Genomic DNA, 55,858 nt, shown 5'->3' with positions numbered 1-55,858 from the left:
GCCTTCGCGGCCGACACCGCTACCGCACCAGCGTCTGCTACCCAGACCTCCGTCGCCAAAACCACCCAACACAAAAAACACCATAAGGCTGCCGAGCAAAAAGCCCAGGCCGCAAAGAAACACCACAAGAAAGCCGATGCGAAAACCGCTGAACAGAAACCGGTAGAACAGAAAGCGCAGGCGGCGAAGAAGCATCACAAGAAAACGGCGGAACAGAAGCCGGTAGCCCAGAAAGCCCAGGCGGCGAAAAAGCATCACAAAAAACCAGCGCACACCGCAGCCGCACCGGCAGCACAGCCGGCCGCGTAATGCCTGAATGATCTGATTTCGTATCTGGTGCCGGATTGTCGGCGGCTTCCCCCGGGCCGCCCCACCGCGCCAGATACGCTTTTTACCGGAGGCTGCGCATGTTTCGTCGCTATCAGTTCGAACTCCTGCTTCTTTTGCTTATCTGCTGCGGCGCGATAGCGGCCAGTTTCTATCTTTAAGCGCCGTAGCGCGCTGATTTCATCCCCTTTTTTCCGCGTCCCGTCTATAGTTAAGCCACAGGGTTTACTTTAATAATCATAATTGCCCCAACAGAGAGTGATATGCGTAAAACCGTTGTGTTTTTTCTGGGAACGCTTTGCCTGACCGCTTTATGTGCTCACGCTGACGACGGCGGTGAGAGTGAAATGAGTAGCAGCGACGTGACGACGCTGTTTTTTGGCAAGGACGACCGCACAGCCGTGATGGACCCCACCGCTGCCCCCTGGGACGCCATCGGCCAGCTGGAAACCGCCAGCGGCAACCTTTGCACCGCCACCCTGATCTCCCCGCATCTGGCGCTGACCGCCGGACACTGCCTGCTCAGCCCGCCGACGGGGAAACCCGACAAAGCCGTAGTGCTGCGCTTCGTGGCGCAAAAAGGGGGATGGCGCTATGAGATCCACGATATTGAAGGGCGCGTCGAGGCCTCGCTGGGCCGCCGCCTGAAACCGGACGGTGACGGCTGGATCGTGCCGTCATCGGCCGCGCCCTATGATTTTGGGCTGGTGCTGCTGCGCAATCCGCCGTCGGGCATCACGCCGCTGCCGCTGTTTAGCGGCAACCGCGACGATCTCACCGCAGCGCTGAAAACCCAGGCGCGGCGCGTCACCCAGGCGGGCTATCCGCAGGATCACCTTGACGGGCTTTACAGCCACCGCGACTGTCTGGTCACCGGCTGGGCGCAGCGCAGCGTGCTGTCGCACCAGTGCGATACCCTGCCCGGCGACAGCGGTTCGCCGCTGATGCTGAACAGCGACAACGGCTGGCAGCTTATCGGCGTACAAAGCTCCGCGCCGGCGGCCAAAGATCGCTACCGGGCGGACAACCGCGCGATTTCGGTGACCGGGTTTCGCGACGAGCTGGAGACCTTAGCGCAGCAGATGCCTTAGCCGTGCTGCTGGCGCAGGCTGCGCAGATCTTCTATCGGCATCGGTTCGCTGAACCAGTAACCCTGCAGCTGATCGCAGCCCGCCAGACGCAGCAGCTTCATCTGTTTTTCATTCTCGATACCCTCGGCGGTCACCGCCATGCCCAGCGCGCTGGCGATGCGGATGGTGCCGCCCACCAGCGCCGCCGCCTGTTCGTCGGTATCAATCAGCCCGGCGAGGGATTTGTCGATCTTGATGGTGTCGAAGTTAAAGCGCCGCAGATAGCCAATGCTGGAGTAGCCGGTGCCGAAATCATCCAGCGCCACCGCCGTTCCCAGCCCTTTCAGGTTCACGATCGCCGCCCGCGCCCGGTCCGGGTTCTCCAGCACGTAGGTTTCGGTCACTTCCAGCTGCAGGCGGTGCGCCGGGAAGCCGCTGCCGGTGATCACCCCCGCCACCTTGTTCTCAAACTCCGGGTCGCGGAACTGCGCCGGGGAGATATTCACCGACAGCTTCAGATCGCTGAGCGAGAGCAGATCCTGACAGGCGCGGCGCAGCACAAACTGGCCGAGCGCATAAATCAGCCCGCTGGTTTCGGCGATACCGATAAACTGGTCCGGCGGCAGCGGTCCGGCCGGGCGGCGCGGCCAGCGCACCAGGGCTTCCACCCCAACGGTGGCGAGGGTACGGGCATCGACGATCGGCTGATACCAGACGTCGAACTCATTGCGCAGCAGCCCGTCGCGAATGTCGTTTTCAATATTCAACTGATGCTCGCGGGCATTATTCAGCTCGGCGTCGTAATGGGTGATGCGCCCTTTTCCGGTCACCTTCGAGTGGTACATGGCGATATCGGCGCGGCGGAACAGCTCCGAGCTGTTGCACTCCACCAGCGAGCAGGCGGCAATCCCGATGCTGGCGCTTATATGAATGGTGCGCTCCCCGACGCGCAGCGGCTGGTTAAGATACTCCAGTACCGCGCTGGCAAACGAGGCGGCCTGCTCCCCGGCATGTTCGCCGCCCAGCGTCAGCGCAAACTCATCGCCCCCCAGACGGGCCAGCATTCCCCCTTCCGGTACCAGGTTGCGCAGCGCGCTGCCAATGCTGACGATCAGCTTGTCGCCAACGTTATGCCCGTAGATGTCATTCACATCCTTAAAGCCATCGAGATCGATAAACACCACGCAGGTGATCTCCGGCGAGCCGCTTTCGCTTACCGCCTCCAGCCGTTCGAGCAGCGCCCGGCGGTTCGGCAGGTGGCTGAGCCAGTCGGTCATCGCCAGCTCCCGCGCCAGCTTTTCGCCGCGCGCCAGCTTGTACAGCCCGACGCTGCTCAGGGTGATAAACAGCACAATCAGCGCGGCGGCCAACGCCACGATACGCGTGATGTCATCTGAGGCGGCTTCGGCGGCCTGCATGCCGGGCTGGCGCGGGGTCCAGTCGAGCCAGCCGAGGGTTTCCCCTGCAGCGCTCGTCAGCGCAATGCTCGACGCGTCCGGCCGCTGGTTGCGCCAGCTCAAATTGTTAATCTGAAAGGTATTGCCGAGGTCGCGCAGGATCTCGCTGTTGAGGTGGCGGGTGATCACCAGGTAGCGGCGGGTGGCATCGTTCACCTGCAACCGGCCCGACATCGGGCGGATCAGGCCGATGCCGACGATAGCGATCCCGGCCTCGGTGCGGGTGATGCCAGCAAAAATCTGTTTATCGTCGCGCAGCGCGTTGCGGTGTTGCGTCAGCAGCGCCTGGAATCCCGCACCGAGAAAACGCACATCTGGCTGCGCAACAGGCTGGCTGCGGAACGCGCCCCACAGCGGGTGAAAGTTTTCATCCAGCACGAAGGTGCCGTCGTAGAGGTTATTGATTTTGTAGCCCGCGCCCCAGGCACTGAACAGCCAGCCGGTATCCAGCGTCGGGCGATACACCTGCGCGACCGCATCGTCCCAGACCGCGTTGTCGGTGACCAGCCCCCACATACGGTTTATTGACGTCTGCACCGCGCCCTGTACCGACAGCGCCGAGCGCTGTTCGTCAATCTCATTGGTTTTGGCGCTGATCAGGTGCAGCGACAAGTACAGCAGCGCCACCACGGACACGGTGAGGCCAATACCGGCCATAAAAATCATGATAAAAAGCGTCCGTGCCGTAGAAAGAGTGCGCCAGGAAAACGGTTTATGCATTCGCCGCTCGCTTCGTCAGTCGGTGAGGTTAGCTATTACTTTAGTATGAAACAAGTTGTTAACATGTGTGTAGTAATAGTACGATATCGCGGGAATTTTGCCGCCCGCATCACGGGCGGCGATGGGATCAGGCGAGCTTAATCAGGACCATACCCACTAAGAGCAGCCCCATACCAATCCAGCCCTTACGGTTCAGGCGCTGGCCGAACAGTACCCAGCCGGCAGCGATGGTCGCCGCGACGCCGAAGCCGCCCCACAGCGCATAGGCAACGGAGAGATCGATGCCCTTCACCGCCTGGGAAAGCGCGCTGAAGGCGGCGAGTACCGCGAGCAGAGACAGCACGCCGTAGCCGACGCGGCGAAAACCGTCGGAGAACTTAAGCAGAATGTTGGCGGCGATCTCGAGCACGATGGCTGCCACCAGCCAGAGGATATGTACCCATTCAAACGCGTGCATGGCGGCCCCCTTTGATAGCGCGGGGCGCGCTGCTGCCGGATTTAATCAGCAGAATACCGACAATCAGGGTCACCAGCCCCGCCACTTTCATCAGCGACAGGCTCTCATCGAACAGCAGCACGCTGAACAGGGTAATCAATACAATTCCTACCCCTTCCCACAGGGCGTAGGCGACGCCGAGCGCAATACGCTTGACGGAAAACGACAGAAAAATATAAGAGATGGCGATCATCACCAGCATTAAAATATAACCTGCGTTACCACCGCTCACGCTGGCCCATTTCATCGACAGCGTGCCGGTAATTTCAGCAATAATAGCCAGACCTAATAATATCCAGTAAAACACGATTTCTTCTCCTGAATGAGAATAAACAAACCCGGTTTTTCCACGCTATTTACGCGTGCGAAAATCGAGCCAGTAAAGACCATAAAAACGTGATATCAGGAGAGGACACTAAAGCCCGGAATGCCAGTGCTGCTCGCTACGAGGCGAGGAAAGAGATGAGATATGAAGAGGTTGAGTTGAAACGCTAATCCTGAATTGCTTATCCATATAATTACAAGTTATCCGCGGTGTTGCTTCTCGTCATTGCGGATGAATAATGTCCCCGGTAGTTAAACACGCCATGATTTTTGCACAGGCCAGGAATTTACTCAACGTCTTTATATTAATTTACGCAACGTTATGCGTTTGTAATCGCGGTAGTTTTTTTAATTAACATTTCTTTTTATTAGCCATTGCATGACCATGCAGCAAACACGAAATAAGTAGCATTATTATGCTGGCTGCCGCTATTATCGTTTCGACAATAATAATCAGCTTCTGGAGCTTTTTCGATGGACACACTGACCCTGCTTAAACAGAAATACCCCGCAGCCCATGTCTGGGCCTTCGGCGACTCACCCGAACTGGCGAATGAACTGCTCAACTACGTGGTTCACGGCGACAAGCGCGCCACCTGCAGCGCAGCCAGCGCCTTTCATGAGGAAGGATTAAAGGTGGTGCCGGGGGACTATCATATCGTTCTGAACGGGGCCGGCGACCCGGCGTGCGTGATCCGCACCCATACCCTGCGGCTGGTGCGCTTCTGCGACGTCACCCCCGAGCTGGCAGCGCTGGAAGGTGAAGGCGACAAGAGCCTCGCCTACTGGCGCGACGGCCATGAGAACTTTTTCACCCGCGCCGGGTGCTACGCCCCCGATATGGAGCTGATCTTCGAGGAGTTCTCGCTGATCGAGACGCTGCCATGAGCGTGGACATCAACAGCGAGCTGACCTTTCGCAAGCTCGCCATTTTTACGGCCTTTATGGAGCGCGGCAACATTGCCCGCACCGCCGAAGCGCTGGATATCAGCGCCGTCAGCGTCCACCGGGCGCTGCACACCCTTGAAGAGGGGCTGCGCTGTCCGCTGTTTACCCATAAAGGCCGCAATCTGGTTCCCCTGCCCGCCGCCCGGACGCTGCTCGAATACTGCCAGGAGGTGACGCAGCTGATGGCCCGTGGCCTGGAAGAGACGCGGCGCATCGCCGGGGTCGGCCAGGGACGCCTGCGGGTCGGCACCCTCTACTCCCTGACGCTGGAAACCGTGCCGCGCCTGATCATGGGCATGAAGCTCCGGCGACCTGAGCTGGAGATGGAGCTGACGATGGGGTCCAACCAGGTGCTGCTCAGCAAGCTGGAAGACGGCCTGCTGGATGCGATCCTGATCTCGGTTACGGAAGCGCAGATCGATCCGAAAACCCTGGAAGTGATGCCGCTGTTCCAGGATGATATCTGGCTGGCAGCCCCTGCCGAACAGGTGGCGGATGGCCGCACCGAAGCCGACCTGCGCGACTACAGCGACCGCAAATTTGTCTCGCTGGCCGAAGGGTTTGCCACCTATGCGGGCTTTCAGGAAGCCTGCCACGTTGCCGGGTTTGAGCCGGACATCGTCGCCAGGGTCAATGATATTTTCTCGATGCTGAGCCTGGTGCAGGCCGGCGTGGGGTTTTCGCTGGTGCCGGGAAGAATGAAGACGCTGTATGAGAATAACCTGCAGCTGCTGAAGCTGGCGGAGCCGTACCAGATGCGACAGCAGATCGCGATTGTCTTCGCCCATAACCGCGAGCGCGACCCCAATCTGCTGGCGCTGGCTGCCGAAGGGCGCATGTACGCCCTCAGCCGTCAGGATGTGAAAGCCTAGCTCAGGCGCGCTGGCGCAGCTTTGTCGCCAGGTGAACCGCCACATCAACGCCGCTGCGCTCCAGGGAGATGCTCTCCCCCTCCCAGCCTGCCTGGCGGGTCAGACAGGTCAGCACGCCCCCCGGCGGCATCTCAATCGCCAGCCGCCCGTCGCGTTCGTTGGCCGCCACCATCGCCTCCTGCCAGCGCACGGTGCGCGCCATGTTAAAGGCTAAATCATCCGCGATCCGCTCCGGCTGCCACAGCACCCTCGCGCTGCTGCCGCTCAGGTAGGCGCATTCCGGGCGCCGCAGCGTCACCGTCTCAAAGGCCGCGGCCAGCTTGCGGGCGGGTTCGTTCAGCAGTTCGCAGTGCGACGGCACGCTCACCGCCAGGCGATTCACCTTGCTGGCCCCCATCGCCAGCGCCGCGTTGCCGACCGCAGCCATCTGCTCGTCACGCCCGGCAATCACTATCTGGGTTTCGGCATTCAGGTTGGCGATGTACGCCCCGCTGCCCGCCAGCAATTTTTCCACCTGCGGCTGGCGCAGGCCGATGATGGCCGTCAGCCCGTAGCCCTGCGGATAAGCCTGCTCCATCAGATCGCCGCGCAGGGCCACCAGCCGCAGCGCATCGCGAAAATCGATCGCCCCGGCGATAACCGCCGCCGGGTAAGCGCCGATCGACAATCCGCTGACGATATCCGGCGTGACGCCGCGCCCGGCCAGCGCACGCGCGCCGGCGACACCGGCAATCAGCAGCGCCAGCTGCACCGCCCGGGTATGGCGCAGCGCGTCAGGGCTATCGAGGGTATCCAGTTCGTCACCTAACACCTCACGCGCTTCGCGCCAGATGGCGCTGGCTTTCAGGTGCGCCAGCATACCGGCACGCTGAGTGCCCTGACCGGGAAAGGTCATGACGATTTTCATTTATGCCTCCCTGTGCCAGGGGTCGCGCACCAGACGCGGCCCCTGATTAGTTTTCAGCAGAACCCGCCCGTCACGCAGCCACTCGTTGAGCGAGAACGCGCCCGCCGGGGTTTCCACCTGGGTATCGGCCCGGCACGGCAGCTGTGCAATCAGCGCCTGCCAGGCGGTAAACTGCGCGGGCTGCAGCGGCTCGGGTGCGCGCAGGGTGAGATCGAGATCGCTGGCGGCGTGCAGCACCGGGATTTCCGTGGCCAGCGCGTACCCGGTGCTGCCGGTTACACCCCACGCCCAGGGCCAGCGCCGCTGCGCCAGCTGAATAGCAGCCTGCACCGGCTGCTGCGAGACAAACGGCGAACGCAGCAGCCGGTTCAGATCGGTCAGATCCTCCGGCGTTACGCGCTTCACCACCGCCTCTGCCGCCACCCATCCGGCGGCGCGCTGCTCGCGGCGCATGCCGCGCACCCCGACCGGGATGCGCTCGTCGTCAACATCACGCCGCACCACCACCGGCAGACCGCTGTGCCACAGCGTCTCCACCCAGGCATCAGTGATGCCGTGAAGTGAAGCGCGGTCGCGCAGCCAGAGCAGATCGTGAGGGCGTGGCGTCATGGTTTAGATCCCTGAAGTGAGTGAGATGAACAGCGGCAGTGACAGGATGCTCAGCACCGAGCTAAGCAGCAGTACCGCCTCGGCATCCGGGGACTGTACGCCAAACCGGTTACCGAATACCACGCCGAAGAAACCGGCTGCCAGCGCAATCATCAGGATAGCGGTAATCGCCACCGAGCCGGACAGGCCAAGCGCCAGCACAATCCCCCAGGCGATAGCCGGCTGGATCAGCAGTTTGGCGAGGGTCGAGGTCACCACCACGGTGTTGATTTGCAGTTTACGCGCCGAGAGGATCACCCCGGTGAGGAACAGCGCCGCCGCGGTAGCGGACAGGCCGAGCGGTTTAATCGCTGACAGCAGCAGATCCGGCATTTTGATGCCAATGGCGGAGAGCACCACACCCAGCAGCGGACCCCAGACAATCGGTTTTTTCACCGAGCGCCACATCAGCACCGGCAGCATCGCCAGCGTCGAGCCGCTGTTCTCACCGGCCGCGCGGGCTTTTTCACGTTCGAGGATCAGCAGGCAGAACGGCGTCATCAGCACCGAACCACAGGCGATAGATACCGCCACCGACAGCGAGGTGGACGGCCCTTCCCCCAGCACGCTACCGAGGATCGGCAGGCCCAGCGCGGCGTAGTTCGGCAGCGCTACGGTCAGGGTCAGCACCGCGGCATCCTGCGGCGACTTTTTAAACACCTTCGTCGCCATGAAGTAGATGGCGGCATAGGTGATCCACATCGCCAGCACCAGCACCACAATCAGCGGTGACTGCGCGACGATGCCGCTCCACGGGGTCTGTACGGTGGCGCTGAACAGCGCAGCCGGGAGCGCGAAATCCATTACGAAGATATTGAGCAGGGAAACATTCTGGTTATCGACCATTTTTGCCTTACCGGCCCAGAAGCCGAGCAGCATGATGACAAAAATGGGTGCAAGAGCATGAACAATCACGTAAGTCATAAATCACCTGTATGAAAGAGAAAGTAGCACTGGCGCGATGTGTTGCCCCTTATCCTGCGAGGCGTAACGCCCCGCATGGTGATGAACATTTATTTTTTTCAGTAGCGGCATCGGCACAGCCGACACCGCTATCCGGCAGGTCTCTTACTTTTCTTACCAGCTGGCGCGCAGGCGTTCGCGTACCAGTGCGGAGCTACGACGGTTTTCAGCCCCGAGGCGATTTTTCAGGCTCGGGTCCTGACGCGCATCGCGAACGGCATCGGCCAGCGTGCGGTTAACGAGGGAGAGATCGTCGGTGGACGGCGTATCCGGGTTGCTGATATCCAGCAGATCGGAGAGCAGCCCGAGGGTGGCATAGTTCGCCACGTCATAGGCCATTGGCGGAATGGTCGCCGCCAGTTTTTCCAGCGCTTCGACGGTACGCAGCGTAATACGCGCCGCGGATTCTTTACCCATCGCATGCACCAGCACGCCGCTGTCGTTGAACGCGATCAGGCGGTTGGCCTGGTAGCCGTGGGCGAGAAACGCCCCGGACATCGCTTTGCCGACGATAAGGCCAATCACCGGATGTCCGGCGAGACGCGCTTTCGCATATGCGCCTGCTGCCCCGGCCAGCGCCTGGTGAATGCCGAACGCCTCTTCGCGACGGCCATAGGCCTGACTCGGGACATCGATCACCGCGATAATCGGGCGTTTTACCGCGCTGTTGGCATCGGTATCGATGGTCTCATTCACCACTTTTGCCAGCGTCCAGCCTTCCAGCAGACCCACTTCGCCGTTTGCGGCGCGTGGATAGTGGTTTCCGGCATCCGGGACCACGGCGATAAAGCGTGCCGTTTCCCCGTTCAGTTCGCCATCAGCCACCTGAACCGACGGGCAGAGACCCGCCATACGTGTTGCGTTGGGTGCCAGTTTTTCCAGCCATAACGCACCCCGGCTTACTGATTCGCTCATCCTTTCACCTCCGATGCAAATACCTGTTTGATCTGTTCGGCATCCGCCTGCTGGCGGGTATCGAACTGACTCAGACGTTCAAGATACCAGGCGTAGTTGTCGCTGCGGTGCTGCGCAGGCACGCCTTTGGCAATCGCCTCATTCATCGCGGCTTTGACGGCGTTGACCCCGTCACCCACCAGCGCATCCACCAGGCCGCTCTGATAGCGGGTTTCACCCCCGGTCATGCTCCAGATAAACGGCCGGTCGCGAGAGTCATACTCTTCAATTCCCGCTTCCTGCTCGATGACCTGCGGGCCGTTGAGGCCGAGACGTGCTTCGCGAGTGACGATCAGGTAGCTGCACAGCGCGGCGGCGATGGACATCCCGCCGAAGCAGCCGACGGTCCCGGTGATGATGCCGATAACCGGGGTGTAGCGACGCAGATCGACAATCGCGGCGTGGATGTCGGCTATCGCCGCCAGGCCGAGGTTGGCTTCCTGCAGGCGCACGCCACCGGTTTCGAGGCACAGTACCGCCTGAGTCGGGATGCCGTTGCGGTTATCTTCCGCGGCCAGTTCAAGGGCAGCGGCCATTTTCGCGCCGGACACTTCGCCCATGCTGCCGCCCTGGAAGGTGCCTTCGATGGCGATCACCACCGCCGGCTGGCCGTTGATGGTGCCTTTTGCCACCACCATGCCGTCGTCGGCCTGCGGGACAATGCCCTGCGCGCCGAGCCACGGCGACATCACACCCTCAAAGGGATCGAGCAGTTCGCGGTAGCTGCCGTCATCCAGCAGCGCGTGCGCACGGGCCCGGGCACGCAGCTCGATAAAACTGGGATCGTTACGCATGCTCCACCTCCTCGAAGACCTGCTCAATGCGAATGCGCGCCACGCCCGGCGTCGCGCCGAAGTCGTGAATAATCAGCTGGCCGGATGGCAAACCGTTCTGCATGTTCAGTCGGTCAAACAGCGCGGTCCAGCGTGCGGTGCTGTTATCGACGGAGGTAGTGATATCCACCGTCAGGGTTTTTGCGGCGTCGGCGGTGTACAGCACTTCCATATCACCGGAACCGACAACCCCCGCCAGTGCTTTACCGTTCAGGGAACGGCTTGCGGGGAATGACAACGTAATGTGTTCCATAACGCCCTCTTAATGTGTTAGTTGAGCTGCCTGCGGCAGGCTCGTGCGATCCAGAAACAGCGTGGCGGCGAGCAGGTCGGCTGCGCCGCCCGGCGAGGCATTGCGCGCCAGCATATCGGCATCGAGGCGGGCCAGCGCGTCGCGTCCGGCGGCCTGTGCGGTGCCGCCGGCGGCCAGTACGGCGCGGGCGCCCTGCTGCATGGCTTCCAGCCCCTCCAGCCCGGCGCGGTTCAGCACGCAGGTGTCGGTCAGGGAGGTCATGATGGCCATCAGCGCATCGAGGCGGGCCTGGGTTTCACTGGCCCCCTGCGCCCGGCTGGCCCACAGCTGCGGTAGTGCCAGGCGGGTGACGTGCGGGAACCCCTGCTGAGCCTCTTCCCGCGCGCCCGGCACCTGATAGCGGTGGGTAGCGCGTAGCCCTTTGCTGAAGCCCTTCGGCGCGGCGCTGTCCGGCAGCTGCGCCAGACGGGCGGCGGCTTTCGTGACAACGTCACTCGGCGCCGCCTCGCCCAACATGGCGACGGCGCTGACCAGTAACCCGAGCGCCCAGATGGCACCGCGATGGGTGTTAACCCCGCCGGTGGCCGCCATCATTGCCTGTTCGCCTTCGCGTCCCAGCCGCCCTACGGTCTCACGCAGCGCGATATCCGCCGGGCGCAGCCAGCTGTGCTCCGCCATATGTTGAAACGCCGGGGTCAGGCTGTGCGCCGAGCGCTCCATCAGGGCCAGAGTCAGGTCGTGATGGGCGCCGCTTCCCCGGGCATCCACCAGACCCGGCTTCGGGGTTAAACGCGCTTCATCAATCAGGCAGACGGTGGCGACGCGCGCCAGCCAGCCAGCCATCCCGTCGGCGTGAGTCTGTGGAAGGTGTTTCATTACCAGCTCCGGAATTTCGCAGGTGGGTTATAAAGACCGCCTGACCATTCAACGAGGTCAGAGACGCTGCTGGCAGCCAGCAGTGAGCGGGTGGCGTCGGAGCGGCGGATACCCATATCTTCCGGGTACACCACTTTGCCGCTGCGGCGCAGCTCGGCAACGCGTGCGGCGTCAACGCCCAGACCGATGTCGGTAATACCGGCTACGGCGGCGACCATGGCGCGGCGCTCCTCAAGGCTTTCGGCACGATAGAGGTAGGCAATCCCCTCTTCGGTCAGCACGTGGGTCACGTCATCGCCGTAGATCATCACCGGCGCCAGCGGCATGCCGGAGGCTTTCGCCACCTCCACCGCATCGAGTTTTTCCACGAAGGTCGGTTTCACGCCCGCCTGGAAGGTTTCCACCATCTGCACCACCAGTTTTTTACCGCGCTGCATCGGGTCCGGTTCGGTGATCATGTTCAGCCAGGCCGGGGTGGCGTGGCGACGACCGTGCGGGTCATGCCCCATGTTTGGCGCGCCGCCGAAGCCGGAGAGGCGTCCGCGAGTTACGGTGGAGGAGTTGGCGAAGCCGTCAACCTGCAGGGTGGAACCGATAAACATATCCACCGCGTACTGGCCTGCCAGCTGGCAGAAGGCGCGGTTAGAACGCATCGAACCATCCGCCCCGGTAAAGAACACGTCCGGACGGGCGCGGATGTACTCTTCCATCCCCAGCTCGCCGCCGAAGCAGTGCACGCTCTCTACCCAGCCGCTTTCGATCGCCGGGATCAGCGTCGGATGCGGGTTCAGGGTCCAGTGCTTACAGATTTTGCCCTTCAGACCGAGCTGTTCGCCGTAGGTTGGCAGCAGCAGTTCGATGGCGGCGGTGTTAAAGCCGATACCGTGGTTGAGAGACTGCACCTGATGCTCGGCGTAGATGCCTTTGATGGCCATCATCGCCATCAGGATATGTTCCTGTTTGATCAGGCGCGGATCGCGGGTAAACAGCGGTTCGATAAAGAACGGTTTGTCCGCCACCACCACGAAATCCACCCACGAGCCAGGAATATCGACGCGCGGCAGATCGCTTTCGTCGTCCACCAGCTCGTTGACCTGCGCGATGACGATACCGTCATGGAACGCGGCGGCTTCCACCAGTGCCGGGGTATCTTCGGTACTGGCCCCGGTGTAGAGGTTACCCTTGCGGTCGGCTTTGAAGCCGGCAATCAGCGCCACGTTCGGAGCCAGATCGACATAGAGACGGGAGTAAAGCTCGATGTAGGTGTGGATGGCGCCGATTTCCAGCAGGCCATCTTCCAGCAGCTGCGAAATGCGCAGGCTCTGGGTACCGGAGAAGGAGAAGTCGAGCTTGCGGGCGATGCCCTTTTCAAAAATATCCAGATGTTCGCTGCGTCCGACGCTCGGCATAATCATATGCAGATCGTGGACTTTCGACGGGTTTACTTCAGCCAGCATGCGGGAGAGAAAATCCGCCTGCTTCTGGTTGTTCCCTTCCAGTACCACGCGGTCGCCGGGGGCGATCAGTTTTTCAAGCATCCCGGTAAGCTGGTCGGTGGGAAGCACTTTGCCCTGCACGGGAACCGAGGCGATGCGCCGCTGTTTCTCCGTGCGGCGCGTGTTCCACACACGAGCCGTTTGGTTGCCACTCATTATTAACCTCCTGATTTAGCGAATCTTTGTGATTTGCTTAACGCTGGAGGTAGTGTGGACCCGCCGGCCGTTCCCATCAATTAAGTTCGCGGGCGAATCATTAGCCTGAGAGTAATAATCGGTGTTGATAAATGTGAGGTGGGTCGCAAACGGTTTGAGATCGTCGTTTTGCGAGCCGCCCTGTAAAACCAGCCTCCGGGCGTGGAAAGCACGCTGCCTGTGGTATACTTGTCGAATAAATGCACAGGAGGATGTATGAAAAACACCCCGGTCAATGCCGCTAACCTTTCCGGTTTGTTGGCTAAAGCGCGTAGCGCAGGTAGCGTTCGCTTAACGGGCAATACTCAGGAAGAGCGCCGTCAGCAGTTTATACAAGAGGTGCTGGAGATGGATGACTCGCAGTCGGTTAAAGGAATTAACCATGGGCAGAAGAGAAAAAATTTCGTCCGTTGAAACCAGCGCGTTGTTTCATGTTATTTCCGCAGAGTATGGTTTCACCACGGATGTGGTTTTATCGTATTTCCAGGATATCGACGATCTGATTCAAATGTGGGAACGCGACAAGTGCGTCTGGGTCTATTCTCAGGGCGAAAAACATCAACATGGCTGGATCAAGCAATCCCATATCAAAGGCAATGGCGCGCTGGTTCCTTTTTATATTGGCTTACACCATACCCGGGTACTGGACGATGAAAGGGAAACCGATCCTTTACTGGTTCTCTCTTTTGAACAACGAGAAGGCGTAGCCGAACCGGCGCTTGTCATTCTTACCATGCTCGATCATGCGGATATGTTTGGCGAAACAGGATCTGCAAAGCATAACGAGCAGCAGATGCGCCTTATTCATCAACGTCTGGATGCGTTATTACGCCACCCTTCCCGCTCTCAGTAGCATTTATATCAGTTCGCTTTATAACGTCGTTATTCGCGGGGCGTTACGCCGCATACGATGAGGGGCCAGCAACACGCTTTCCCCTCTTTGCTTATGCGCTTACAGCTTCCCTTCGCTGCCGCAGATGCGGATTTTCTCCTGCACCACCTGCTTCATCGCCAGCTTGCCCGGCTCCATGTATTCGCGCGGATCGTTCGCCTGCGGGCAGGCGTGAAAATAGGCTTTTACCGCATCGGCAAAGGCCATCTTCAGCTCGGTGGCTACGTTAACCTTGCAGATGCCGCGGGCGATGGCGTCCTGCACCATACGCGCCGGAAGCCCCGATGCGCCGTGCAGTACCAGCGGAATGCTGACCTGCTCGCGAATACGCTCCAGCCGGGCAAAATCGAGCTTCGGTTCCCCCTGATAGAGGCCGTGCGCCGACCCAATCGCCACCGCCAGCGAATCGATGCCGGTGCGCCGCACGTATTCCCGCGCCATCAGCGGATCGGTAAACAGGCTCTCCGTTTCATCCACTATCAGGTCGTCTTCCTGCCCACCCAGTCTGCCCAGCTCGGCTTCGACGGTCACGTCATAGCGACGGCAGATCGCCACCACCTCCGCCACGGCGGCAATATTCTGCTCAAACGGAAAATGAGAAGCGTCAATCATCACCGAGCGCACCCCGGCTTTGACTTTGGTATGAATATCCTCCGCCGCCTCGTGGTGATCGAGATGCAGCGCCAGCGGCAGATCGTAGCGCCGTGCCGCCTGCTGGCAGATAGCCACCAGATACCCCAGCCCGGCGTAACGATACGTGCCGGGCGTGCCGGCCAGGATCACCGGGGAACGCATCTGCGCCGCGGTTTCGGCGACCACCTGAACGGTTTCGAGGTTATGAACGTTAAACGCGGGTACCGCGTACCCTTCGCGCTGCGCCTTCTGCAGCATGGCATGGCTGGCAATCAGGTACATCAGCTCTTCTCCATTTCTGGCGCACTGAAATCAAGTACGATCTTACCGTTCATCGGTTGGCCATTGAGGGCGCGCACCGCGTCGGCGTAGCCCTGCGGCCCCGCCTGCACCGCGATCAGCGCATCGAGATTGATGCTTCCCGCTTCAAACAGCTGCATCGCCTGCTGCCACTCCACCCCCGGCCAGGGGCCGGAATAGTTCATCCAGCTGCCGAGCAACCGCAGCTCGCGCCGCAGGATCAGGCCAAAACAGGCGCTGCTCAGGGTGATGTCGCGATGGAGAGTGCCGATCAGCCCGACCTGGGCCTGCGGCCCGGCGATCTCAATGGCCAGCGTCACGGTCTGCGGGCTACCGGCGGTTTCAAGGATGAGCTGGTCGAAGCGCTGTGGGGTCAGCGCCGCATGTATCGCCTGCGCTGTCATCTCCTGGCTGTTAAATACCTGGTCCGCCCCCAGCATGCGAGCCAGCGCCAGCCTCTCCGGGTTGATATCAATGGCGGTGACCGACCGCGCGCCGAGCGCCTTTGCGGCCTGCAGCGCCAGCAGACCAATGGTTCCCGCACCGATAATCACCACCTGCTTGTTGGCGCAGCCGCCTGCCAGCTGCATGGCGTGCAGCCCGACCGTCAGCGGCTCAAAAAAGGCACCCGCCACCGGCGATACCTCCGGGGGTAAGCGAAACAGGTTGCGTCGCGGCAGCACCACATACTGCCGGTTGCCGCCGTCGCTGCGCGAGCCGATAAACTGATAATGTCGGCACTGCGACCACAGCTGGCGCTGGCACTCGTCGCAGGTAAAGCAGGGTTGTAAAGGCACGCAGCAGACCCGCTCCCCCGGTTCGAGGTCGTCAACCGCGCTGCCGCATGCCCTCACCTGCCCGCTAAATTCATGTCCGAGAGTAATGGGGTAAAAGTGCGCCCCCGCGTGGAAAATGCGCGGGAGATCGGACCCGCACAGCCCGGAGCAGAGCACCTCTACCAGCACCTCCTGCTCATTCTGTAGCTGAGGCATCGGCTGTTCTTCAACCGTAACGCTGCCTCCGGCGTGTATCACGACAGATTTCATGGCACAGACTCCTGAAACACGAGGGCTGACGCCCCCGTCATATTATTCGTGTTCGGCAGTGGTTACCTGACGAGCCCGACGCCAGGTGAGCAGGACACCGAGGCCATAGATGACGCCGATGACCACCAGCGCGGTAACGTTCTGCCAGGTCAATAGCTGGATAAGCAGGTACGTCACCGGCGACCCGCCCTGATCCATAGAGGCGACCTGACCACCGGCCTTCAGCGCGCCGGCGTTGGCGGCCAGCTGGGTGTGCAGCCCGATGGTCTGGGTGGCGATCCACAGCGTCATACTCATGATGATGACGCCGGAGATCAGGGTGCGGAACAGGTTCCCACGGTGTACCGCGACCGCCATCGCCACAAAGAAGCCGATGGTGGCGAGGTCGCCGAACGGCAGCACCTTATTTCCAGGCAGCAGCACGGCAATCAGAATGGTCAGCGGGATAAAGATCAGGCTGGCGGATACCACGGCGGTATGGCCGAGCAGCAGCGCCGGATCGAGGCCAATCAGGAAATCCTCACCGCCAAATTTTGCCTGTAGCCGCGAACGCGCCTGACGGGCAATAGGCGTCAGCCCGTCCATGATCGGCTTGATCACGCGCGGCATCAGCAGCATCACCGCGGCGGTTTTCACCGCCAGCTGCAGTACGCTTTTGGCATCCCAGGAGGCCAGCACGCCGATAATCGCGCCCATCATAAAGCCGACGGTGACCGGCTCGCCGAACGCGCCGAAGCGTTTCTGTACGTCATCCGCGCTGAAGTGGATACGGCGCAGACCCGGCACTTTTTCGATAACCGTGTCAACCAGCACCGCGATCGGCCCGAACCAGGCTGAGGTGCCGTGCGGCACGGCAATGCCGTCCAGCCCGAAGTAGTCGCGGGTATCCCGGGAGAACCAGTCGCCCAGCTTGTAGGCAAAGGCCGCATGGACCACGACGCCCAGCATGCCCAGCCAGTACGAGCCGGTAGCGAGGTGCACCAGCGCGCCGGTGAAGGTCATATGCCAGATATTCCAGATATCGACGTTCACCACGCGGGTCAGGCGCGTCAGCAGCATCAGGATGTTGACGCCAATGGCTACCGGAATGGCAATGAGTGCAATCTGCGAGGCCCAGGTCATGGGTGAGGAACCCGGCCAGCCGACGTCCACCACCTCAAGGCCGATTTCGAAATGCTCCGCCATCGCCTTAGCTGCCGGCCCGATAGAGTCGAGCATCAGGCCAATTACCAGACCGATGCCGACAAACCCGATACCGATATGCAGACCGGACTTAAACGCGTCGCCCGGCTTCATGCCGAGGCACAGGGAGAACAGCACGATTACAATCGGCAGCATCACCGCCGGACCCAGATCGAGGATATAACGCATAATTTCGCTAAACATGGCGCTACTCCTGCAACAGGGTCAGGATTTTCTGCCGCAGCGCGTCAATGCCGACGCCCGAGACGAACGGCATGCCGTGCACCACCGGAATATCGCCAAAGCTACGATCGACCCGGGCGGTGGTGCAGATCAGATCCACACCGTGCAGATAGGTTTCGATTTCGTTGACGCGGCACTGGACCAGCTCCAGCGCAATGTGGTGCTCGTCGCACAGCTCCTGAATTTCTTGCGCCGCCAGGGTGGAGGTCGCGACCGCCCCTCCGCACGCTACGATGATCTTTCGTTTCATTTTTATTCTCCGTTTGCAGGTACAGGTAACACGTTACGTCGCCGGGGCGAGAAGACGCTGACGCAGGCACGTCGCCAGCGCCGCCTCCGGCACCGTTAACAGGCTGTCGATGACATCAGGCTGCTGCAGCAGGCCGAACAGCGTCCGCAGCAGGTTCAGTTGCTCCTGCGGATGCGTTACCACCAGGGCGATAATCAGCTCAGCGCCAATCTGTATGTCATCATCTGCCTGCGCGAAAGGCACCGGCTGCCGGGGGCGGATCAGATAGAGGGCGGGCCGCAGGGCATGGCTGGCGTCGCAGTGGGGAATGGCGATGCAGTGACCGTCGAGGGCGATGCCGGTGGGGTATGCGGCTTCGCGGGCGCGCAGCGCGGCGGGATAGCTCTCCCGACATATTCCCGCCTGCACCAGCGTCTCCCCGATATGGACCAATGCCTCATGGGCATCGTTAAAATGCAGTCCGCTGGCGGTTAGCAGTTGATAGTTATGCATGGCTCACCTGCCGGGCGTGATGCAGCTGTGGATGGCAGCCGCAGGCATAATCCCGCAGCACGTCCTGAATTTTGTCGATGATGAGATGGTGAGGCGACGGTACCAGGGTGCCGTTCAGCACGCGGTCGTACTGCTTCGGCAGATACTGGCTCAGCATCCCCAGCGGAAGGGTGGTTGCATTAAGGTTGCTCAGCAGGGTCTCCAGCGCGCGGCTGATGCGCCCGTTTGGCCAGTAATAGCGGATGCGATCTGACAGGCTGAAATGAATATCCACCCGTGATTCCGACCACACCTGGCGGTAATACTTTTTCCAGTAGCCCGGCTCATCCAGCATTACCTGGTCGATCACCTCAACGATGCGGCTCTGGCTTTCCGGTGCCACCAGTACCTGCTCCATGCTCGCGAGGGCAAAAATGGCTTCGCGCAACGCGAAGGTGAGCGCCGGACCGACTTTCAGGATGGCGAAGTGATCCGCCACCAGCGCGCGATACGCCTTGCGGGTCTGGTAATCGGTGGAGTGCGCCTCGTAGACCACCGGTGTGCCGGTGATAAAGGCGCTCAGCGCCTGCGCTTTTGCCGGGTCATAGTGCACCACGCTGCTGTGGTCGAACTCGACGCCCGGTTGTACCACCAGCGCCACAATCCGTGGAATGGCCTCCTCCAGCCCGGCCTGGCGAAAGGCCTGGTGGTGCAGCTCAAGGGTCTCTGCGGCATCCTCGGGCCGGGTGATGTGCACGCGCTCAATCGCCGACGCCTCGCCGCCCGGCACCGGCACTTCAGTGCCGATCACATAGGTCAGGGCCGCTTTTTGCGCTGGCGTCGCACACGCTTCCGCAACGCGGCACAGATCGGCGGCGCGCTCCGCGACCAGCGCCGGGGGCAGCGGCACGGGATCGTCCGCACAGGACATGGACGCATCGAGGTGAATTTTGCTGAACCCTGCTTTAACGTATTCCGCAATCAACGTCCGGGCTTTCGCCATCGCCTCCTGGGCCGGCTCGTTTTGCCAGCAGTTTGGCCCCAGATGATCGCCGCCAAGGATCAGCCGCGCGGCCGGGAAACCGACGCGCTGCGCAATCGCCAGCACGTAATCGCGAAATGCCGCGGGCTGCATACCCGTATACCCGCCGTACTGGTTGACCTGATTTGAGGTGGCTTCGATTAGCACCTTGCGACGGCTGTGTAAATCAAGGCGCAGTGCCGCTTCGATCACCAGCGGATGCGCTGAACAGACGGAACAGATGCCGCAATCAAGTCCACTTTTGTGCTGTTGTAGTAACGTTTTCATAATGTCCTCCGAATGCCTGACATTTAAAATCGTTTCTTTTCGTTTTTATCTCAATTGCTTTCTTTTAGTTGTGTGATCGCGATCGTTTAATTTCATATGGCCGCGCTGCTTTTTCTTAATAGCCGCCACGATCCGTGCAAAAATAACATTTCACATCAATAGATTGGGGGTTTTTAGTTATATCGTGAATGCTTCCGGCGTTAGGGTTTCGATTAATTGCGTAATCCTTCACACTCTTTTAATTGTCGTTTTACTTTCTAACGCTTTCGTTTTAGGATGAGCTCACATTTTCGAGGAGTGTTTATGAATACGTTCGAGCGCAGAAACAGGATTGTGGAAATGGTTAACGCATCCGGCAGCCTGATGGTGAATGACATCGCCGCCGAACTGGGGGTGACCGAAGTCACAGTGCGTACCGATCTGCGTATGCTGGAAGAGCATGGACTGCTGACGCGCTTTCACGGCGGTGCGGCACGCAGCGGCGCTCTGCTGGCGTTTGACAGCGCTGCCGAAAGCAGTGAAGTCAGCCTGCACGAGCGCTATAAGCTGGCGGCGGACCCTAAAAGGCGCATCGCGATTGAAGCGGCGCGGCTGGTCAGGGAGGGCGATACCGTGATCCTCGACAGCGGCAGCACCACTAAGCTGCTGGCCGAAGAACTGGTCGGCATGAACAACATCACGGTGATTACCAACAACCTGCCCGCGGCTAACGTGCTGCTGGAAAACACGGATATCACGCTGGTGGTGTGCGGCGGCACGCTGCGGCATAAAACCATATCGCTGCACGGCAGTATTGCCGAGCATGCCCTGCGCGGGGTGTCGGCTAACCTGATGTTTGTCGGGGCGGATGGCTTTGACTGTGAAAACGGTATCACAACGTTTAACGAGGGCTACGCCATCAGCGCAGTAATGGCCGCGGCGGCGCAGCAGGTGGTGGTAGTCAGTGATTCCAGTAAATTTGGGCGTAAGGGCTTTAACACCGTGCTGTCGATCGAGAAGATCAATACGATCGTTACCGATAAAAAAGCACCAGAAGAGGCAATTAACCGTCTGAAAGAACAAGGGAAAAATGTGATTCTCATCTGATCCGGCGTACAAAATGCGTACAGCCGACGCCGTGACCAGCGATAAATTTTTTTCTCTCAGCGAACAGTAAGATAGCGCCAATAACAAGCGAAGCAGCCGGGGCAACGCTTGCCAATAGCGAACACTGATTTATACTGGTTATAAATACAGTATAATTATCGGGACCGCTGCGATGGCGCTATATCACTTAACCCCTTCGCCTCACACCGTACGTTTACCGCTTTATCTTGAGCGGGTTTCAGCCGGGTTTCCCAGCCCGGCCACAGACTACATGGACAACGCGATCGATCTGGTCAAGCACCTGATCCCGCACCCCTCCTCTACCTATATATTGCGGGTAGCGGGTGATTCAATGCGCGATGCCGCTATCGTTAACGGCTCGCTGCTGCTGGTCGATGCCAGCCTGCGGCCTGGCCACGGCGATATTGTCGTTGCCCGGTTACGCGGCGACTTTACCGTGAAGCGTCTGCAACTTGCGCCCTCTCCGCATCTTCGTGCTGAAAATCCGGCCTATCCGCCGATCCCGCTCACCGATGAAGAAGACGTGCATATCGTTGGCGTGGTCACGACGGTGATCCACTCTCCGTCACGCTACGGCTGACGCCGATCGGAATGCGGTATCGCCCCGCAGCCTGGATGTGCCCGGAGAACGCGCTGCGTGGAGGCGGGTGAGGTGAGTAATTTGTCTGCGGGCCTGACGGGGCGAGGTACCAGCTCCCCGCCGCAGTTGGGGCAATGCCGGGCAAGCGTTCCTTCTGCGCAGCGCGCGCAGAAGGTGCATTCGAAAGAGCATATCCGTGCCTCGCGGGAATCCGGCGGCAGGTCCCGATCACAGCATTCACAGTTGGGTCGTAGTTCAAGCATGGCGTCCTCCTGGGTTTCGGCTACCTTACCCCGTCCGCCCGCGTTGCGTAAGACCGTTTCAGGACGCGCTGCTGCCTGAAACGGCCATCCGCCCTCCCCTTTTCCGCAGATTAGCTGCCGGCTCCCGCCGGAATGCGGGCAATCACTTTAATTTCAAAATCAAAACCTGCCAGCCAGGTCACCCCCAGCGCGGTCCAGTTTGGCGCAGGCCCATCGCCGAAGGCTTTCAGGCGGATCGGGTTGATGATGTCAAACTGTGCTGCGGGATTGGTGTGGAAGGTCGTCACGTCCACCACGTCGTCAAGGGTGCAGCCCGCGGCCTGCAGCACCGCCTTGAGGTTGGTGAATGCCAGTTCAACCTGCTTTGCAAAATCAGGCTCGGGAGAACCATCTTCCCGGCTACCCACCTGCCCGGACACAAACAGCAGATCGCCTGAGCGAATCGCCGCCGAGTAGCGGTTGATGTCATACAGCGCCTGGCGGCCCGGGGGGAAAACAGCGTCACGTATCGTCATACTCATACTCCAGTGCAGCAGAAGGGATCAAAGTGGCGGAACAAACCGCCTGCTCATCCGCCGAATGTGATAGAGTGAACTCACATACGCCGTGTATGTAAAATATTAAACATACGCCGCGTATGTCAATGGGCAACAGCATTAATTTTCAGGAGCAGGTATGGCAGCGAAACGACGTGCAGAGATGGTGGAAGAAACCCGCAGCAAGCTGATTCAGGCGGCGCGCCAGGCATTTTCTGACAAGGGCTACGCGGCGGCGTCAATGGATGAACTGACGGCTGCCGCCGGGTTGACCCGCGGTGCGCTGTACCACAACTTCGGCGACAAGAAAGGCCTGCTGCAGGCAGTGATCGACCAGATGGACGCAGAAATTCTGCGGCAGATGCGCGAAGCCAGCGCGCGCGAGGCGACAAAGTGGGACGGGTTTATTGCCGAAGCCATCACTTACATTGAGATGTCGCTGGAGCCGGAAGTACAGCGCATTATGCTGCTTGATGGCCCGGCGGTGCTCGGCGATCCGTCGCAGTGGCCTAATCAGACCGCCTGTCTGCGCACCACCACCGAAGCGATTGAGGCGCTGATAGCAGAAGGTACGGTACGTCAGGTGGATGCGGAAGCGGCGGCGCGACTGGTTAACGGCGCGGCGCTGAACGCGGCCTTATGGATTGCCGCCGCGGACGATCCGCACGCGGTACTGCCCCGGGCGATTGAGGCATTCAGGGTGCTGGTGTCGGGACTGCTGGCGGAAAAAGCCTGAGGTGCAGTTGACCTGCGGGGGAAATATCTGGTGCGGAAAGGTTAAAATAAGACAGCGTTTCGTCGTCTGAATATCAACATGGCCGACCACAACGCCGCTGATAATATAAACAACGCGCTGCTTTTCTGTGTTACAGAAGTAATTATGTCGTTTATCTGGACATATCGGATAATCCTCAAAATGGGGCGCTGTTTATTCAGACCAGAGGATATAATGTGAGCGACATCGTTAAGCAAAGCGCGTCGTTAGCCTGCGCGCCGGTGCAGATTCTTCTCGCAACTGCGGGAGCAGACTTACACGCAAGCGGCACAGTGAACGCTAACTGCAACGCGCGAGAGGCAGGCATGGCAGACAGCGCCGGTTATCCGGTCGCTATGAATAATTAATCAGTAATTACGCATGGATTTTTTAATAAATATTAATCAATTCAGGATAACGCATAAAAAATTCACTATAACAAGGGCGAAAAACACGTCATAAAATAGCCTGACGTAAGAATTAAGGGCATCTTTTGATAACAATAAACGCCACATCGGCGTGTATTGTGCCGCCGCATTAACCCTCATCAAGCCCTGTTTTAGCGGCTTACTTTCTGTGTGCCTTATTTATTACCGGGCGTAACGCCCGGCTTTTTTTTCATATTTCAGCGCCAGATCTGGCGGGCAAATAACCGGCTGTCAGTCGGGGAGTTCACTCGCTTTAATATCAGCAATTGGTCCCAGAATCGCACTGTCGAATTCACACAGCGCCTCGCCCTGCGCCACCTTTTGCGGCCAGGCATGATTCGCCAGCGCCCCGCGGCCCAGCGCGATGAAATCCGCGCCTGTGGCCATCACCTCTTCAGCGCGAGCCGGATCGTGCAGGCTACCGTTCGCCATAAGGGTCAGATCGGGAGCATACTTACGCGCCAGGGCTACCAGTGAGAGCGGGTTATCGGCAAATGCCGGTTGCCAGGCTTCATACTCCGTCAGATGCAGATAATCGATTCCGGCTGCGGCCAGCAGGGTGAATACCACGCGCGCATCCTCTTCGCCGTTGGCCCACTTGTGGAAAAAGTCATTCACCTTGCCCTGAGAAATGCGAATGCCCACCGGCACATCCGGGCCGACGCTGGCACGCACTGCGCGGATCACCTCCAGGCTGAGGGTCAGACGCTCCGCAATATTCCCGCCCCAGCGATCCGTACGCGCGTTAGTGTAATCAGTAAAAAACTGGTCAAGCAGATAGCCGTTCGCACCGTGGATCTCCACCCCGTCAAACCCGGCCTCCTCAACCGCGCGGGACGCCGCGTCGGCAAAGCTGGCGATAATCGCCTGGATCGCCTCTTCCGTCAGCATCTGCGGGATCGGATACGCTCCTTCCCCCCGGTAAAAGGTCATCTGCTGACCCACTGGCTGGATAGCGGACGGGCCAACGGTTTCCTGTCGATAATAATTGCCCTGTGAGAGCGCACCGCCGTGCTGGATCTGAGCAAAAATCTTACCGCCCCGGGCGTGCACCGCGTCGGTGGCGCGTCGCCAGGCCGCGGCCTGTTCGGCATTAACCAGCCCGCTCTGAAAAGCATAGGTCTGCGACCATGCGCGATCGATATAGATGCCTTCGGAAATAATCAGGGCAAAGCCACCGCGGGCGAAATCGGCGTAGTAATGCGCCATTTTTTCGCTGGCCAGACCCTCTTCTGAGGCAGAAACGCGGGTCATGGGCGCAACCGCGAGGCGATTGTTCAGCGTCAGGGTGCCAATAGTGGCAGGGGTAAACAGAGGTGTAGCGTGCATATCGTTATTCCGGTGGTTGATTTATCAGGCGGATAACTATAATCCCGCCGTTAACCGCCTTAAACGGCGTAAACGGATAAGCTGGTATATCAATACGCGTTATAATCCGCTTTTACCGCTGAAAAATGATGACGTTATGGATCTTCGCGATGTGCAGCTGTTTCTGATCATTACCGAAACCCGCAGTCTGACCCAGGCGGCGCGGCGGCTGGATGTGTCGCCGATGGCGGTTTCCCGGCGGCTGGCGAGCCTTGAACGACAACTCAATACCCGTCTGGTGCAGCGCACCACGCGTTCGGTATCGCTGACACAGGAAGGCGCAGAATTTTTGCCTTACGCCCGGGCACTGCTGGAGGCGGAGGAAGGTGCCAGAGCGCTGTTCGATCCGAAGGTTAAAGGCGTGACCGGTCTGCTGCGGGTGACCGCGCCGTCCGGCTTCGGGCAGCGTCATATTCTGCCGCTGGTGCCCCGGCTACTGGCGGAGAATCCGGCCATGCGTATCGATCTGCAACTGAGTGAAGCGGTGGTCGATATTGTCGGCGGCGGCTTCGACGTCGCCATTCGCATCGCCCCGCTACGCGACTCCGGGCTGGTGGCGCGTAAAATCGCTGATAACCCCAGGGTGCTGTGCGCATCGCCCGCCTGGCTGCGCGACCACGGCACACCGAAAACCCTGGCGGATCTGGCGGACCATCACTGTCTGCGGCTGACCAGCGTGCTGCAGTGGACGTTTGACCTGGATGGTCAGCCCACCAGCATCAGCGTTGATGGCCGTTTCAGCGCCAGTAGTGTAGAGAGCGTCAGATCGCTCTGCGTTCAGGGGCTGGGCATTGCGCAGCTGACGCTGTGGGATATCAAACAGGAGTTGCAAGAAGGTTCGCTGGTGGCAATTTCACTCGCCGATGTGCAGCCGCAAAACCTGCCGATTCAGGCGCTGCTTCCCACTACCCGCTATTTGCCGCTGCGGGTAAGCCATTTTATCGACAGCCTGAAAGCGTCGCTGGCATAACGCCGACGCGCTATTTTTGCTGCTGACGAAAGCGGGCCACCTTCGCGCGATTACCGCACAGCGCCATGCTGCACCAGCGGCGGCGATGGGCTTTGGTACGATCGTAAAACCACAGCGTGCACTCCGGGTGTTCGCATTCGCGCACCAGTTCAAAGTGCGGGTCGCTCATCAGGGAGGCCGCCAGCGCGGCTACCGGCTCCAGCACCTGCACCGGGGTTTGCGTTCCATAGATACGTTCCAGCCGCAGCCCGCCCTGCGGGTCCGTCACCAGCTGCTGATAGCTGCGGGCCTCTGCCAGATAGCGGTTCAGCGCCGTGACGTCCACCGCCTCGCCCGCTTTTTTCTGCATCACCAGACGGCGGATCACCTCCCGCAGCCGACGCGCCTCCTGCAGCAGCTCGCACACAGGAAACGGCAGCCGATCCGGCAGCGTCGCCAGCCCGGCGTGGGTCAGCCAGTGCTGCACGTCCTCCCCGGACTGCCAGAAATCCCGCGGCTGCCCTTCCACCTGCGCCACGGTATTCACAAAGTCGAGCGCGCCGTGATCGGCGATGAACAGTGGCGCGTTGCTGGTTAACAGCGATGGACTACCGGACATGCTATTTCTCCTCAGGATGACCTCACCTGCGATCGTAACCCATAAAATTTAAAAATAACAGTTACAGACAATGTGTGAGTAACGCAATGATTTAGCGACGCTTCTTGTCGGGTATCCCTTTGCACACCTCAGTAACCATTAAAATTGCAGTTGACTGGTTACGCAACCTCGCCATACTGAAAGCAGGTAACCACTAAAAAGTAATTTATCAGTTACAGGAGAAAAGAGATGCCGATGAATACCCATTTACCCGTACGCAACGCCTGGGTTGATGCCGACGGCATACGCGTTTTTTACCGTGAGGCCGGTGAACCGACCAACCCGACACTGCTCCTGCTGCACGGCTTTGGCGCATCGTCCCATCAGTTCCGCGAGCTGATCCCGCTGCTGGCGGACAAGTTCCATCTGGTAGCACCGGATCTGCCCGGCTTCGGTTTTACCGACGTGCCGGCAGAGCGCGACTACCGCTACACCTTTGACGCCCTCGGCCAGACGCTGGTGCATTTTGTCGACGCTCTGGGGCTGGAACGCTATGCGCTCTACGTCTTTGACTACGGCGCGCCCGCCGGGCTGCGGCTGGCACTTGCCGCTCCCGAGCGGGTGACCGGTCTGATTTCCCAGAACGGTAACGCCTATCTGGAAGGCCTGGGGGATGCCTGGGAGCCGGTGCGCGCTTACTGGGGCCAGCCGACGGCAGCACATCGTCAGGTGGTGAACGATGCCGTACTGAATCTGGAAGGCATACGCTGGCAGTATCTGCACGGCGTGACCGACCCTGAGCAGGTCGCACCGGAAACGTATTATCTCGCGACGCTGCTGATGGAACGCCCGGGCAATAAGGATATTCAGCTGGATCTGTTCCTTGATTACGCCAGCAACCTGACCCGCTACCCTGATTTCCAGGCGTTCTTCCGCCAGACGCAGCTGCCGACGCTGGTTATCTGGGGCAAACACGATCCGTTCTTCATTCCACCTGGCGCGGCGGCGTATCAGCGTGACAACCCAAATGCCGTGGTTGAGCTGCTGGACAGCGGCCATTTTGCACTGGAAACCCATGTCGCCCACATCGCAAAACGCATTCGCGAGGTCATCGGCGGCGAAACGGCGTAACCTGCGGCGGCGCGCTGTCCGGCGCGCCGCGTTGTAACATATCGCGCTACATCACCCGGCTCTCACCACATTATCTGTAGCCCTGAAGCAAATTTCACAGCGCCAGCAGCATAATTTATTATTCTGAATTACCTTCCGCTGACAGCGTAAACAAGAGCAATACCCTCATAAAAACGGCGTTTATAGCCACAAATTTGCATGCAAGCAGACTTTTCTTTAAGGTGACACCCGGCCACACAATGTGACCTGACTCAACTTTTAGCCTCTTATAGCTTTCTTTTCCTTCTTTGAACGTCCCGGCTGCGAAAGCTATAAGCTGCTCCATCAACACTGACGGGGAGTTTATGACCACCAGTACAACAGCAACTCATGCGGATAAAAAAACCGAACTGACCGTCGATGACATCACGGTTATCGACAGCAAATTACTGAAACGCGCCGTTGGCGCTGCCGCACTCGGCAACACCATGGAGTGGTTCGACTTCGGGGTGTACAGCTACCTGGCCGTGATCATTGGCAAGGTCTTTTTCCCCGATGCCAGCAGCACCGCGCAGCTTATCGCCTCATTTGGTACCTTCGCGGCCGCGTTCCTCGTCCGCCCCATCGGCGGCATGGTGTTCGGCCCGCTCGGCGACCGCTTTGGCCGCCAGAAAGTGCTGGCGTTTACCATGATCATGATGTCGGTCGGCACCTTCTGCATCGGGTTAATTCCTGACTATGAAAGCATTGGCATCATGGCACCGATCCTGCTGCTGGTGGCGCGTCTGGTACAGGGCTTCTCAACCGGCGGCGAGTACGGCGGTGCGGCGACCTTTATTGCCGAATACTCCACCGATAAACGCCGCGGTTTTATGGGCAGCTTCCTTGAGTTCGGTACGCTCGGCGGCTATCTGCTGGGTGCGACGCTGGTTACTGCCATGATCGCCCTGCTACCGGCGCAGGCGATGCTCGACTGGGGCTGGCGCATTCCATTCTTCCTCGCCGCACCCTTAGGGCTGTTTGGTCTCTATATCCGCCTGAAGCTTGAAGAGACGCCGGCGTTTAAGGATCACATGGATAAACAGGACGCGCTCGAACACGCCCGCCCGCGTCTCGGCCTGCTGCCGATGCTTAACAAATATAAAAAGCAGCTGCTGAAGTGCATCGGCCTGGTACTGGTATTTAACGTCTCCAACTATATGCTGACCTCTTATATGCCGAGCTACCTGACCGGGGTACTGGGGCTGAGCGAGCTGACCGGCCTGCTGCTGGTGATGGTGGTCATGTTCGTAATGATGCCGCTGACCCTGCTGTGGGGCCACTGGACCGATCGTATCGGACGCCGTCCGGTGATTGGCCTCGGCGCGCTAGGCCTGGTACTGTTCGCCATTCCGTGCTTCATGCTGATTGGCTCAGGCAACATGCTGGCGGTATTTGGCGGCCTGGTGGTGCTTGGCGTGCTGCACACCTGCTTTAGCGGCACCATGCCGGCTACGCTGCCGGCGCTGTTCGTTACCGACATTCGCTACAGCGCGCTGGCCATCGGCTTTAACCTCTCGGTATCGCTGTTTGGCGGTACCACGCCGCTGGTCACCGCATGGCTGGTCGATACCACCCAGAACGTGATGATGCCGGCCTACTATATGATGGGTGCCGGTGCCATTGGCCTGATCACGGTGTTTACCCTGCGTGAAACCGCCCGTAAACCGCTGAGTGGCTCGTCTCCGGCAGTTGCGACCCACGCGGAAGCGCACAAGCTGATTGATAAGCTGCGCAAACAGCGCCACAAAAAACAGCCGGTGCCGCAGATGTCTGCCCGCTAACCCCTGAAGCCGGATTGTTATCCGGCTTTTTTATGCCGCTTATCTACTCGGTTAACGCGATTTCGCTATCTTACCCCTTGATCCCCGGCGCAGAGCAACGATACTGTATATAAACACAGTAAAATAAGAAACTGACCATGCTTGCGCTTATTGATGTCAATTCGTTCTATACCAGCTGCGAAACCGCGTGGCGCCCTGACCTGCTTGGCAAGCCGGTAGTGGTGCTGTCGAATAACGACGGCTGCATTATCTCCCGCTCTGCTGAGGCGAAGGCGCTGGGGATCACCATGGCAGAGCCGTACTTTAAGCAGAAGGCGATGCTGGAGCGGCACGGGGTCGCGGTATTCAGCAGCAACTACGCGCTGTATGGCGATATGAGCCAGCGGGTAATGGACACCCTGGAGCAGCTCTGCCCGCAGGTGGAGATCTACAGTATCGACGAGGCGTTTGCCGATCTCACCGGCATCCGGGAGCTGGAGGCATTCGGGCGCACCATTCGCGAGCGCATCTTTCAGCACACCATGCTGACCGTTGGCGTCGGCATCGCGCCCACCAAAACCCTCGCCAAGCTGGCTAACCATGCGGCAAAAAAATGGTCAAAAACCGGCGGCGTGGTGGACCTTTCCGATCCGGCGCGCCAGCGGCGGCTGATGCAGCTGGTGCCAGTGGATTCGGTCTGGGGCGTCGGGCGACGCCTGTCGAAAAAGCTTAACGCAATGGGCATCACTAATGCCCTGCAGCTGGCGCAAAGCGACCTGTGGTTTATCCGTAAGAATTTTAACGTGGTGCTGGAGCGCACGGTGCGCGAGCTGCGCGGCGAGCCATGTCTCGCGTTTGAAGAGTTTGCGCCCGCGAAACAGGAGATCATCAGCTCGCGCTCGTTTGGCGAGCGCGTCAGCGACTACGGCGCGGTGCGGGAAGCCATCTGCACCTGGGCGGCGCGGGCGGCGCAGAAGCTGCGCGCTGAGCACCAGTATTGCCGCTACGTCTCCACCTTTCTGAAAAACAGTCCGCACGATCCGGACGAACCCTACTACAGCCAGCGGGCCGGGATCGCCCTCACCACCCCGACGCAGGATACCCGCGACATCATCGCCGCCGCGACCCACTGCCTGGAGAGGGTGTGGCGCGACGGGCTGCGCTATCAAAAAGCCGGGGTGATGCTGGGCGACTTCTTCAGCCAGGGCGTGGCCCAGCTTAATCTGTTCGATGAGCGCCAGCCGCGGGCGAACGGCGATGTGCTGATGCACCTGATGGATGAGATGAACCAGAAAAACGGCCAGACGCTGTGGTTTGCGGGCCAGGGGATGCAGCAGACGTGGGGGATGAAGCGTAATTTACTGTCGCCGGCCTGGACCACCCGGCTTGGCGACGTGCCGGTGGCCCGGGCGGACTGGTAAGGCGCGCCGCCCTGCCGGCTGCGCCTGGCTACCATTCTAACGGCTGCGCTTGGCGTGCCGCTCCCAGGTATCGAGTTTCGCGGCAGCGGATTTTTTCAGCGCTACGTAGCAGGCACCGTTCCCGCCGTGATGGGGTAAGGCGCTGCAGAACGCCTGCACCTGTTCAAACTCGGTGAGCCAGCGCGCCAGATAGCTGCGCACGATATTGGCATGGGAATTATCATCGCGGCCTTTGCCGTGAACGATCAGCAGATTGCGCAACCCCTGCTCACTGGCGCTGTGAATAAAGGCAAACAGCTGCTGGCGGCACTGCTCCACCGGCTGACGCAGCAGATTCAGGCTCGCCTGCTGGTCATACTTGCCCTGGCGCAGCTTCTCCAGCACGCCATTCTGTAACCCTTCGCGTTTGAAGGTCAGCGGCTCGGCAAGCGGCACGATCTCCAGAAAACCGGTGGTGAGGAAGTTGTCCAGCTGCAGCGTATCGAGCTGGTGACGCGGGCGCGGAGCCGCGGGCTTAAGCCACTGCGTGGCCTGCTTCAGGGGTTTGACATCCTCCATGGCGTCGAGAAACAGCGCTTTATCATCAGAGTTCATGGTCAATCCTCCGGGGTACTGCATGACCGGCACACTATAACTGTATAAAGACACAGTCTCAATGGTGAGATAGCGCAAAAGGCGTGACAGGCGCACCACTTCCCTGCTGATTTCAGGGTTATTTACCCGCACTGACCGTGGCGATATTAAAAGCACGCCGGACTATTTAGTAACGGTAAAATATTCATACAGAGATGAAATAGCACCCGAAAATTTACGTTAAGGATACGTGAAACACATCACTAAACGTCGCTCACGCCGCGCTGAAAAATCGCTATAAATAAATAACCCCGGCATTGAGAGGAATAAAGCCGGGGAATATTGTGGAGGCAATGCTGTGCACTGCGGAGCCTGACGGATGTCGGCAGGCTCTGTTTTTTTTCAGCCTTAACCCGCGCCGCACGGCCCTGAGGATAATTAACCGTACCGGGCAAGCAACCTTGATCGCTATTTTTTTGAGGCAGCGTAGCGCAATTTATTTTTCACCTACCCCCGCAGAAGATGTTGCGCCAGAAGAAAAACAACAGCGGCTTTCATTTTTACAAAAATAAAAACAGCAATCGTTGCCGCTTTGCATTATCACTCAGAGCATATTAACCATCCGCTCTATTTCACTGCCACCAGCCTTTATTTACCTTAATAAATCGCAGCGGCCACAGGTAATTAAATTTGACATCAACGCCACGCCAGAAATAATAATGAAATAACCGCTGCCAGCTGGAATTTATTCCGGTAAAATCACCGCCGCGCTGGCAGCACGGCGAACCGGCATGCTATGTTACGCCACCCTGATTTGCATCCGCGGAGAGCAAACATGCTGACGCTTCTGGAAGATAAGATCGCCACCCCGCTTGGCCCGCTGTGGGTTATCTGCGACGAGCAGTATCAGCTGCGCGCCGTCGAGTGGGAGGAGCACAGCGATCGTATGGTACAGCTGCTGAATATTCATTATCGCACCGGCGGCTACCAGCGCATCGCGGCGCATAATCCCGGCGGGCTGAGCGATAAACTGCGCCATTATTTTGAGGGCGATCTCGATATTATCACCACCCTGCCGACCGCCACGGGCGGGACGCCTTTTCAGCGTGAGGTATGGGCAATATTGCGCACCATCCCCTGCGGGCAGGTGATGCATTACGGCCAGCTGGCGGAGCAGCTCGGGCGCGCTGGCGCTGCACGGGCTGTAGGTGCGGCGAACGGCTCGAACCCGGTGAGTATCGTCGTACCCTGCCATCGGGTAATTGGCCGTAACGGCACGATGACCGGCTATGCCGGTGGCGTACAGCGTAAAGAGTGGTTATTACGCCATGAAGGTTATTTACTTATATAACCGGCTATTAACATTAGTCACAATATAGCGCTGCGTTAATAACACGGTGGCTGAACAATTTTGTCTGCGGGAAGGTTTTATTTCGATATTCCGAAATTGCTGTTTATGCGGGCTTACCTGTAAGAGAAAATGATGTTAAAATTGACCAACATCAATTATACGGTCTGAGCGAGCCTATGATCCCGGAAAAACGAATTATTAAACGAATTCAGTCTGGCGGTTGTGCCATCCATTGCCAGGATTGCAGCATCAGCCAGCTATGCATCCCTTTTACCCTGAATGAGCACGAGCTGGACCAGCTCGATAATATCATTGAGCGTAAAAAACCTATTCAGAAGGGGCAGACGCTGTTTAAAGCCGGTGATGAGCTGAAATCGCTGTACGCTATTCGTTCCGGCACCATCAAAAGCTACACCATCACCGAACAGGGTGATGAGCAGATCACCGGTTTTCATCTGGCGGGCGACCTGGTTGGCTTTGACGCCATCGGCACCGCGCATCACCCAAGCTTTGCCCAGGCGCTGGAAACCTCAATGGTGTGCGAGATCCCGTTTGAGACGCTGGACGATCTCTCCGGCAAAATGCCAAACCTGCGCCAGCAGATGATGCGTCTGATGAGCGGTGAAATCAAAGGCGATCAGGATATGATCCTGCTGCTCTCCAAGAAAAACGCTGAGGAGCGTCTGGCGGCCTTTATCTATAACCTGTCGCGCCGTTTCGCGCAGCGCGGTTTTTCCCCGCGTGAGTTCCGCCTGACCATGACCCGCGGCGATATCGGTAACTATCTGGGCCTGACGGTGGAAACCATCAGCCGTCTGCTGGGTCGCTTCCAGAAAAGCGGCATGCTGGCGGTGAAAGGCAAATACATCACCATTGAGAACAGCGAAATTCTCTCCCAGCTTGCCGGGCAATCCCGTAGCGTCGCCTGATTTTCCTCACCTTTTGCCGGATCGCCAGATTTTCCCGATTTATTGATCCGGCAAAGGGTTCTCACCTGTTTCATTCAATCCTTATGGGTTACTCTTAACCTTAACTCTGCCCGACATCGTTCAGGCTTCAGCGTAACGGCTGGAACGTGATAAATAGCGGGAATAAGTGGTTAGCGGTTGTAAGGAGACCCTGTATGGCAAAGTATCAAAACATGCTGGTGGCCATCGATCCGAACCAGGACGATCAGCCAGCGTTACGGCGCGCAGTTTACCTGCATCAACGGATTGGTGGCCGGATCAAAGCTTTCCTGCCTATCTATGACTTCTCTTACGAAATGACCACCCTCTTGTCTCCGGACGAGCGGACCGCCATGCGTCAGGGCGTGATCAGCCAGCGTACCGCCTGGATACGCGAGCAGGCCCAGTACTACCTGGAAGCGGGCGTGCCGATTGAGATCAAAGTGGTGTGGCATAACCGTCCGTTCGAAGCCATCATCCAGGAAGTGATCAGCGGCGGACACGATCTGCTGCTGAAGATGGCCCACCAGCACGACCGGCTGGAATCCGTCATCTTCACCCCCACCGACTGGCATCTGCTGCGCAAATGCCCCTGCCCGGTGTGGATGGTAAAAGATCAGCCGTGGCCGGAAGGCGGTAAAGCGGTCGTGGCGGTGAACCTTGCCAGCGAAGAGCCGTACCATAACGCGCTCAATGAAAAGCTGATCAAAGAGACGCAACAGCTGGCGGAAGACGTCAACCATACCGAAGTGCGGCTGGTTGGCGCGTATCCGGTAACGCCGATCAATATCGCCATCGAACTGCCGGACTTCGACCCCAGCGTCTATAACGATGCGATTCGCGGGCAGCACCTGCTGGCGATGAAAGCGCTGCGCCAGCGTTTCGGCATTGATGAGAAATTTACCCACGTCGAAAAAGGCCTGCCGGAAGAGGTGATCCCGAATCTGGCGGAGCATTTACAGGCCGGGATTGTGGTGCTGGGCACCGTCGGACGCACCGGTATCTCTGCTGCCTTCCTCGGTAACACCGCCGAGCAGGTGATCGATCATCTGCGCTGCGACCTGCTGGTGATTAAGCCGGACGACTACCAGACCCCGGTTGAAATGGATGATGACGAGGACGATTAAGCCCTCATCATGAAAAAGCCCACCAGACGGTGGGCTTTTTTTTGCCTGCGGAAAACTCAACACGTAGGGTGGGTAAGCGTAGCGCACCCACCTCTGGACCAGACGGTGGGCTTTTTTTTCCTGCGGGACATCAGTTCAGCGTCGGCGGTGCCTGATGCTGAGGCGCATCCTCGCCAGGGCCGCTCGCGAACGGTGCCTTGACGATCAGGCTCGGCAGTGCCAGCTCCACGTCATGCTCGGCCAGCGCTTCGATGATGCGGATATTGATCTCCTGCTGAATATCCATGTACCGGTTGTAGTCTGCGGTATCAACGATATGCACCACTTCATAGGTCAGACGATCCTGGCTGAAAGCCTGGAAGTGGGCGCGGTCGAATTTGGTTTCGCCGACGTCGGTAATGATGTTTTTCACCAGCTCACCAATCAGACGCAGCTTCTCCGGCGGGGTTGAGTAGGCAACGCCGAATGAGAAGACGATACGGCGGGTCTGCATGCGTTTGTAGTTGTGTATGGTCTGCTGCAGCAGAATGGCGTTGGCGCAGACGATCTGCTCCCCGCTCAGGCTGCGGATGCGGGTGGTTTTCAGCCCGATATGCTCAATGGTACCCGCGACATCACCAAATACCACGAAGTCACCGATCTCAAATGGCTTATCGAAACCAATCGACAGCGAGGCAAACACGTCGCTGAGGATGGTCTGCACCGCCAGCGCGATCGCGATACCCCCTACCCCCAGGCTGGCAATCAGCGCGGTGATGTCCACCCCGGCATTTGCCAGAATCGACAGCAGCATGATCGACCACACCAGGGCACGCAGCAGCATACCGACTATCACCAGCGTTACCGGATTTTTATTGCTGCCTGGCGCATAAAGCAGATGACGCAGCCAGGACTGCACGCCCTGATCGAGCCACAGCGCCACCTGCACCGCCAGTACCAGGAACCAGGCGTGAGAGATAGTGCCGAACAGGCGATCCGGGAGCGCCACAAAGCGCAGACTGAACAGGAAGGCGGCGATGAAGAGCAGCACCTTGCTGGTGCGATTGAGCATATCGAACAGGATCACGCGCAGCCTGTGATTTGCCTCCTGATGGTTGCCGCGCCAGTTCTGAACGCCCTTATGCAGCACGGCCAGCAGGCGGTTAAGCAGCCAGTACACCACCAGCGTCACCACCACCACCGTGGCAACGCCAATCCAGAATGAAGGTGCCATCAACAGCGACACAAAATTGAACCGTTCCAGAAAATCCATGACTCCTCCTCTTTTTACAGCGAAGTAACAGTATAGACAGCTGACGAGAAGCGTTGGCGATAGCGGCAAGAATCGGATAAGCCCGGCAGCGGGCATAAAAAAACCGCTCCGGAGAGCGGTTAGGGGAGTGCGCAATCAGAGCGCTTTCAGGATGTCGTCCACGCTGGCTTTAGCGTCGCCAAACAGCATCTGGGTGTTCTCTTTGAAGAACAGCGGGTTCTGCACCCCGGCGTAACCGGTGTTCATGGAGCGTTTAAACACCACCACGTTCTGCGCTTTCCAGACCTCCAGCACCGGCATCCCGGCGATAGGGCTTTTCGGATCGTCCTGCGCGGCCGGGTTAACGGTATCGTTGGCCCCGATCACCAGCACGGTGTCGGTATCGGCGAAGTCGTCGTTGATCTCGTCCATTTCCAGTACGATGTCATAAGGCACTTTCGCTTCGGCCAGCAGCACGTTCATGTGGCCCGGCAGACGCCCGGCTACCGGGTGAATACCAAAACGGACTTTCACGCCACGGGCGCGCAGCTTCTCGGTGATTTCCGCCACCGGATACTGGGCCTGCGCCACCGCCATGCCGTAGCCCGGGGTGATGATCACCGAGCTGGAGTTTTTAAGCATTTCCGCGGTTTCCACGGCGCTGATTTCGCGGTGCTCACCGGCTTCTTCGCTGTCGCTGCCGGTCTGTCCGTCGGTGCCAAAGCCCCCGGCAATCACGCTGAAGAACGAACGGTTCATCGCCTTACACATGATGTACGAGAGGATGGCGCCCGACGAACCCACCAGCGCACCGGTAACGATCAGCAGGTCGTTGCTGAGCATAAAGCCCGCCGCCGCCGCCGCCCAGCCGGAGTAGGAGTTGAGCATCGATACCACCACCGGCATGTCCGCTCCGCCGATGGAAGCCACCAGGTGCCAGCCAAACGCCAGCGCGATGATGGTCATCAGCAGCAGCGCCAGCACCTGAAGGCCGACGCTCTCGGCACGCACGAAGGTCACCAGCAGCAGGAAGGAGACCACCAGCGCCGCGAGGTTCAGCTTGTGACGGTTCGGCAGCATCAGCGGCTTTGATGAAATTTTGCCGCGCAGCTTACCAAACGCCACCACCGAGCCGGTGAAGGTCACCGCGCCGATGAAGATGCCGAGGAACACTTCGGTAAGGTGAATATTGACCAGCACCGGGTCGAGGCCGGCGTCGTGATGCAGATAGCTGTTAAAGCCCACCAGCACCGCCGCCAGACCGACAAAGCTGTGCAGGATCGCCACCAGCTCCGGCATCTCGGTCATTTCAACTTTTTTCGCCAGGTGCATACCGATAGCACCCCCGATCACCATTGCTACGATGATCCACACCACGTTGCCGGTGTCCGGGCCAAAAATGGTCGCCAGCAGCGCAATCGCCATCCCGGCAATACCGAAGCGGTTACCCTGCTGCGAGGTTTCATGCTTTGATAACCCGGCAAGGCTGAAAATAAACAGGATCGCGGCAACAATGTATGCAGCTGTAACTAATCCTCCAGACATGTGTTACCCCTTAATTTTTCCGGAACATTTTCAGCATGCGCTGAGTAACGGTGAAACCACCAAAGATATTGATGCTTGCAATGAGCACCGCAATAAAGCTGAAGAAGCTGACCCAGCCGCCGTCGCCAATTTGCAGCAGCGCGCCGACCACGATGATGCCGGAGATGGCATTGGTCACCGACATCAGCGGCGTATGCAGAGCGTGGGAGACGTTCCACACCACGTAGTAACCCACCACGCAGGAGAGCGCAAAGACGGTGAAGTGGCCAAGGAACGACGGCGGTGCAACGTCTGCCAGCCAGCCGAACAAGATGATTGCCAGCGCCATCAACGCGTATTTACGCCACGGAGAGGCAGGCACTTCCGGCGCTTTGGGCGCGGTGTCTACTTTCGGTGCGGCCTGTGGCTGGGCGGAGACCTGAATCGGCGGTGCCGGCCAGGTGATTTCGCCGTCACGGATGACGGTTACGCCACGTACTACTACATCCTCGAAGTCCACGGTCAGATTGCCGTCTTTCTCTTTACACAGCAGCTTCAGCAGGTTAACGAGGTTGGTGCCGTAGAGCTGGGAAGACTGGGTCGGCAGGCGGCCCGCCAGATCGGTATAGCCAATCACCTTCACGCCGTTCGGGGTGGTAAAGATTTCCCCCGGGACGGTGTATTCGCAGTTGCCGCCGTTCTGAGCGGCAAGATCCACCACCACGCTGCCCGGCGTCATGCTGTCAACCATGTCACGGGTGATGAGTTTCGGCGCAGGCTTGCCCGGAATGAGCGCGGTGGTAACGATGATGTCCACCTCTTTTGCCTGGGCGGCAAACAGCGCCATTTCCGCTTTGATGAAGGCCTCGGACATCACTTTGGCATAGCCGTCGCCGCTGCCGGCTTCCTCTTCGAAATCCAGCTCAAGGAATTCGCCGCCCATGCTTTTAACCTGGTCCTTCACTTCAGGACGGGTATCGAAGGCGCGCACGATGGCACCCAGGCTTGAAGCGGCGCCGATAGCAGCCAGACCCGCCACCCCGGCACCGATCACCATCACTTTGGCCGGCGGTACTTTCCCGGCGGCGGTGATCTGCCCGGTGAAGAAGCGACCAAACTGGTTGGCGGCCTCAACGATAGCGCGGTAGCCGGCAATGTTCGCCATCGAGCTGAGCGCGTCGAGCGACTGGGCGCGGGAGATACGCGGCACCGAGTCCATCGCCATCACGGTAATATCGCGCGCGGCCAGTTTCTCCAGCAGCTCAGGGTTCTGTGCCGGCCAGATGAAACTCACCAGCGTGGTGCCCGGACGCAGCAGGTCAATTTCCTGCTCCAGCGGCGCGTTCACCTTCAGAATAATGTCGGATGCCCAGACGTCGCTTGCCGGTTCGACCAGCGCCCCGGCAGCGAGGAACGCGGCATCATCAAAACTCGCCAGTTTGCCGGCGTCGCGCTCTACCGCAACGGTGAAACCCAGTTTCAGCAGCTGTTCGACGGTTTTTGGCGTCGCAGCCACGCGGGTTTCATTGGCTAACCCCTCTTTCGGTACCCCAATACGCATAGTATTCCCTTCCATCGGTTTCGATTGATGGTTTGTCAGACAGGCGCTGTAGCGGCGAAAAAAGCCGCGCCGGATACAGAACCAGAGAAAAGAAGCTGTAACAAACTTTCTATAACCTACTGAAATTAGCGCCTGTGATCCACATCTGGCGTCAGGAAATTATGGTTTTATCTGTGAAAGTGTAGCGTCCACCGGCGCTGACAGGTTTTTTTACCGGAATTTAACCCCGGAAGGCCGATAATCCGCTTAAGCGGAGCGGGAAAACATGATTCTGCGCGGTGCTTCGCCTGTTGTTTAACAATACTTTAACGTAAAAACTCATAAGCTTTATCGTTTTAACCGGTCAACGGCCCATTTCACGCACCTATTACCAAAGGTTATGGGTTTTGATCAGACCGCGGCACAGCATGTGAAAAATGACGCAGACAGTGCTGGCTGAACAATGCCATAATCGGGCGCTAACGATTTATTCATATACACAACACCAGTATCTGGTTTGCGCAAGGCGAAGGATTATTTTTTATGAAGATCAAGAACACCCTTCTGGCGTCCGCAGTAATTGCTGCAACCACGCTGTCCGCTCATGCCGCGACAGAATTAACACCGGACCAGGCCGCCGCTCTGAAACCTTACGATCGTATTACGATCACCGGGCGTTTTAATGCCATCAACGAAGCAGCCACTGCGGTTTCCCGTCGTGCAGATTCAATGGGCGCCGCCTCTTTCTATATTCTGGATACTAACGACACCGGCAACAGCGGCAACTGGCGCGTAGTGGCCGATGTCTATCGCGAAGACGCACCGAAAGCCGATGCGCCGGAGAATCGCGTGATCAACGGCGTGGTTGAGCTGCCGAAAGACCAGGCGTTTGCGCTGGAGCCTTACGATACCGTTACCGTAAAAGGCTTCTTCCGTAGCCAGCCGGAAGTGAATGACGCCATCACCAAACAGGCGAAAAACAAAGGCGCGCACGCGTTCTACATCGTACGTCAGGTTGATGCCAACCAGGGCGGCAACCAGCTGATCACCGCGTTCATCTATAAAGCGGATGCGAAGAAACGCGTACTGCAGAGCCCGGATGCGATTCCGGCCGACTCCGATGCCGGCCGCGCCGCGCTGGCAAAAGGCGGTGAAGAAGCGAAGAAAGTTGAGATCCCGGGCGTGGCAACCACTTCGTCCCCGTCGACCGAAGTAGGCCGTTTCTTCGAAACCCAGTCCTCTAAAGGCGGGCGTTACACTGTCACCCTGCCGGACGGCACTGAGATTCAGGAAGTGAATAAAGTCACTGCTGCGCAGATGGTACCGTTTGACAGCGTGAAGTTCACCGGTAACTACCACAGCATGACCGACGTCTCCTACCAGGTGGCGAAGCGTGCTGCGAAGAAAGGCGCGAAGTACTACCACGTTACCCGCCAGTGGCAGGAGCGCGGTGGCAACATGACCATCAGCGCCGACCTGTTCAAATAAGCCTCGCCGTTACAGCATAAGGCAGCCTGCGGGCTGCCTTTTTTGTCTTTTGCTATTATTTGCTGCACATCTCATTGCAAGCGCATCACCCACTGCGTAAAATCCCGCGCCTTAGTGCGATCCGCCATTTTTATGCGTTATGACGTAATAATTATTCTGGATCATCTCTCTTTACTGACAGGATAACTATGGATAAGAAACTGGGTCTGGCGGCACTGACTGCGCTGGTGCTTAGCTCAATGCTGGGGGCCGGGGTGTTCAGCCTGCCGCAGAACATGGCGGCGGTGGCAAGCCCGGCGGCGCTGCTGATTGGCTGGGCGATCACCGGCGTTGGTATCCTGATGCTGGCGGTGGCCATGCTGATCCTCTCGCGTCTGCGTCCAGACCTGGATGGCGGTATCTTCACCTACGCGCGCGAAGGCTTCGGCGAGCTGATGGGCTTCTGCTCGGCCTGGGGTTACTGGCTGTGTGCCGTCATCGCCAACGTCTCTTATCTGGTGATTGTTTTCTCCGCCCTGAGTTTCTTTACCGATACCCCGGAGCTGCGCCTGTTTGGCGACGGCAATACCTGGCAGTCCATCGTTGGCGCGTCGGTGCTGCTGTGGGTCGTGCACTGGCTGGTGCTGCGCGGTGTGCAGACCGCGGCGAGCATTAACCTTGCCGCCACAATGGCGAAGCTGCTGCCCCTCGGGTTGTTTGTGGTGCTGGCGGTGATGGCGTTTAAGATGGACGTCTTCGCCCTCGATTTCACCGGCGTATCGCTCGGCGTGCCGGTGTGGGAGCAGGTGAAAAACACCATGCTGATCACCCTGTGGGTGTTCATCGGTGTGGAAGGCGCGGTGGTGGTTTCCGCCCGCGCCCGTAACCGCGCCGACGTGGGCCGTGCCACCCTGCTGGCGGTGCTGGCCGCGCTGGTGGTCTATCTGCTGGTGACGCTGCTGTCGCTGGGCGTCGTCGCTCGCCCGGAGCTGGCGCAGATGCGTAACCCGTCGATGGCCGGTCTGATGGTGGATATGATGGGCAAATGGGGCGAAGTAGTCATCGCCGTCGGGCTTATCGTCTCGGTGTGCGGGGCGTACCTGAGCTGGACCATTATGGCAGCGGAAGTGCCGCTGCTGGCCGCGACCCACAAAGCCTTTCCAAAGCGTTTTGCCCGTCAGAACGCGCGCAACGCGCCGTCTGCCTCGCTGTGGCTGACCAACATCAGCGTGCAGATCTGCCTGGTGCTGATCTGGCTCACCGGGTCGGACTACAACACCCTGCTGACCATCGCCTCAGAAATGATCCTCGTGCCCTACTTCCTGGTGGGCGCATATCTGCTTAAAATCGCGAAAAAACCGCTGCATCAGTTCGTTGGTATCGGCGCGTGCATTTATGGCTTATGGTTATTATATGCCTCAGGCCCGATGCACCTGCTGCTCTCGGTGGTCCTGTATGCCCCGGGCCTGCTGGTGTTTATGTACGCCCGCCGTACCCATAGCGATAACGTTCAGCTTAACCTGCGGGAGAAAGCCGCGATGGTAGTGCTGCTGATTGCGGCCCTGCCGGCAACATGGATGCTGATGCGCTGATCCCCTGAATAACGAGGAGTGACCGATGGGAAAGAGTCCTGACCGCCCGATACTGATTACCGGTGGAGGCCGTCGCATCGGTCTTGCGCTGGCGCACCATTTTCTTGCCCAGCACCAGTCGGTCATCGTCAGCTACCGCACGCGCTACCCGGCGATCGACGTTATCGAAGAGGCTGGCGGCATCTGTATCGAAGCCGACTTCTGCACCGATGACGGCATTCTCGCCTTCGCCGAGGAGGTAAAGCGCCGCACCACCAGCCTGCGCGCGGTGCTGCACAACGCCAGTGCCTGGATGTCGGAGTCCCCGGCGCATAAGCCGGCTGAGGTGCTGAGCGCCATGCTGCAGATCCACGTTCACGCCCCCTACCTGCTCAACACCGCCTTTGAGCCGCTGCTGCGCGGTCAGGGCCATGCTGCCGCAGATATCATCCACTTCACCGACTACGTGGTGGAGCGCGGCAGCGATAAGCACATCGCCTACGCGGCGAGTAAGGCGGCGCTGGATAACATGACGCGTTCGTTCGCGAAGAAGATGGCACCGGAAGTAAAGGTCAATGCCATCGCGCCGTCGCTGATCCTGTTCAATGAGGGCGACGATGCGGAGTACCGCCAGAAGGCGCTCAGCAAATCCCTGATGAAAACCGCACCGGGCGAAAAAGAGATTATCGATCTGGTGGATTATCTGCTCACCAGCTGTTTCGTTACGGGCCGCTCTTTTGCGGTAGACGGCGGCAGACCCCTTCGCTGATCCGTTTAACCACGATTGATAGTATTCAAATCCAGGGCCGTGTATCCTGGATTTTTTTCGTGAGCGCTATGCACGATGAGCAAGATAGTTTTTGTCGAAGATGATCCGGAGGTCGGGTCGCTGATCGCCGCCTGGCTGGGTAAGCATGACATTGATGTCATTATTGAAAACCGGGGCGATCTGGCAGAAGCCACCATCGCGCGCGAACAGCCGGACCTGGTGCTGCTGGACATTATGCTGCCGGGTAAAGATGGCATGACGCTGTGCCGCGATCTGCGTCCGCAGTGGCACGGCCCGATTGTGCTGCTGACCTCGCTGGACAGTGACATGAACCATATCCTGGCGCTGGAGATGGGTGCCAATGATTACATTCTGAAAACCACCCCGCCGCCGGTGCTGCTGGCGCGCCTGCGTCTGCACCTGCGCCAGCATCAGAGCCCGCCCTCTGAGCCTGCCACCACGACGCTGCGCCCGCACAAAGCCCTGCAGTTTGGCACGCTGTGCATCGACCCGCTAAACCGCCAGGTGACGCTCGGCCGCACGCAGGTCAGTCTTTCCACGGCTGATTTTGATTTGCTGTGGGAGCTGGCAACCCACGCCGGGCTGATTATGGATCGCGATGCGCTGCTGAAAAACCTGCGCGGCGTGAGCTACGACGGCCTCGATCGCAGCGTGGACGTGGCGATATCCCGGCTGCGTAAAAAGCTTAATGACAGCGCCACCGAGCCGTACCGCATCAAAACCGTGCGCAATAAAGGTTATCTGTTTGCCCCCCACGCCTGGGACGACGCCTGATGAGAAAGCTGTTCGTGCAGTTTTACCTGCTGCTGTTCGCCTGTTTCCTGGTGATGACCATGCTGGTCGGGCTGGTGTATAAGTTCACCGCCGAGCGCGCGGGCCGGCAGTCGCTGGACGACCTGATGAAAAGCTCGCTCTATCTTATGCGCAGCGAGCTGGACGAGATCCCACCGAAGGACTGGAATAAAACCATCGGCGAGCTGGATCTCAATCTGTCGTTTAAACTGCGCATCGAACCGCTGAATACCTTTACGCTCAACGCCCCGACCATGAAGCGGCTGCGCGACGGGGATATTATCGCTCTGGATAAGGAGTACACCTTTATCCAGCGCATCCCCCAGAGCAACTACGTGCTGGCCGTCGGGCCGGTGCCCTATCTGTTTTTCCTGCACCAGATGCGGCTGCTGGACATCGCGCTGATCGCCTTTATCGCCTTCTCCCTCGCGGTTCCGGTGTTTATCTGGATGCGTCCACACTGGCAGGAGATGCTGAAGCTGGAGTCGGCGGCCCGGCGCCTGGGCAGCGGCAAGCTCGACGAACGCATTCATTTTGAGCCGGATTCCAGCTTCGAGCGCATGGGCGTTGCCTTCAACCAGATGGCGGACAACATCAACGCGCTGATCGCCAGCAAGAAGCAGCTGATCGACGGCATTGCCCACGAGCTGCGCACGCCGCTGGTGCGCCTGCGCTATCGTCTGGCGATGAGCGACAACCTCAGCCCCGACGAGGCGCGCGGACTGAACCGCGATATCGGCCAGCTGGAGGGGCTGATTGACGAACTGCTGACCTACGCCCGCCTCGACCGCCCGGAGACGGAGCTGACGCTGTCGCGCATTAACCTGACGAACTGGCTGAAAGAGCGCATTGAAGAGATACGCTATATCCATCCCGAGCGGGAGATCCTGCTGACGCTCCCGACGGTGGCAGCCATCGCCAGCGTGGACGTACGCCTGATGGATCGGGTGCTGGATAACCTTATCAATAACGCTCTGCGCTACAGCCAGCAGACGCTGTCTGTTTCCCTGCAACAGGATGAGCGGCAGTGGGTGCTGGCGGTAGAGGACGACGGGCCGGGTATTCCGGCAGCGGAACGCGAGCGCGTGTTTGAGCCGTTTGTACGCCTCGACCCAAGCCGCGACCGCGCCACCGGCGGCTGCGGACTCGGATTGGCCATTGTGCGCTCGGTGGCAGTGGCGATGAAGGGCCAGGTCACGGCAGAAAGCAGCCGCGCCGGCGGTGCGCGTTTTCGTTTCAGCTGGCCGGGTGATGGGGATTGAGGTGGGTAGGGTTGTAGGGTGGGTAAGCGCAGCGCACCCACCGTTTACCGCGCATCCGCGTTTTTACATCATGTCTATGTGAATTCGGCTAGGGTTCCGTTCACTGTGGCACCGCGCTCACATGCAAACACGCTGCACGTGAACGGGCGAAGGGGGCTCGCCGCCGCCCCCTTCACCATCCCGGCTCCCGGCCAACAAAACCGGCCCTGCGGGCTGCCCTTGCCTCCGGCGTTTCGCTTCCGGTCGGGCGCGATACCCCATCCCGGGGCTCGCGCCCTCTGGCGGCTCCCGACCACCAGCCCGGACTCAACGCCTGCGCCGCGGCGGTTTTGATGCCGGACGGGGCCATCCCTCAGGCGTGGGTTATTTGATTTTTGGTGGGTGCGCTGCGCTTACCCACCCTACGGGATCAAGGCACGGTGGCTTTAATTCGGGACGTTCCATGCTTCGGCTTCTGTATTAATGGTGGGTGCGCAAGCTTACCCACCCTACGGGGACGAGCAAACACTGTGGCCTGCAACGTGCCGGATGTGCTATAACATAAGTATGTTGTAACTAATGGGTGTCGCTATGCCGCAATACGATTTGATTGACCGCCTGACTACTACCTTTCGCGAGCTGGAGCGCCAACTTGCCGGGGTGCGCGAGCTGCTCTCCACCAGCCATCTGCTGACCGGGCGCGTGTTCACGCTGCCCGAGGTAAAAAAAGGCGAAGAGCATGACCCGCTGGAAACCATCGCGGTAAACCAGCTGATCGGTAAACAGGCCCATGAAGCGGCACTGAAGCACTTCACACGCCTGTTCATCCAGCAGCAGTCGGAAAATCGCAGCAGCAAAGCCGCGCTGCGGCTGCCCGGGGCGGTATGTTACGCGGTGAGCGATGAGGAGCGCGCCCTGCTGCACCAGCGGATCGGCGAAGTAAACAGGCTGAAGACCGAGCTGGAAAAGATTATTGCGAAAGAGAGCGGCCTACCGCCTGCGCAGCGCTTCGAGTGGGTGCATCGCCAGCTGCCGGGGCTGATTACGCTGAACGCCTACCGCAAGCTGGTGGTGGTGGATAATCCGGCAACGCTGCGTTTCGGCTGGGCCAACAAGCACGTGATTAAAAATCTCACCCGCGATGAGGTGCTGACGATGCTGGAGAAAAGCATGAAGTCGCCGCGCGCCCAGGCTCCCTGGACCCGTGAGCAGTGGCTGATACATCTTGAGCAGGAGTATAACGATATCGCCGCCCTGCCCGAGCAGGCGCGGCTGAAGATCAAACGACCGGTGAAGGTGCAGCCGGTGGCGCGGGTCTGGTATTCACAGGATCAGAAACAGGTGCAGTACGCCTGCGCCACGCCGGTTATTGCGCTCTGCCCGCCAGCGCCGGGAAGCAGCGTGCCCGACCTCGGCGAGCTGCTGAACTACAACGCCGATAATGTGCAGCACCGCCATAAACCACTGGCGGAGCCGCTGACGCCGCTGATCCCGCGTCTGCACCTTTACCTGGCACGTTAAGGGTTCATGCTGCCGACCATCTGCTCCGGCCGTACCCACTCCTCAAACTCCGCCTCGCTGAGATAGCCCAGCTTCAGTGCGGCGGCCTTCAGCGTCAGCCCCTCTTTGTGCGCTTTCTTGGCGATCTCCGCCGCTTTGTCGTACCCGATGTGGGTATTGAGCGCGGTAACCAGCATCAGGGATTCGTTGAGCAGCTGATCGATGCGCTCGCGCACCGGCTCAATGCCGATGGCGCAGTGCTCGTTAAAGCTCTCCATGCCGTCCGCCAGCAGGCGCACCGACTGCAGGAAGTTGTGGATCACCATCGGGCGATAGACGTTCAGTTCGAAGTTGCCCGACGCCCCACCGATATTCACCGCCACGTCGTTGCCCATCACCTGGCAGCAGAGCATGGTCATGGCCTCGCACTGGGTCGGGTTGACTTTACCCGGCATGATGGAGCTGCCCGGCTCGTTTTCCGGGATCGACAGCTCGCCAATCCCGCAGCGCGGCCCGGACGCCAGCCAGCGCACGTCGTTGGCAATTTTCATCAGCGAGGCCGCCAGCCCTTTCAGCGCGCCGTGGCTATGCACCAGCGCATCGCAGGTCGCCAGCGCTTCGAATTTGTTCGGGGCGGTCACAAACGGCTGCCCGGTGTGATCCGCCAGCGCTTTCGCGACCCGCACCGCGTATTCCGGATGGGTATTCAGCCCCGTTCCCACTGCCGTACCGCCGAGCGCCAGTTCAGAGAGGTGCGGCAGGCTCTGCTCGATATGGCGCAGGTTGTGCTCAAGCATCGCCACCCAGCCGGAGATCTCCTGGCCGAGGGTCAGCGGCGTGGCATCCTGCAGGTGGGTGCGGCCAATTTTCACGATCCCGGCAAAGGCCTGGGATTTCTCATGCAGCGTCTTTTTCAGCACCTTCAGCTGCGGGATAAGCTGTTCGCGCAGGGCAATCACCGCCGCCACGTGCATCGCCGTGGGGAAAACGTCGTTGGAACTCTGGCTCTTGTTGACGTCGTCGTTGGGGTGGATTTTACGCTCCATACCGCGCACGCCGCCGAGGATCTCGCTGCCGCGGTTGGCCAGCACTTCGTTCATGTTCATGTTGGACTGGGTGCCGGACCCGGTCTGCCAGATGGCGAGCGGAAACTCGTCCGGGTGTTTGCCCTCCAGCACTTCATCCGCTGCCTGGACAATCGCCTGCGCTTTTTCCGGGGCCAGCAAACTTAAATCCTGATTAACCTGCGCCGCCGCACGCTTGGTGAGCGCCAGCGCCTGGATCAGCGCGACCGGCATTTTCTCGGTCGAGATACGAAAATGCTCCAGCGAACGCTGGGTCTGCGCGCCCCAGAGCTTATCGGCCGGCACCTCGATGGCGCCCATAGAATCTTTTTCACTGCGATGCGTTGCCATGACGTTCTCCTGTTGTAACAAAAGGTTATCGGGTCCGACGCTGCTCAATTGCGGTTATCAGTATGGATGATGAAAAGCGAACTGATTGCGGCTTTGTGCGTTTACGCGCCACTTAAAAAAAACCGCCCCGGAGGGCGGCTGGCTTATTTAACGCAGGTGGCGCAGGCCGAGGACTGGATCTGCTGGAAGAAGTCGTTGCCTTTGTCATCCACGAGGATGAACGCCGGGAAGTCTTCTACTTCAATTTTCCAGATCGCCTCCATACCCAGCTCCGGGTATTCGACGCATTCGAGGCTCTTGATGCTGCTCTGCGCCAGCACCGCTGCCGGGCCGCCGATGCTGCCGAGGTAGAAGCCGCCGTGCTGGTGGCAGGCGTCGGTGACCTGCTTACTGCGGTTGCCCTTCGCCAGCATGATCATGCTGCCGCCGTGGGACTGCAGCAGGTCAACGTAGGAGTCCATACGTCCGGCGGTGGTCGGGCCGAGGGAGCCAGATGCATAGCCGTCCGGGGTTTTGGCCGGGCCGGCGTAGTAGATCGGGTGATCCTTAACGTACTGCGGCAGCCCCTGCCCGCTGTCGATGCGCTCTTTCAGCTTCGCGTGGGCGATGTCGCGCGCCACGATAATGGTGCCGGAGAGCGACAGGCGTGTGGACACCGGGTACTGCGACAGCTGCTGCAGAATTTCGGCCATCGGGCGATTCAGGTCGATGCGTACCGCTTCGCCCTCACCTTCACGACGCAGCGCTTCCGGGATGTATTTGCCGGGGTTGTTCTCAAGCTTTTCGATCCAGACGCCGTCGCGGTTGATTTTGGCCTTGATGTTACGGTCTGCCGAGCAGGAGACGCCCATGCCCACCGGGCAGGATGCGCCGTGGCGCGGCAGGCGTATAACCCGCACGTCGTGGGCGAAGTATTTACCGCCAAACTGCGCACCGAGGCCGAGATTGCGCGCCTCCTGCAGCAGCTCCTGCTCCAGCTGCACGTCGCGGAACGCCTGGCCGTGGGCGTTACCTTCGGTCGGCAGCCCGTCATAGTATTTCGTGGACGCGAGCTTCACGGTTTTCAGGGTGGCTTCCGCCGAGGTGCCGCCGATGACGAACGCGATATGATAAGGCGGACAGGCCGCAGTACCGAGGCTGCGCATCTTCTCCACCAGATAGTTTTTCAGCTTGCCCGGTGAGAGCAGCGCTTTGGTTTCCTGGTAGAGATAAGTTTTGTTGGCCGAGCCGCCACCTTTGGCGATACAGAGGAATTTGTACTCCTCGCCGTCCACGCTGTAGAGATCGATCTGCGCCGGCAGGTTGGTGCCGGTATTCACCTCGTTATACATATCCAGCGCGGCGTTCTGGGAGTAACGCAGGTTGTCTTCGATATAGGTGTTATACACGCCGTGCGCCAGCGCGGCTTCATCCCCGCCGCCGGTCCAGACGCGCTGCCCCTTCTTACCCATAATAATGGCGGTGCCGGTGTCCTGGCAGGTGGGCAGAATACCGCGGGCGGCGATCTCGGAGTTGCGCAGGAACTGCAGGGCGACGTACTTGTCGTTTTCGCTGGCCTCGGGGTCGTTAAGAATGTCAGCGACCTGCTGCTGATGCGCCGGGCGCAGCATGAAAGAGGCATCGTGGAAGGCGTGCTGGGCCAGCAGGGTTAACGCCTGGGGCTCCACTTTCAGCACCGCCTGCCCTTCAAATTCGGAGACGGAAACGTAGTCGCGGGTCAGCAGGTAATATTCGGTGTCATCCTTCGCGAGCGGAAAGGGTTCCTGATAGTAAAAGGGTTTATTCGACATTGTGCTCTCACTTACTGCTTCGATGTGGAATGTTATTGGCGCATGGTCCATGTGCCGTCTTCAAAAGCGAGTCGCCACATCGTACACAATTTTTTAACAAAAACTGAGACTAATACGACTTTTTACCGCCGCTGGTTACTTCAAACGGGTTTGTTGGTTTAATAACGCCAGATTTCATCCTCATGACTACAGGGCTTGATAATGCAAAAACTCATTAACTCAGTGCAGAACTACGGCTGGGGAAGTAAAACTGCGTTAACGGAACTCTACGGTATCGCCAACCCGCAACAGCTGCCGATGGCGGAGCTGTGGATGGGCGCGCACCCGAAGAGCAGCTCAAAAGTGCAGGACGCCAGCGGCGCCACGCATCTGCTGCGCGACGTGATTGACGCCGATAAAGAGACCCTGCTGGGGCGCGGCGTCGCCGAGCGCTTCGGCGAGCTGCCGTTCCTGTTTAAGGTGCTGTGCGCGGATCAGCCGCTCTCGATTCAGGTGCATCCGAACAAACAGGCCTCGGAAGCGGGCTTTGCGAAAGAGAACGCCGCCGGTATCCCGCTCGATGCCGCCGAGCGCAACTATAAAGATCCGAACCACAAGCCGGAGCTGGTCTTTGCGCTTACCCCGTTCCTGGCGATGAACGCCTTCCGCGAATTCAACGACATCGTTTCGCTGCTGCAGCCGGTGGCGGGGGCGCATACCGCCATTGCCCACTTCCTCGAAGCTCCGAACGCCCAGCGCCTGAGCGAGCTGTTCGCCAGCCTGCTGAATATGCAGGGCGATGAGAAATCCCGCGCGCTGGCGGTGTTGAAAGCGGCGCTGGCCGATAAAACCGGCGAACCCTGGGATACCATTCGCGCCATCAGCGAATTTTACCCGGACGACAGCGGCCTGTTCTCCCCGCTGCTGCTCAACGTGGTGAAACTCAATCCGGGCGAAGCGATGTTCCTGTTTGCCGAAACGCCGCACGCCTACCTGCAGGGCGTGGCGCTGGAGGTGATGGCTAACTCGGATAACGTGCTGCGCGCCGGCCTGACGCCGAAGTACATCGATATTCCTGAGCTGGTGGCGAACGTGAAGTTCGAGCCGAAAGCGGCAGACAGCCTGCTGACCCAGGCAGTGAAGCGCGGCAGCGAGCTGGATTTCCCGATCCCGGTGGACGACTTCGCGTTCTCCCTGCACGACCTGAACACGCAGGCTGTTGAACTGGCCCAGTCCAGCGCGGCGATTGTGTTCTGCGTCGAAGGTGAAGCGCTGCTGCGTAAAGACGATGCTACGCTGGTACTGAAGCCGGGCGAATCGGCGTTTATCGCCGCCCATGAGTCGCCGGTCAGCGTCAGCGGCATCGGACGCATCGCGCGCGTGTTTAATAAAATCGACTAAGCTACTGATTTTTTTGGCACGGATTGCTAAGCTCACTGTCAGACGTTGATGAACTCACCCGGCGGGTTACCCGCCGGGACGACTGTTTTAGGGATAAGGACTATGAAAAAGACTCTGGTTGCAGCGGGCGTGATCGTCGCCCTGGGTGTGGTCTGGACGGGCGCGGCCTGGTTTACCGGTAAACAATTCGAGAACCGCGTAGCGGAGATGATCGCGCAGGGCAACGCCGAACTGAAGCGCACCTCGCCGGAGTCAGGCCTGGAGCTGGCGTACCAGAACTACCATCGCGGCGTGTTCAGCAGCCAGCTGGAGCTGGTCGTGAAGCCGGTTCAGGGCGCGCAAAGTTCGTGGCTGAAACCGGGTCAGACCGTGGTGCTGAACGAGGATGTCGATCACGGCCCGTTCCCCTTCGCGCAGCTGAAAAAGTTTAATCTGATCCCGTCGCTGGCCTCGGTGAATACCACGCTTGCCAACAACGCCACCACCAAAGCGTTGTTTGACCACACCAAAGGTCAGTCGCTGTTTACCGCCGATACGCGCGTCGGCTACTCGGGGGCTACCGCTACTGATATCACGCTGGTGCCGGTGAACTATCAGCAGGAGCAGGACAAAATCGCCTTCAGCGGCGGGGAGTTCACGGTTGCGGTGGACGGTGACAGCAACGAGATGTCGTTGAAAGGGAATATCGACAGTGCGCTCATCGACAGCGTCAACGAATATGGTCAGCGCGTGCAGATGAGCATCAACAACCTGAAAACCGATGGTTCTTCCGAACTGACCTCGTTTGACGAGCGCATCGGTCAGCAGCAGCTCAACCTTGAGAAGCTGGCTATTTCGGTGGAAGGCAACGAGCTGGCGGTATTCGAAGGCACGGCGCTGACGGCGAAAACCGAAGTGGCCGAAGACAAGAAGCATCTCAACAGCGTGGTGGATTACACCCTCGACAGCCTGAAGGTGCAGAACCAGAACATGGGCAGCGGTAAGCTGACGCTGAAGGTCGGTCAGGTTGACGGCAAAGCCTGGCATCAGTTCAGCCAGCAGTACAACGCCCAGGCAAACGCCCTGCTGTCGCAGCCGGAAGTGATGCAGAACCCGCAGGCCTATCAGGAGAACTTCCGCCAGATCCTGCTTAACAACCTGCCGCTGCTGCTCGACAGCGGCCCGGTGATCACCGTTGCGCCGTTCAGCTGGAAAAATGCCAAAGGCGAAAGCTCGCTGAACCTGTCACTGTTCTTCAAAAACAAAGAAGAGCTGAAGCAGCCGGTGAAATCCCTGGGCGAAGAGCTGCTGCGTAACGTGAAATCGCTGGACGGCAAACTGTCAATCCCGATGGACATGGCGACCGAGTTTATGACTCAGGTTGCGCAGCTTGAAGGCTACCAGAAGGATCAGGCTGAAAAGCTGGCGCGTAAACAGGTAGAAGGCGCTGCTGCTGCGGGCCAGATGTTCCGTCTGGTGTCAACCAAAGACAACGTCATCAGCACCAGCCTGCAATATGCAAACGGCCAGGTGAACCTCAACGGCGACAAGATGCCGGTCGAGGCGCTGTTCGGGAAATTTACGCTGCCGGGCATGGGCGGCGAGGCGCCGGCTCCGGAGCTGGAAACCCCGATGGCACCGGCACCGCGCGGGCCGATGATCGCTCCGCAGTAATGTTGCGCTAACAACCAGGCCTCCCTGCGGAGGCCTTTTTTATGGGCGGAATTCAGTATTCAACGGTGGGTGCGCTACGCTTACCCACCCTACGTGCCGGGGCAGCATTCAGCGCTGGGGCACCAGCCGGGCGGGAATAATCTGGTGGCGCAACGCATCCTCTTCCTGGTTGATCCGCTGCAGCATGCGTCCGGCCAGGGTGTGGCCTATCTCGCGGGCCGGGGTGGTGACCCAGGTCACCGGCAGATCGTCGAGTGCGGCTTCAGGCACCTCGGCAAAGGCCGCCAGCGCCACCTGGCGATCGTAGTAGCTCTCCATCCCGCCTTCCCCGCCCTGGCGTCCGCCGCGCATCAGGCCGAACCACGCCCCCATCGCCACGGTACTGTTGTGGCACAGCACCGCGCTGATGGTGGGATTGCGCCGCAGCAGATCGCTGATGGCCTCCGCCGCCTGTTTCTGGCTCGGTTCGCACTCCAGCACCCAGTCGCTGTGAAACGGCAGGCCGTACTGCAGCAGCGTGGCGCAGTAGCCACCCAGCCGTTCAGCGCGGGTCAGCGAGGAGCTGCGTCCCCCCAGCCAGGCGATGCGCTGATGGCCGCGCCGGATAAGATGTTCGGTCACCAGTTGCGCGGCCTGCATGTTGTCCGGGCGGATAATATCGGCTTCATCAAGATGGCTGGCCCGCGAGGCAAACAGCAGCGGAAGCTGACGCGCCGCCGCCATATCGCGCAGCGAAGCACCTTCTCCGGCAGCGCCGGCGATAATCACGCCGTCCACGCCCTGGGAGAGCAGCGTGGCGAAGCAGCGTTCGCTCTGGTCGGCGTCGCGTCCGCACTGGGTGAGGAACAGCATCCGCCCCTGGGCTTCCAGCGCTTCGCTGAGGCCGGCGGTCAGCTCGGCGTAAAAGGGCGAGCTGAGATCGCGCACCATCAGGCCAATTACCCCACTCTGCCCACCGCGCAGCGACACCGCCTGGCGGTTGCGCACAAAGCCCAGTTTCTCGATCGCCTCATTTACCCGCTCACCGGTGGCGTGGGAGATGCGTCCCTTGCCGCTCAGCACCAGCGAGACGGTACTGACCGAGACGCCCGCCGCCAGCGCCACGTCGTTGATGGTGATTTTCTTCGCTACAGACATCGCTGCGATTCCCTTCCCTTATCGCTCAGATAAAACGTTTTACCCATAGGGGATCTTTATAGCCGCTATTATCGCCTGATTATGTGATTCGTTTCGCACTAAAGTTTGATAAAACGTTTTATCTTCTCGCTGCGTGATATATCCCCGACCTCACTTTCAGGACAAGGAGTCGTTTATGGCGGCTAATGCAGCATCCCGAATCACCGTATGGGAGTTCTTCCAGCAGCTGGGCAAAACCTTCATGCTGCCGGTAGCGCTCCTCTCCTTCTGCGGCATCATGCTCGGCATCGGCAGTTCGCTGAGCAGCCATGATGTCATCACCCTGTTTCCGGCGCTCGGTCATCCGGTGCTGCAGGCCATTTTCCTGTGGATGAGCAAAGTCGGCTCCTTCGCCTTCAGCTACCTGCCGGTGATGTTCTGCATCGCTATCCCCCTCGGGCTGGCGCGCGAGAACAAAGGCGTCGCGGCCTTTGCCGGTTTCGTCGGCTTTACGGTGATGAACCTGGCGACCAACTTCTGGCTCACCATGAAAGGCATTCTGCCCACCACCGATGCGGCGGTGCTGAAGGCCAATAACGTGCAAAACGTGCTGGGCATTCAGTCGGTGGATACCGGCATCCTCGGGGCGGTGATCGCCGGGGTGATCATCTGGCTGCTGCACGAGCGTTTTCACAACGTGCGCCTGCCGGATGCGCTGGCGTTCTTCGGCGGCACCCGCTTCGTTCCCATTATCACCAGCGTGGTGATGGGCCTGGTGGGGCTGGTGATCCCGTTAATCTGGCCGGTGTTTGCAATGGGCATCACCGCGCTGGGGAGCATGATCAACAGCGCCGGGGCGTTCGGACCGATGATTTTCGGCACCGGCGAGCGTCTGCTGCTGCCGTTCGGTCTGCAGCATATTCTGGTGGCGCTGATCCGCTTTACCGAAGCGGGCGGCACCATGGAGGTGTGCGGTAAAACCGTGAATGGCGCACTGACCATTTTCCAGGCGCAGCTTAACTGTCCGTCGGTACACGGCTTCTCCGAGAGCGCGACGCGCTTCCTCTCGCAGGGCAAAATGCCGGCGTTCCTCGGCGGCCTGCCCGGCGCGGCGCTGGCAATGTACCACTGCGCTCGCCCGGAAAACCGGCATAAGATTAAAGGGCTGCTCATCTCTGGCGTAATTGCCTGCGTGGTGGGCGGCACCACCGAGCCGCTGGAATTCCTGTTCCTGTTTGTCGCCCCGGTGCTGTATCTCATCCACGCCCTGCTGACCGGGCTGGGCTTCACCATCATGGCCGTGCTCGGCGTCACCATCGGCAACACCGACGGCAACGTCATCGACTTTGTGGTATTCGGCATGCTGCACGGCCTCGCCACCAAGTGGTATCTGGTGCCGGTGGTGGCAGCGGTCTGGTTTGCGGCCTACTACGCCATTTTCCGCTTCGCCATCCTGCGCTTTAATATCAAAACCCCCGGTCGCGACGTGGAAGTGGCGCGTCAGGTTGAAACCGCAATGGCGGGCAGCGTCGGCAAGTCCGGGTACAACGTTCCGGCTATTCTCGCGGCACTCGGCGGCGCGGAGAATATCGTTACTCTCGATAACTGCATCACCCGCCTGCGTCTGTCGGTAAAAGAGATGGCGAACGTGGATGTCGAGGCGCTGAAAGCCAATCGTGCCATCGGCGTGGTACAGCTCAACCAGCATAACCTGCAGGTGGTGATTGGACCGCAGGTGCAGTCGGTAAAAGATGAAATGGCGGCACTGATGAACATGGTGCAGGCGTGAGGCGCTAAGGACGATACGATGTTTGATTTTTCTACGCCGGTAGACCGGCACGGCACCTGGTGTACCCAGTGGGATTATGTCGCGGACCGCTTCGGCGCACCGGACCTGCTGCCGTTCACCATTTCGGATATGGATTTCCCCACCGCGCCGTGCGTGCTGGATGCCCTGCAGCAGCGCCTCACCCACGGCGTGCTGGGCTACAGCCGCTGGAATAACAGCGATTTCAGCGGGGCGATTGCCCACTGGTATCAGCAGCGTTTCGCCACCGCCATCGACCCGGCAACGCTGGTGTATGGCCCGTCGGTGATTTACACCGTCTCGCAGCTGATCCGCCAGTGGTCGCAGCCCGGCGACGGGGTACTGATCCACACCCCGGCCTACGACGCATTCTACAAAACCATCGAAGGTAATCAGCGCCGCGTGATTAGCCTGCCGCTGGAGCAGCAGGACGGCGAGTGGGCATGCGACATGGCCCGGCTG

56 protein-coding genes (2 of these 56 only partly in view) are annotated in these 55,858 nt (G+C 59.4%); 28 read left to right on the top strand and 28 right to left on the bottom strand.

Annotated features, from left to right (window positions below; genetic code table 11):
• The 3 genes from asr to KFZ77_RS08790 form a co-directional block, all read left to right on the top strand.
• Nucleotides 1-309 carry the 3' portion of an acid resistance repetitive basic protein Asr gene (gene asr, locus KFZ77_RS08795; protein ID WP_264386022.1) on the top strand. The gene continues 54 nt to the left of window position 1, outside the view, so the window shows 309 of its 363 coding nt (coding positions 55-363); its start codon lies off the left edge, out of view; its stop codon occupies nt 307-309.
• 98 nt (nt 310-407) lie between these two features.
• Nucleotides 408-488, top strand: a complete 81-nt coding sequence (ydgU, locus tag KFZ77_RS19810) for a small membrane protein YdgU (protein WP_455431297.1) — start codon at nt 408-410, stop codon at nt 486-488.
• Between the two features lie 102 nt (nt 489-590).
• Nucleotides 591-1,418, top strand: coding sequence for a trypsin-like serine peptidase (locus KFZ77_RS08790; protein ID WP_264386021.1), 828 nt, complete (start codon nt 591-593; stop codon nt 1,416-1,418).
• Here KFZ77_RS08790 and KFZ77_RS08785 read toward each other — a convergent pair.
• The 3 genes from KFZ77_RS08785 to mdtJ form a co-directional block, all read right to left on the bottom strand.
• Entirely contained in the window at nt 1,415-3,574 is a 2,160-nt protein-coding gene (locus KFZ77_RS08785; protein ID WP_264386020.1) for a putative bifunctional diguanylate cyclase/phosphodiesterase, read from the bottom strand. The genes KFZ77_RS08790 and KFZ77_RS08785 overlap by 4 nt on opposite strands.
• 127 nt (nt 3,575-3,701) lie before the next feature.
• Complete coding sequence (mdtI, locus tag KFZ77_RS08780; protein WP_264386019.1) at nt 3,702-4,031, bottom strand: multidrug/spermidine efflux SMR transporter subunit MdtI; 330 nt, start codon at nt 4,029-4,031, stop codon at nt 3,702-3,704.
• Nucleotides 4,018-4,380, bottom strand: a complete 363-nt coding sequence (gene mdtJ, locus KFZ77_RS08775) for a multidrug/spermidine efflux SMR transporter subunit MdtJ (RefSeq protein ID WP_264386168.1) — start codon at nt 4,378-4,380, stop codon at nt 4,018-4,020. Before mdtJ ends, mdtI begins: the two co-directional genes overlap by 14 nt.
• 488 nt (nt 4,381-4,868) lie before the next feature.
• Between mdtJ and KFZ77_RS08770 the strand changes: the two genes are divergently transcribed.
• Together KFZ77_RS08770 and KFZ77_RS08765 are read left to right on the top strand one after the other, a co-directional pair.
• Complete coding sequence (locus tag KFZ77_RS08770) at nt 4,869-5,282, top strand: ASCH domain-containing protein (protein ID WP_264386018.1); 414 nt, start codon at nt 4,869-4,871, stop codon at nt 5,280-5,282.
• Nucleotides 5,279-6,214, top strand: a complete 936-nt coding sequence (locus KFZ77_RS08765) for a LysR family transcriptional regulator (RefSeq protein ID WP_264386017.1) — start codon at nt 5,279-5,281, stop codon at nt 6,212-6,214. The genes KFZ77_RS08770 and KFZ77_RS08765 overlap by 4 nt, the downstream gene beginning before the upstream one ends.
• A 1-nt stretch (nt 6,215) precedes the next feature.
• Here KFZ77_RS08765 and mdcH read toward each other — a convergent pair whose 3' ends face one another.
• From mdcH to mdcA, 8 genes are all read right to left on the bottom strand, one after another.
• Nucleotides 6,216-7,121, bottom strand: a complete 906-nt coding sequence (gene mdcH / locus KFZ77_RS08760; RefSeq protein ID WP_264386016.1) for a malonate decarboxylase subunit epsilon — start codon at nt 7,119-7,121, stop codon at nt 6,216-6,218.
• On the bottom strand, nt 7,122-7,730 hold the full coding sequence (locus KFZ77_RS08755) for a malonate decarboxylase holo-ACP synthase (protein ID WP_264386015.1): 609 nt from the start codon (nt 7,728-7,730) through the stop codon (nt 7,122-7,124).
• Nucleotides 7,731-7,733: 3 nt separating this feature from the next.
• On the bottom strand, nt 7,734-8,693 hold the full coding sequence (locus KFZ77_RS08750) for an AEC family transporter (protein WP_031522600.1): 960 nt from the start codon (nt 8,691-8,693) through the stop codon (nt 7,734-7,736).
• A 153-nt stretch (nt 8,694-8,846) separates the two neighbouring features.
• Nucleotides 8,847-9,647, bottom strand: coding sequence for a biotin-independent malonate decarboxylase subunit gamma (gene mdcE / locus KFZ77_RS08745; protein ID WP_264386014.1), 801 nt, complete (start codon nt 9,645-9,647; stop codon nt 8,847-8,849).
• On the bottom strand, nt 9,644-10,480 hold the full coding sequence (locus KFZ77_RS08740) for a biotin-independent malonate decarboxylase subunit beta (RefSeq protein ID WP_264386013.1): 837 nt from the start codon (nt 10,478-10,480) through the stop codon (nt 9,644-9,646). Before KFZ77_RS08740 ends, mdcE begins: the two co-directional genes overlap by 4 nt.
• Nucleotides 10,473-10,772, bottom strand: a complete 300-nt coding sequence (mdcC, locus tag KFZ77_RS08735) for a malonate decarboxylase acyl carrier protein (RefSeq protein ID WP_031522595.1) — start codon at nt 10,770-10,772, stop codon at nt 10,473-10,475. The genes KFZ77_RS08740 and mdcC overlap by 8 nt, the downstream gene beginning before the upstream one ends.
• Before the next feature lie 9 nt (nt 10,773-10,781).
• Nucleotides 10,782-11,648 (bottom strand): triphosphoribosyl-dephospho-CoA synthase, encoded by an 867-nt coding sequence (locus KFZ77_RS08730; RefSeq protein ID WP_264386012.1) that lies wholly within the window; start codon nt 11,646-11,648, stop codon nt 10,782-10,784.
• Nucleotides 11,648-13,300: a malonate decarboxylase subunit alpha gene (gene mdcA, locus KFZ77_RS08725; RefSeq protein ID WP_264386011.1), complete on the bottom strand. Its 1,653-nt coding sequence runs from the start codon at nt 13,298-13,300 to the stop codon at nt 11,648-11,650. The genes KFZ77_RS08730 and mdcA overlap by 1 nt, the downstream gene beginning before the upstream one ends.
• 255 nt (nt 13,301-13,555) lie before the next feature.
• On the opposite strand from mdcA, the gene KFZ77_RS08720 reads away from it, so the two are divergent.
• Both KFZ77_RS08720 and KFZ77_RS08715 read left to right on the top strand, forming a co-directional pair.
• The gene (locus KFZ77_RS08720) at nt 13,556-13,753 is read left to right on the top strand and encodes a hypothetical protein (protein ID WP_264386010.1); all 198 of its coding nucleotides are present in this window, start codon (nt 13,556-13,558) and stop codon (nt 13,751-13,753) included.
• Nucleotides 13,722-14,192 carry a hypothetical protein gene (locus KFZ77_RS08715; RefSeq protein ID WP_264386009.1) on the top strand — a complete coding sequence of 157 codons (471 nt, stop codon included), beginning with the start codon at nt 13,722-13,724 and terminating at the stop codon, nt 14,190-14,192. The genes KFZ77_RS08720 and KFZ77_RS08715 overlap by 32 nt, the downstream gene beginning before the upstream one ends.
• 99 nt (nt 14,193-14,291) lie before the next feature.
• Here the strand turns inward: KFZ77_RS08715 and KFZ77_RS08710 are convergent, their stop codons facing one another.
• Genes KFZ77_RS08710 through gatZ form a run of 6 tightly spaced genes read right to left on the bottom strand, consistent with a single transcriptional unit; the run spans nt 14,292 to nt 19,665 of the window.
• Nucleotides 14,292-15,146 (bottom strand): tagatose bisphosphate family class II aldolase, encoded by an 855-nt coding sequence (locus KFZ77_RS08710; protein ID WP_264386008.1) that lies wholly within the window; start codon nt 15,144-15,146, stop codon nt 14,292-14,294.
• Nucleotides 15,146-16,210 carry a galactitol-1-phosphate 5-dehydrogenase gene (gene gatD, locus KFZ77_RS08705; protein ID WP_264386007.1) on the bottom strand — a complete coding sequence of 355 codons (1,065 nt, stop codon included), beginning with the start codon at nt 16,208-16,210 and terminating at the stop codon, nt 15,146-15,148. Before gatD ends, KFZ77_RS08710 begins: the two co-directional genes overlap by 1 nt.
• Before the next feature lie 42 nt (nt 16,211-16,252).
• Entirely contained in the window at nt 16,253-17,596 is a 1,344-nt protein-coding gene (locus KFZ77_RS08700; RefSeq protein WP_031522583.1) for a PTS galactitol transporter subunit IIC, read from the bottom strand.
• Nucleotides 17,597-17,600: 4 nt separating this feature from the next.
• Nucleotides 17,601-17,885 (bottom strand): PTS galactitol transporter subunit IIB, encoded by a 285-nt coding sequence (gatB, locus tag KFZ77_RS08695; protein ID WP_031522581.1) that lies wholly within the window; start codon nt 17,883-17,885, stop codon nt 17,601-17,603.
• A 33-nt stretch (nt 17,886-17,918) separates the two neighbouring features.
• Nucleotides 17,919-18,377, bottom strand: coding sequence for a PTS galactitol transporter subunit IIA (gene gatA, locus KFZ77_RS08690; RefSeq protein WP_264386006.1), 459 nt, complete (start codon nt 18,375-18,377; stop codon nt 17,919-17,921).
• On the bottom strand, nt 18,370-19,665 hold the full coding sequence (gatZ, locus tag KFZ77_RS08685; RefSeq protein ID WP_031522578.1) for a tagatose-bisphosphate aldolase subunit GatZ: 1,296 nt from the start codon (nt 19,663-19,665) through the stop codon (nt 18,370-18,372). Before gatZ ends, gatA begins: the two co-directional genes overlap by 8 nt.
• Before the next feature lie 303 nt (nt 19,666-19,968).
• Here gatZ and KFZ77_RS08680 point away from each other — a divergent pair, with 303 nt between their 5' ends.
• Nucleotides 19,969-20,751, top strand: coding sequence for a DeoR/GlpR family DNA-binding transcription regulator (locus KFZ77_RS08680; protein WP_264386005.1), 783 nt, complete (start codon nt 19,969-19,971; stop codon nt 20,749-20,751).
• Between the two features lie 172 nt (nt 20,752-20,923).
• On the top strand, nt 20,924-21,352 hold the full coding sequence (umuD, locus tag KFZ77_RS08675; RefSeq protein ID WP_264386004.1) for a translesion error-prone DNA polymerase V autoproteolytic subunit: 429 nt from the start codon (nt 20,924-20,926) through the stop codon (nt 21,350-21,352).
• Here the strand turns inward: umuD and KFZ77_RS08670 are convergent.
• Both KFZ77_RS08670 and KFZ77_RS08665 read right to left on the bottom strand, forming a co-directional pair.
• Nucleotides 21,343-21,615: a DUF1272 domain-containing protein gene (locus tag KFZ77_RS08670; RefSeq protein ID WP_264386003.1), complete on the bottom strand. Its 273-nt coding sequence runs from the start codon at nt 21,613-21,615 to the stop codon at nt 21,343-21,345. The two genes, umuD and KFZ77_RS08670, sit on opposite strands and share 10 nt — an antisense overlap.
• A gap of 110 nt (nt 21,616-21,725) precedes the next feature.
• The gene (locus KFZ77_RS08665; RefSeq protein WP_264386002.1) at nt 21,726-22,130 is read right to left on the bottom strand and encodes a RidA family protein; all 405 of its coding nucleotides are present in this window, start codon (nt 22,128-22,130) and stop codon (nt 21,726-21,728) included.
• 160 nt (nt 22,131-22,290) lie between these two features.
• Here KFZ77_RS08665 and KFZ77_RS08660 point away from each other — a divergent pair, with 160 nt between their 5' ends.
• Nucleotides 22,291-22,887: a TetR/AcrR family transcriptional regulator gene (locus tag KFZ77_RS08660; protein WP_264386001.1), complete on the top strand. Its 597-nt coding sequence runs from the start codon at nt 22,291-22,293 to the stop codon at nt 22,885-22,887.
• Nucleotides 22,888-23,564: 677 nt separating this feature from the next.
• Here KFZ77_RS08660 and KFZ77_RS08655 read toward each other — a convergent pair.
• Entirely contained in the window at nt 23,565-24,662 is a 1,098-nt protein-coding gene (locus KFZ77_RS08655) for an NADH:flavin oxidoreductase (RefSeq protein ID WP_264386000.1), read from the bottom strand.
• Nucleotides 24,663-24,798: 136 nt separating this feature from the next.
• Here KFZ77_RS08655 and KFZ77_RS08650 point away from each other — a divergent pair, with 136 nt between their 5' ends.
• Nucleotides 24,799-25,671, top strand: coding sequence for a LysR family transcriptional regulator (locus KFZ77_RS08650; protein ID WP_031522567.1), 873 nt, complete (start codon nt 24,799-24,801; stop codon nt 25,669-25,671).
• A 10-nt stretch (nt 25,672-25,681) separates the two neighbouring features.
• Here the strand turns inward: KFZ77_RS08650 and KFZ77_RS08645 are convergent, their stop codons facing one another.
• Nucleotides 25,682-26,269: a CGNR zinc finger domain-containing protein gene (locus KFZ77_RS08645; RefSeq protein WP_264385999.1), complete on the bottom strand. Its 588-nt coding sequence runs from the start codon at nt 26,267-26,269 to the stop codon at nt 25,682-25,684.
• Between the two features lie 228 nt (nt 26,270-26,497).
• On the opposite strand from KFZ77_RS08645, the gene KFZ77_RS08640 reads away from it, so the two are divergent.
• The 3 genes from KFZ77_RS08640 (at nt 26,498) to umuC (ending at nt 30,581) form a co-directional block, all read left to right on the top strand.
• Nucleotides 26,498-27,379, top strand: coding sequence for an alpha/beta fold hydrolase (locus KFZ77_RS08640; protein ID WP_264385998.1), 882 nt, complete (start codon nt 26,498-26,500; stop codon nt 27,377-27,379).
• A 344-nt stretch (nt 27,380-27,723) separates the two neighbouring features.
• On the top strand, nt 27,724-29,181 hold the full coding sequence (proP, locus tag KFZ77_RS08635; protein ID WP_031522560.1) for a glycine betaine/L-proline transporter ProP: 1,458 nt from the start codon (nt 27,724-27,726) through the stop codon (nt 29,179-29,181).
• A 137-nt stretch (nt 29,182-29,318) separates the two neighbouring features.
• Nucleotides 29,319-30,581 (top strand): translesion error-prone DNA polymerase V subunit UmuC, encoded by a 1,263-nt coding sequence (umuC, locus tag KFZ77_RS08630; protein ID WP_264385997.1) that lies wholly within the window; start codon nt 29,319-29,321, stop codon nt 30,579-30,581.
• Between the two features lie 36 nt (nt 30,582-30,617).
• Here the strand turns inward: umuC and smrA are convergent, their stop codons facing one another.
• On the bottom strand, nt 30,618-31,175 hold the full coding sequence (gene smrA / locus KFZ77_RS08625; protein WP_264385996.1) for a DNA endonuclease SmrA: 558 nt from the start codon (nt 31,173-31,175) through the stop codon (nt 30,618-30,620).
• Nucleotides 31,176-31,498: 323 nt separating this feature from the next.
• Here smrA and KFZ77_RS08620 point away from each other — a divergent pair, with 323 nt between their 5' ends.
• The 4 genes from KFZ77_RS08620 (at nt 31,499) to uspE (ending at nt 34,579) form a co-directional block, all read left to right on the top strand.
• Entirely contained in the window at nt 31,499-31,726 is a 228-nt protein-coding gene (locus tag KFZ77_RS08620) for a hypothetical protein (protein WP_264385995.1), read from the top strand.
• Nucleotides 31,727-31,989: 263 nt separating this feature from the next.
• Nucleotides 31,990-32,505: a methylated-DNA--[protein]-cysteine S-methyltransferase gene (gene ogt, locus KFZ77_RS08615; protein ID WP_264385994.1), complete on the top strand. Its 516-nt coding sequence runs from the start codon at nt 31,990-31,992 to the stop codon at nt 32,503-32,505.
• Between the two features lie 176 nt (nt 32,506-32,681).
• Nucleotides 32,682-33,434: a fumarate/nitrate reduction transcriptional regulator Fnr gene (gene fnr, locus KFZ77_RS08610; RefSeq protein WP_031522553.1), complete on the top strand. Its 753-nt coding sequence runs from the start codon at nt 32,682-32,684 to the stop codon at nt 33,432-33,434.
• A 194-nt stretch (nt 33,435-33,628) separates the two neighbouring features.
• Nucleotides 33,629-34,579: a universal stress protein UspE gene (gene uspE / locus KFZ77_RS08605; RefSeq protein WP_264385993.1), complete on the top strand. Its 951-nt coding sequence runs from the start codon at nt 33,629-33,631 to the stop codon at nt 34,577-34,579.
• A 130-nt stretch (nt 34,580-34,709) separates the two neighbouring features.
• Here uspE and KFZ77_RS08600 read toward each other — a convergent pair whose 3' ends face one another.
• The 3 genes from KFZ77_RS08600 to pntA all read right to left on the bottom strand — a co-directional run bounded on the left by KFZ77_RS08600 (nt 34,710) and on the right by pntA (nt 38,895).
• On the bottom strand, nt 34,710-35,831 hold the full coding sequence (locus tag KFZ77_RS08600) for a mechanosensitive ion channel family protein (RefSeq protein ID WP_264385992.1): 1,122 nt from the start codon (nt 35,829-35,831) through the stop codon (nt 34,710-34,712).
• Nucleotides 35,832-35,966: 135 nt separating this feature from the next.
• The gene (gene pntB / locus KFZ77_RS08595) at nt 35,967-37,355 is read right to left on the bottom strand and encodes a Re/Si-specific NAD(P)(+) transhydrogenase subunit beta (protein ID WP_264385991.1); all 1,389 of its coding nucleotides are present in this window, start codon (nt 37,353-37,355) and stop codon (nt 35,967-35,969) included.
• A 10-nt stretch (nt 37,356-37,365) separates the two neighbouring features.
• Nucleotides 37,366-38,895: a Re/Si-specific NAD(P)(+) transhydrogenase subunit alpha gene (pntA, locus tag KFZ77_RS08590; RefSeq protein ID WP_031522549.1), complete on the bottom strand. Its 1,530-nt coding sequence runs from the start codon at nt 38,893-38,895 to the stop codon at nt 37,366-37,368.
• Between the two features lie 522 nt (nt 38,896-39,417).
• Here pntA and ydgH point away from each other — a divergent pair.
• The 6 genes from ydgH to tus all read left to right on the top strand — a co-directional run bounded on the left by ydgH (nt 39,418) and on the right by tus (nt 46,256).
• Entirely contained in the window at nt 39,418-40,362 is a 945-nt protein-coding gene (ydgH, locus tag KFZ77_RS08585; RefSeq protein WP_031522548.1) for a DUF1471 family protein YdgH, read from the top strand.
• A 188-nt stretch (nt 40,363-40,550) separates the two neighbouring features.
• The gene (locus tag KFZ77_RS08580) at nt 40,551-41,933 is read left to right on the top strand and encodes an amino acid permease (RefSeq protein ID WP_031522546.1); all 1,383 of its coding nucleotides are present in this window, start codon (nt 40,551-40,553) and stop codon (nt 41,931-41,933) included.
• Between the two features lie 25 nt (nt 41,934-41,958).
• The gene (gene folM / locus KFZ77_RS08575) at nt 41,959-42,681 is read left to right on the top strand and encodes a dihydromonapterin reductase (RefSeq protein ID WP_264385990.1); all 723 of its coding nucleotides are present in this window, start codon (nt 41,959-41,961) and stop codon (nt 42,679-42,681) included.
• A gap of 75 nt (nt 42,682-42,756) precedes the next feature.
• Nucleotides 42,757-43,476, top strand: coding sequence for a two-component system response regulator RstA (rstA, locus tag KFZ77_RS08570; protein WP_264385989.1), 720 nt, complete (start codon nt 42,757-42,759; stop codon nt 43,474-43,476).
• Nucleotides 43,476-44,756 (top strand): two-component system sensor histidine kinase RstB, encoded by a 1,281-nt coding sequence (gene rstB, locus KFZ77_RS08565; RefSeq protein WP_031522540.1) that lies wholly within the window; start codon nt 43,476-43,478, stop codon nt 44,754-44,756. The genes rstA and rstB overlap by 1 nt, the downstream gene beginning before the upstream one ends.
• Nucleotides 44,757-45,326: 570 nt before the next feature.
• Nucleotides 45,327-46,256, top strand: a complete 930-nt coding sequence (tus, locus tag KFZ77_RS08560) for a DNA replication terminus site-binding protein (RefSeq protein ID WP_264385988.1) — start codon at nt 45,327-45,329, stop codon at nt 46,254-46,256.
• On the opposite strand, the gene fumC is transcribed toward tus, so the two are convergent.
• Complete coding sequence (fumC, locus tag KFZ77_RS08555; RefSeq protein WP_264385987.1) at nt 46,253-47,650, bottom strand: class II fumarate hydratase; 1,398 nt, start codon at nt 47,648-47,650, stop codon at nt 46,253-46,255. The genes tus and fumC overlap by 4 nt on opposite strands.
• Before the next feature lie 143 nt (nt 47,651-47,793).
• Nucleotides 47,794-49,440: a class I fumarate hydratase FumA gene (fumA, locus tag KFZ77_RS08550; RefSeq protein WP_031522535.1), complete on the bottom strand. Its 1,647-nt coding sequence runs from the start codon at nt 49,438-49,440 to the stop codon at nt 47,794-47,796.
• Nucleotides 49,441-49,641: 201 nt separating this feature from the next.
• On the opposite strand from fumA, the gene manA reads away from it, so the two are divergent.
• Together manA and KFZ77_RS08540 are read left to right on the top strand one after the other, a co-directional pair.
• Complete coding sequence (manA, locus tag KFZ77_RS08545; RefSeq protein WP_264385986.1) at nt 49,642-50,820, top strand: mannose-6-phosphate isomerase; 1,179 nt, start codon at nt 49,642-49,644, stop codon at nt 50,818-50,820.
• 102 nt (nt 50,821-50,922) lie between these two features.
• The gene (locus KFZ77_RS08540) at nt 50,923-52,473 is read left to right on the top strand and encodes a YdgA family protein (RefSeq protein ID WP_264385985.1); all 1,551 of its coding nucleotides are present in this window, start codon (nt 50,923-50,925) and stop codon (nt 52,471-52,473) included.
• A gap of 108 nt (nt 52,474-52,581) precedes the next feature.
• Here the strand turns inward: KFZ77_RS08540 and KFZ77_RS08535 are convergent, their stop codons facing one another.
• A complete protein-coding gene (locus KFZ77_RS08535) occupies nt 52,582-53,610 on the bottom strand; it encodes a Mal regulon transcriptional regulator MalI (protein ID WP_031522529.1) in 1,029 nt (342 codons plus the stop codon).
• Nucleotides 53,611-53,785: 175 nt separating this feature from the next.
• Here KFZ77_RS08535 and malX point away from each other — a divergent pair, with 175 nt between their 5' ends.
• Together malX and KFZ77_RS08525 are read left to right on the top strand one after the other, a co-directional pair.
• Nucleotides 53,786-55,378, top strand: a complete 1,593-nt coding sequence (malX, locus tag KFZ77_RS08530) for a maltose/glucose-specific PTS transporter subunit IIBC (protein WP_264385984.1) — start codon at nt 53,786-53,788, stop codon at nt 55,376-55,378.
• 18 nt (nt 55,379-55,396) lie between these two features.
• Nucleotides 55,397-55,858, top strand: partial view of a MalY/PatB family protein gene (locus KFZ77_RS08525; RefSeq protein WP_264385983.1) — the 5' end (the start) only. The gene runs 708 nt beyond the window's last position; the window shows 462 of its 1,170 coding nt (coding positions 1-462); it begins with the start codon at nt 55,397-55,399; its stop codon lies beyond the right edge, outside the window.

Origin of the sequence: Siccibacter colletis (assembly GCF_025914095.1) — a bacterium.
Lineage (GTDB): Bacteria > Pseudomonadota > Gammaproteobacteria > Enterobacterales > Enterobacteriaceae > Siccibacter > Siccibacter colletis.
The sequence above is the reverse complement of the archived record's forward strand: the minus strand, read 5'-3'. Positions and strand labels throughout refer to the sequence as shown.

Bases quoted from the DNA above. Each gene is read 5' to 3' on its own strand.
- ydgU (WP_455431297.1), top strand. From the start codon at position 408: ATGTTTCGTCGCTATCAGTTCGAACTCCTGCTTCTTTTGCTTATCTGC.
- KFZ77_RS08790 (WP_264386021.1), top strand. From the start codon at position 591: ATGCGTAAAACCGTTGTGTTTTTTCTGGGAACGCTTTGCCTGACCGCT.
- KFZ77_RS08785 (WP_264386020.1), bottom strand. From the start codon at position 3,574: ATGCATAAACCGTTTTCCTGGCGCACTCTTTCTACGGCACGGACGCTT.
- mdtI (WP_264386019.1), bottom strand. From the start codon at position 4,031: ATGCACGCGTTTGAATGGGTACATATCCTCTGGCTGGTGGCAGCCATC.
- KFZ77_RS08770 (WP_264386018.1), top strand. From the start codon at position 4,869: ATGGACACACTGACCCTGCTTAAACAGAAATACCCCGCAGCCCATGTC.
- KFZ77_RS08765 (WP_264386017.1), top strand. From the start codon at position 5,279: ATGAGCGTGGACATCAACAGCGAGCTGACCTTTCGCAAGCTCGCCATT.
- mdcH (WP_264386016.1), bottom strand. From the start codon at position 7,121: ATGAAAATCGTCATGACCTTTCCCGGTCAGGGCACTCAGCGTGCCGGT.
- KFZ77_RS08755 (WP_264386015.1), bottom strand. From the start codon at position 7,730: ATGACGCCACGCCCTCACGATCTGCTCTGGCTGCGCGACCGCGCTTCA.
- KFZ77_RS08750 (WP_031522600.1), bottom strand. From the start codon at position 8,693: ATGACTTACGTGATTGTTCATGCTCTTGCACCCATTTTTGTCATCATG.
- mdcE (WP_264386014.1), bottom strand. From the start codon at position 9,647: ATGAGCGAATCAGTAAGCCGGGGTGCGTTATGGCTGGAAAAACTGGCA.
- KFZ77_RS08740 (WP_264386013.1), bottom strand. From the start codon at position 10,480: ATGCGTAACGATCCCAGTTTTATCGAGCTGCGTGCCCGGGCCCGTGCG.
- mdcC (WP_031522595.1), bottom strand. From the start codon at position 10,772: ATGGAACACATTACGTTGTCATTCCCCGCAAGCCGTTCCCTGAACGGT.
- KFZ77_RS08730 (WP_264386012.1), bottom strand. From the start codon at position 11,648: ATGAAACACCTTCCACAGACTCACGCCGACGGGATGGCTGGCTGGCTG.
- mdcA (WP_264386011.1), bottom strand. From the start codon at position 13,300: ATGAGTGGCAACCAAACGGCTCGTGTGTGGAACACGCGCCGCACGGAG.
- KFZ77_RS08720 (WP_264386010.1), top strand. From the start codon at position 13,556: ATGAAAAACACCCCGGTCAATGCCGCTAACCTTTCCGGTTTGTTGGCT.
- KFZ77_RS08715 (WP_264386009.1), top strand. From the start codon at position 13,722: ATGGGCAGAAGAGAAAAAATTTCGTCCGTTGAAACCAGCGCGTTGTTT.
- KFZ77_RS08710 (WP_264386008.1), bottom strand. From the start codon at position 15,146: ATGTACCTGATTGCCAGCCATGCCATGCTGCAGAAGGCGCAGCGCGAA.
- gatD (WP_264386007.1), bottom strand. From the start codon at position 16,210: ATGAAATCTGTCGTGATACACGCCGGAGGCAGCGTTACGGTTGAAGAA.
- KFZ77_RS08700 (WP_031522583.1), bottom strand. From the start codon at position 17,596: ATGTTTAGCGAAATTATGCGTTATATCCTCGATCTGGGTCCGGCGGTG.
- gatB (WP_031522581.1), bottom strand. From the start codon at position 17,885: ATGAAACGAAAGATCATCGTAGCGTGCGGAGGGGCGGTCGCGACCTCC.
- gatA (WP_264386006.1), bottom strand. From the start codon at position 18,377: ATGCATAACTATCAACTGCTAACCGCCAGCGGACTGCATTTTAACGAT.
- gatZ (WP_031522578.1), bottom strand. From the start codon at position 19,665: ATGAAAACGTTACTACAACAGCACAAAAGTGGACTTGATTGCGGCATC.
- KFZ77_RS08680 (WP_264386005.1), top strand. From the start codon at position 19,969: ATGAATACGTTCGAGCGCAGAAACAGGATTGTGGAAATGGTTAACGCA.
- umuD (WP_264386004.1), top strand. From the start codon at position 20,924: ATGGCGCTATATCACTTAACCCCTTCGCCTCACACCGTACGTTTACCG.
- KFZ77_RS08670 (WP_264386003.1), bottom strand. From the start codon at position 21,615: ATGCTTGAACTACGACCCAACTGTGAATGCTGTGATCGGGACCTGCCG.
- KFZ77_RS08665 (WP_264386002.1), bottom strand. From the start codon at position 22,130: ATGACGATACGTGACGCTGTTTTCCCCCCGGGCCGCCAGGCGCTGTAT.
- KFZ77_RS08660 (WP_264386001.1), top strand. From the start codon at position 22,291: ATGGCAGCGAAACGACGTGCAGAGATGGTGGAAGAAACCCGCAGCAAG.
- KFZ77_RS08655 (WP_264386000.1), bottom strand. From the start codon at position 24,662: ATGCACGCTACACCTCTGTTTACCCCTGCCACTATTGGCACCCTGACG.
- KFZ77_RS08650 (WP_031522567.1), top strand. From the start codon at position 24,799: ATGGATCTTCGCGATGTGCAGCTGTTTCTGATCATTACCGAAACCCGC.
- KFZ77_RS08645 (WP_264385999.1), bottom strand. From the start codon at position 26,269: ATGTCCGGTAGTCCATCGCTGTTAACCAGCAACGCGCCACTGTTCATC.
- KFZ77_RS08640 (WP_264385998.1), top strand. From the start codon at position 26,498: ATGCCGATGAATACCCATTTACCCGTACGCAACGCCTGGGTTGATGCC.
- proP (WP_031522560.1), top strand. From the start codon at position 27,724: ATGACCACCAGTACAACAGCAACTCATGCGGATAAAAAAACCGAACTG.
- umuC (WP_264385997.1), top strand. From the start codon at position 29,319: ATGCTTGCGCTTATTGATGTCAATTCGTTCTATACCAGCTGCGAAACC.
- smrA (WP_264385996.1), bottom strand. From the start codon at position 31,175: ATGAACTCTGATGATAAAGCGCTGTTTCTCGACGCCATGGAGGATGTC.
- ogt (WP_264385994.1), top strand. From the start codon at position 31,990: ATGCTGACGCTTCTGGAAGATAAGATCGCCACCCCGCTTGGCCCGCTG.
- fnr (WP_031522553.1), top strand. From the start codon at position 32,682: ATGATCCCGGAAAAACGAATTATTAAACGAATTCAGTCTGGCGGTTGT.
- uspE (WP_264385993.1), top strand. From the start codon at position 33,629: ATGGCAAAGTATCAAAACATGCTGGTGGCCATCGATCCGAACCAGGAC.
- KFZ77_RS08600 (WP_264385992.1), bottom strand. From the start codon at position 35,831: ATGGATTTTCTGGAACGGTTCAATTTTGTGTCGCTGTTGATGGCACCT.
- pntB (WP_264385991.1), bottom strand. From the start codon at position 37,355: ATGTCTGGAGGATTAGTTACAGCTGCATACATTGTTGCCGCGATCCTG.
- pntA (WP_031522549.1), bottom strand. From the start codon at position 38,895: ATGCGTATTGGGGTACCGAAAGAGGGGTTAGCCAATGAAACCCGCGTG.
- ydgH (WP_031522548.1), top strand. From the start codon at position 39,418: ATGAAGATCAAGAACACCCTTCTGGCGTCCGCAGTAATTGCTGCAACC.
- KFZ77_RS08580 (WP_031522546.1), top strand. From the start codon at position 40,551: ATGGATAAGAAACTGGGTCTGGCGGCACTGACTGCGCTGGTGCTTAGC.
- folM (WP_264385990.1), top strand. From the start codon at position 41,959: ATGGGAAAGAGTCCTGACCGCCCGATACTGATTACCGGTGGAGGCCGT.
- rstA (WP_264385989.1), top strand. From the start codon at position 42,757: ATGAGCAAGATAGTTTTTGTCGAAGATGATCCGGAGGTCGGGTCGCTG.
- rstB (WP_031522540.1), top strand. From the start codon at position 43,476: ATGAGAAAGCTGTTCGTGCAGTTTTACCTGCTGCTGTTCGCCTGTTTC.
- tus (WP_264385988.1), top strand. From the start codon at position 45,327: ATGCCGCAATACGATTTGATTGACCGCCTGACTACTACCTTTCGCGAG.
- fumC (WP_264385987.1), bottom strand. From the start codon at position 47,650: ATGGCAACGCATCGCAGTGAAAAAGATTCTATGGGCGCCATCGAGGTG.
- fumA (WP_031522535.1), bottom strand. From the start codon at position 49,440: ATGTCGAATAAACCCTTTTACTATCAGGAACCCTTTCCGCTCGCGAAG.
- manA (WP_264385986.1), top strand. From the start codon at position 49,642: ATGCAAAAACTCATTAACTCAGTGCAGAACTACGGCTGGGGAAGTAAA.
- KFZ77_RS08540 (WP_264385985.1), top strand. From the start codon at position 50,923: ATGAAAAAGACTCTGGTTGCAGCGGGCGTGATCGTCGCCCTGGGTGTG.
- KFZ77_RS08535 (WP_031522529.1), bottom strand. From the start codon at position 53,610: ATGTCTGTAGCGAAGAAAATCACCATCAACGACGTGGCGCTGGCGGCG.
- malX (WP_264385984.1), top strand. From the start codon at position 53,786: ATGGCGGCTAATGCAGCATCCCGAATCACCGTATGGGAGTTCTTCCAG.